Annotated in this window: 52 protein-coding genes and 1 other annotated feature (2 of these 53 cut by a window edge); of the genes, 6 read left to right on the top strand and 46 right to left on the bottom strand. The window is 34.2% G+C overall.

The window, feature by feature from the left end; translation table 11 throughout:
• The 4 genes from tuf to rpsL all read right to left on the bottom strand — a co-directional run.
• A protein-coding gene (gene tuf, locus F7O84_RS17875; RefSeq protein ID WP_151148402.1) for an elongation factor Tu crosses the window boundary here: on the bottom strand, positions 1 to 1,097 show its 5' portion. 97 nt of this gene lie to the left of the window's left edge; only the first 1,097 of its 1,194 coding nucleotides appear in the window; its start codon is at positions 1,095 to 1,097; the stop codon falls past the left edge of the window.
• A gap of 163 nt (positions 1,098 to 1,260) precedes the next feature.
• Positions 1,261 to 3,378, bottom strand: coding sequence for an elongation factor G (gene fusA / locus F7O84_RS17870; RefSeq protein WP_151148400.1), 2,118 nt, complete (start codon positions 3,376 to 3,378; stop codon positions 1,261 to 1,263).
• A 206-nt stretch (positions 3,379 to 3,584) separates the two neighbouring features.
• Entirely contained in the window at positions 3,585 to 4,055 is a 471-nt protein-coding gene (gene rpsG, locus F7O84_RS17865) for a 30S ribosomal protein S7 (RefSeq protein ID WP_192451822.1), read from the bottom strand.
• 178 nt (positions 4,056 to 4,233) lie between these two features.
• A complete protein-coding gene (rpsL, locus tag F7O84_RS17860; protein ID WP_151148396.1) occupies positions 4,234 to 4,653 on the bottom strand; it encodes a 30S ribosomal protein S12 in 420 nt (139 codons plus the stop codon).
• Between the two features lie 223 nt (positions 4,654 to 4,876).
• On the opposite strand from rpsL, the gene F7O84_RS17855 reads away from it, so the two are divergent.
• On the top strand, positions 4,877 to 6,061 hold the full coding sequence (locus F7O84_RS17855; RefSeq protein ID WP_151148394.1) for a glycosyltransferase family protein: 1,185 nt from the start codon (positions 4,877 to 4,879) through the stop codon (positions 6,059 to 6,061).
• A gap of 31 nt (positions 6,062 to 6,092) precedes the next feature.
• Here F7O84_RS17855 and F7O84_RS17850 read toward each other — a convergent pair whose 3' ends face one another.
• The 12 genes from F7O84_RS17850 to F7O84_RS17795 all read right to left on the bottom strand — a co-directional run bounded on the left by F7O84_RS17850 (position 6,093) and on the right by F7O84_RS17795 (position 25,350).
• Positions 6,093 to 7,121, bottom strand: coding sequence for a sugar kinase (locus tag F7O84_RS17850; RefSeq protein WP_151148392.1), 1,029 nt, complete (start codon positions 7,119 to 7,121; stop codon positions 6,093 to 6,095).
• A gap of 333 nt (positions 7,122 to 7,454) precedes the next feature.
• Positions 7,455 to 9,143 (bottom strand): peptide ABC transporter substrate-binding protein, encoded by a 1,689-nt coding sequence (locus F7O84_RS17845; RefSeq protein ID WP_151148390.1) that lies wholly within the window; start codon positions 9,141 to 9,143, stop codon positions 7,455 to 7,457.
• A gap of 154 nt (positions 9,144 to 9,297) precedes the next feature.
• Positions 9,298 to 10,287 carry an ABC transporter ATP-binding protein gene (locus tag F7O84_RS17840; RefSeq protein WP_151148388.1) on the bottom strand — a complete coding sequence of 330 codons (990 nt, stop codon included), beginning with the start codon at positions 10,285 to 10,287 and terminating at the stop codon, positions 9,298 to 9,300.
• Entirely contained in the window at positions 10,284 to 11,282 is a 999-nt protein-coding gene (locus tag F7O84_RS17835; protein ID WP_151148386.1) for an ABC transporter ATP-binding protein, read from the bottom strand. Before F7O84_RS17835 ends, F7O84_RS17840 begins: the two co-directional genes overlap by 4 nt.
• Before the next feature lie 14 nt (positions 11,283 to 11,296).
• Positions 11,297 to 12,343, bottom strand: coding sequence for an ABC transporter permease (locus tag F7O84_RS17830; protein WP_151148384.1), 1,047 nt, complete (start codon positions 12,341 to 12,343; stop codon positions 11,297 to 11,299).
• 21 nt (positions 12,344 to 12,364) lie between these two features.
• Positions 12,365 to 13,282 carry an ABC transporter permease gene (locus F7O84_RS17825; RefSeq protein WP_151148382.1) on the bottom strand — a complete coding sequence of 306 codons (918 nt, stop codon included), beginning with the start codon at positions 13,280 to 13,282 and terminating at the stop codon, positions 12,365 to 12,367.
• Positions 13,283 to 13,701: 419 nt separating this feature from the next.
• Positions 13,702 to 17,397, bottom strand: a complete 3,696-nt coding sequence (gene rpoC, locus F7O84_RS17820; RefSeq protein WP_151148380.1) for a DNA-directed RNA polymerase subunit beta' — start codon at positions 17,395 to 17,397, stop codon at positions 13,702 to 13,704.
• Positions 17,398 to 17,413: 16 nt separating this feature from the next.
• Positions 17,414 to 21,274, bottom strand: a complete 3,861-nt coding sequence (rpoB, locus tag F7O84_RS17815) for a DNA-directed RNA polymerase subunit beta (RefSeq protein ID WP_151148377.1) — start codon at positions 21,272 to 21,274, stop codon at positions 17,414 to 17,416.
• A 489-nt stretch (positions 21,275 to 21,763) separates the two neighbouring features.
• On the bottom strand, positions 21,764 to 22,135 hold the full coding sequence (rplL, locus tag F7O84_RS17810; protein ID WP_151148375.1) for a 50S ribosomal protein L7/L12: 372 nt from the start codon (positions 22,133 to 22,135) through the stop codon (positions 21,764 to 21,766).
• Positions 22,136 to 22,178: 43 nt separating this feature from the next.
• A complete protein-coding gene (rplJ, locus tag F7O84_RS17805; protein ID WP_151148373.1) occupies positions 22,179 to 22,667 on the bottom strand; it encodes a 50S ribosomal protein L10 in 489 nt (162 codons plus the stop codon).
• Positions 22,668 to 22,800: 133 nt separating this feature from the next.
• Positions 22,801 to 22,939: a sequence feature (ribosomal protein L10 leader region), on the bottom strand.
• A gap of 24 nt (positions 22,940 to 22,963) precedes the next feature.
• Positions 22,964 to 24,157 carry a hypothetical protein gene (locus F7O84_RS17800; RefSeq protein ID WP_151148371.1) on the bottom strand — a complete coding sequence of 398 codons (1,194 nt, stop codon included), beginning with the start codon at positions 24,155 to 24,157 and terminating at the stop codon, positions 22,964 to 22,966.
• A gap of 2 nt (positions 24,158 to 24,159) precedes the next feature.
• Entirely contained in the window at positions 24,160 to 25,350 is a 1,191-nt protein-coding gene (locus F7O84_RS17795) for a hypothetical protein (protein ID WP_151148369.1), read from the bottom strand.
• Between the two features lie 159 nt (positions 25,351 to 25,509).
• Between F7O84_RS17795 and F7O84_RS17790 the strand changes: the two genes are divergently transcribed.
• The gene (locus F7O84_RS17790) at positions 25,510 to 27,096 is read left to right on the top strand and encodes an ArnT family glycosyltransferase (RefSeq protein ID WP_151148367.1); all 1,587 of its coding nucleotides are present in this window, start codon (positions 25,510 to 25,512) and stop codon (positions 27,094 to 27,096) included.
• Between the two features lie 304 nt (positions 27,097 to 27,400).
• Positions 27,401 to 29,167 carry a glycosyltransferase family 39 protein gene (locus F7O84_RS17785; RefSeq protein ID WP_192451821.1) on the top strand — a complete coding sequence of 589 codons (1,767 nt, stop codon included), beginning with the start codon at positions 27,401 to 27,403 and terminating at the stop codon, positions 29,165 to 29,167.
• An 85-nt stretch (positions 29,168 to 29,252) separates the two neighbouring features.
• On the opposite strand, the gene rplA is transcribed toward F7O84_RS17785, so the two are convergent.
• The 5 genes from rplA to rpmG form a co-directional block, all read right to left on the bottom strand.
• The gene (gene rplA / locus F7O84_RS17780; protein ID WP_151148363.1) at positions 29,253 to 29,945 is read right to left on the bottom strand and encodes a 50S ribosomal protein L1; all 693 of its coding nucleotides are present in this window, start codon (positions 29,943 to 29,945) and stop codon (positions 29,253 to 29,255) included.
• Between the two features lie 65 nt (positions 29,946 to 30,010).
• The gene (gene rplK / locus F7O84_RS17775) at positions 30,011 to 30,436 is read right to left on the bottom strand and encodes a 50S ribosomal protein L11 (protein WP_151148361.1); all 426 of its coding nucleotides are present in this window, start codon (positions 30,434 to 30,436) and stop codon (positions 30,011 to 30,013) included.
• 101 nt (positions 30,437 to 30,537) lie between these two features.
• Positions 30,538 to 31,053 carry a transcription termination/antitermination protein NusG gene (nusG, locus tag F7O84_RS17770; RefSeq protein ID WP_151148359.1) on the bottom strand — a complete coding sequence of 172 codons (516 nt, stop codon included), beginning with the start codon at positions 31,051 to 31,053 and terminating at the stop codon, positions 30,538 to 30,540.
• A 54-nt stretch (positions 31,054 to 31,107) separates the two neighbouring features.
• Positions 31,108 to 31,314: a preprotein translocase subunit SecE gene (secE, locus tag F7O84_RS17765; protein WP_151148357.1), complete on the bottom strand. Its 207-nt coding sequence runs from the start codon at positions 31,312 to 31,314 to the stop codon at positions 31,108 to 31,110.
• Positions 31,315 to 31,341: 27 nt separating this feature from the next.
• The gene (rpmG, locus tag F7O84_RS17760; RefSeq protein ID WP_094377599.1) at positions 31,342 to 31,491 is read right to left on the bottom strand and encodes a 50S ribosomal protein L33; all 150 of its coding nucleotides are present in this window, start codon (positions 31,489 to 31,491) and stop codon (positions 31,342 to 31,344) included.
• Between the two features lie 363 nt (positions 31,492 to 31,854).
• Here rpmG and fliD (F7O84_RS17755) point away from each other — a divergent pair, with 363 nt between their 5' ends.
• On the top strand, positions 31,855 to 33,141 hold the full coding sequence (gene fliD, locus F7O84_RS17755; protein ID WP_192451820.1) for a flagellar filament capping protein FliD: 1,287 nt from the start codon (positions 31,855 to 31,857) through the stop codon (positions 33,139 to 33,141).
• Between the two features lie 133 nt (positions 33,142 to 33,274).
• Here fliD (F7O84_RS17755) and F7O84_RS17750 read toward each other — a convergent pair whose 3' ends face one another.
• Entirely contained in the window at positions 33,275 to 33,637 is a 363-nt protein-coding gene (locus F7O84_RS17750) for a DUF8042 domain-containing protein (protein WP_151148354.1), read from the bottom strand.
• 160 nt (positions 33,638 to 33,797) lie between these two features.
• On the opposite strand from F7O84_RS17750, the gene F7O84_RS17745 reads away from it, so the two are divergent.
• Complete coding sequence (locus F7O84_RS17745; RefSeq protein WP_151148352.1) at positions 33,798 to 33,983, top strand: hypothetical protein; 186 nt, start codon at positions 33,798 to 33,800, stop codon at positions 33,981 to 33,983.
• Between the two features lie 18 nt (positions 33,984 to 34,001).
• Here F7O84_RS17745 and F7O84_RS17740 read toward each other — a convergent pair whose 3' ends face one another.
• The 23 genes from F7O84_RS17740 to F7O84_RS17630 all read right to left on the bottom strand — a co-directional run bounded on the left by F7O84_RS17740 (position 34,002) and on the right by F7O84_RS17630 (position 56,447).
• Positions 34,002 to 35,636 carry a CgeB family protein gene (locus F7O84_RS17740; RefSeq protein WP_151148350.1) on the bottom strand — a complete coding sequence of 545 codons (1,635 nt, stop codon included), beginning with the start codon at positions 35,634 to 35,636 and terminating at the stop codon, positions 34,002 to 34,004.
• 25 nt (positions 35,637 to 35,661) lie between these two features.
• A complete protein-coding gene (locus tag F7O84_RS17735; protein ID WP_151148348.1) occupies positions 35,662 to 37,530 on the bottom strand; it encodes a motility associated factor glycosyltransferase family protein in 1,869 nt (622 codons plus the stop codon).
• Complete coding sequence (locus F7O84_RS17730; protein ID WP_151148346.1) at positions 37,523 to 37,831, bottom strand: hypothetical protein; 309 nt, start codon at positions 37,829 to 37,831, stop codon at positions 37,523 to 37,525. Before F7O84_RS17730 ends, F7O84_RS17735 begins: the two co-directional genes overlap by 8 nt.
• 128 nt (positions 37,832 to 37,959) lie before the next feature.
• On the bottom strand, positions 37,960 to 38,769 hold the full coding sequence (locus F7O84_RS17725; RefSeq protein WP_151148344.1) for a flagellin N-terminal helical domain-containing protein: 810 nt from the start codon (positions 38,767 to 38,769) through the stop codon (positions 37,960 to 37,962).
• 196 nt (positions 38,770 to 38,965) lie between these two features.
• Positions 38,966 to 39,448, bottom strand: a complete 483-nt coding sequence (flgN, locus tag F7O84_RS17720) for a flagellar export chaperone FlgN (protein ID WP_151148342.1) — start codon at positions 39,446 to 39,448, stop codon at positions 38,966 to 38,968.
• A gap of 22 nt (positions 39,449 to 39,470) precedes the next feature.
• The gene (gene fliS, locus F7O84_RS17715; RefSeq protein WP_151148340.1) at positions 39,471 to 39,842 is read right to left on the bottom strand and encodes a flagellar export chaperone FliS; all 372 of its coding nucleotides are present in this window, start codon (positions 39,840 to 39,842) and stop codon (positions 39,471 to 39,473) included.
• A 12-nt stretch (positions 39,843 to 39,854) separates the two neighbouring features.
• Positions 39,855 to 41,399 carry a flagellar filament capping protein FliD gene (gene fliD / locus F7O84_RS17710; protein WP_151148338.1) on the bottom strand — a complete coding sequence of 515 codons (1,545 nt, stop codon included), beginning with the start codon at positions 41,397 to 41,399 and terminating at the stop codon, positions 39,855 to 39,857.
• Positions 41,400 to 41,411: 12 nt separating this feature from the next.
• On the bottom strand, positions 41,412 to 41,810 hold the full coding sequence (locus F7O84_RS17705; protein ID WP_151148337.1) for a flagellar protein FlaG: 399 nt from the start codon (positions 41,808 to 41,810) through the stop codon (positions 41,412 to 41,414).
• A 122-nt stretch (positions 41,811 to 41,932) separates the two neighbouring features.
• Positions 41,933 to 42,154 carry a carbon storage regulator CsrA gene (gene csrA, locus F7O84_RS17700; RefSeq protein WP_151148646.1) on the bottom strand — a complete coding sequence of 74 codons (222 nt, stop codon included), beginning with the start codon at positions 42,152 to 42,154 and terminating at the stop codon, positions 41,933 to 41,935.
• Position 42,155: 1 nt separating this feature from the next.
• Positions 42,156 to 42,620, bottom strand: a complete 465-nt coding sequence (fliW, locus tag F7O84_RS17695; RefSeq protein ID WP_151148335.1) for a flagellar assembly protein FliW — start codon at positions 42,618 to 42,620, stop codon at positions 42,156 to 42,158.
• Positions 42,621 to 42,671: 51 nt separating this feature from the next.
• Positions 42,672 to 44,414: a flagellin N-terminal helical domain-containing protein gene (locus F7O84_RS17690; RefSeq protein WP_151148333.1), complete on the bottom strand. Its 1,743-nt coding sequence runs from the start codon at positions 44,412 to 44,414 to the stop codon at positions 42,672 to 42,674.
• A 12-nt stretch (positions 44,415 to 44,426) separates the two neighbouring features.
• Entirely contained in the window at positions 44,427 to 46,472 is a 2,046-nt protein-coding gene (gene flgK, locus F7O84_RS17685) for a flagellar hook-associated protein FlgK (protein ID WP_151148331.1), read from the bottom strand.
• Positions 46,473 to 46,487: 15 nt separating this feature from the next.
• Positions 46,488 to 48,299, bottom strand: a complete 1,812-nt coding sequence (gene flgK / locus F7O84_RS17680; RefSeq protein WP_151148329.1) for a flagellar hook-associated protein FlgK — start codon at positions 48,297 to 48,299, stop codon at positions 46,488 to 46,490.
• 23 nt (positions 48,300 to 48,322) lie between these two features.
• Complete coding sequence (locus F7O84_RS17675; protein ID WP_243140943.1) at positions 48,323 to 48,838, bottom strand: flagellar protein FlgN; 516 nt, start codon at positions 48,836 to 48,838, stop codon at positions 48,323 to 48,325.
• Positions 48,839 to 48,893: 55 nt separating this feature from the next.
• Positions 48,894 to 49,172: a flagellar biosynthesis anti-sigma factor FlgM gene (locus F7O84_RS17670; RefSeq protein ID WP_151148328.1), complete on the bottom strand. Its 279-nt coding sequence runs from the start codon at positions 49,170 to 49,172 to the stop codon at positions 48,894 to 48,896.
• 242 nt (positions 49,173 to 49,414) lie between these two features.
• Positions 49,415 to 49,747, bottom strand: a complete 333-nt coding sequence (locus tag F7O84_RS17665) for a nucleotide pyrophosphohydrolase (protein WP_151148326.1) — start codon at positions 49,745 to 49,747, stop codon at positions 49,415 to 49,417.
• A gap of 1 nt (position 49,748) precedes the next feature.
• Positions 49,749 to 51,335, bottom strand: a complete 1,587-nt coding sequence (locus F7O84_RS17660; protein ID WP_151148324.1) for a DUF2075 domain-containing protein — start codon at positions 51,333 to 51,335, stop codon at positions 49,749 to 49,751.
• A gap of 673 nt (positions 51,336 to 52,008) precedes the next feature.
• Positions 52,009 to 53,259, bottom strand: a complete 1,251-nt coding sequence (locus F7O84_RS17655) for a tyrosine-type recombinase/integrase (protein WP_151148322.1) — start codon at positions 53,257 to 53,259, stop codon at positions 52,009 to 52,011.
• Between the two features lie 98 nt (positions 53,260 to 53,357).
• Positions 53,358 to 53,555, bottom strand: coding sequence for an excisionase (locus tag F7O84_RS17650; RefSeq protein WP_151148320.1), 198 nt, complete (start codon positions 53,553 to 53,555; stop codon positions 53,358 to 53,360).
• Positions 53,556 to 53,581: 26 nt separating this feature from the next.
• Positions 53,582 to 54,673, bottom strand: coding sequence for a hypothetical protein (locus tag F7O84_RS17645; RefSeq protein ID WP_151148319.1), 1,092 nt, complete (start codon positions 54,671 to 54,673; stop codon positions 53,582 to 53,584).
• 175 nt (positions 54,674 to 54,848) lie between these two features.
• Complete coding sequence (locus F7O84_RS17640) at positions 54,849 to 55,553, bottom strand: P-loop NTPase family protein (RefSeq protein WP_151148317.1); 705 nt, start codon at positions 55,551 to 55,553, stop codon at positions 54,849 to 54,851.
• Positions 55,531 to 56,112 (bottom strand): hypothetical protein, encoded by a 582-nt coding sequence (locus tag F7O84_RS17635; RefSeq protein ID WP_151148315.1) that lies wholly within the window; start codon positions 56,110 to 56,112, stop codon positions 55,531 to 55,533. Before F7O84_RS17635 ends, F7O84_RS17640 begins: the two co-directional genes overlap by 23 nt.
• A 68-nt stretch (positions 56,113 to 56,180) precedes the next feature.
• The gene (locus tag F7O84_RS17630) at positions 56,181 to 56,447 is read right to left on the bottom strand and encodes a hypothetical protein (RefSeq protein ID WP_151148313.1); all 267 of its coding nucleotides are present in this window, start codon (positions 56,445 to 56,447) and stop codon (positions 56,181 to 56,183) included.
• A gap of 206 nt (positions 56,448 to 56,653) precedes the next feature.
• On the opposite strand from F7O84_RS17630, the gene F7O84_RS17625 reads away from it, so the two are divergent.
• Positions 56,654 to 57,244, top strand: a complete 591-nt coding sequence (locus F7O84_RS17625; RefSeq protein ID WP_151148311.1) for a hypothetical protein — start codon at positions 56,654 to 56,656, stop codon at positions 57,242 to 57,244.
• Positions 57,245 to 57,343: 99 nt separating this feature from the next.
• Here F7O84_RS17625 and F7O84_RS17620 read toward each other — a convergent pair whose 3' ends face one another.
• Positions 57,344 to 57,671 carry the 3' portion of an AIPR family protein gene (locus tag F7O84_RS17620; RefSeq protein WP_151148309.1) on the bottom strand. Its footprint extends 1,442 nt past the window's final position, so the window shows 328 of its 1,770 coding nt (coding positions 1,443-1,770); the start codon falls outside the window, past its right edge; it ends in the stop codon at positions 57,344 to 57,346.

Below are 57,671 nucleotides of genomic sequence, written 5' to 3'. Positions count from 1 at the left end.
AGTTCAATTGTCATTTCTACGTTATCACCAGGCATACACATTTCTACACCTTCTGGTAAGTTACAGATACCAGTTACGTCAGTTGTTCTGAAGTAGAACTGAGGTCTGTAGTTGTTGAAGAAAGGAGTATGACGTCCACCTTCATCTTTTGTTAAAACGTAAACCTGAGCTGTAAATTTTGTATGGCATGTGATTGAACCTGGTTTCGCAAGAACCTGTCCTCTTTCGATTTCATCTCTTTGAACACCACGAAGTAATGCACCAATGTTATCACCAGCTTGAGCTTCATCAAGAAGTTTTCTAAACATTTCGATACCAGTTACAACTACTTTACGAGTTTCTTCTTTGATACCAACGATTTCAACTTCTTCTGATACATGAAGGATACCGCTTTCTACTCTACCAGTAGCAACAGTTCCACGTCCTGTGATTGAGAAGATATCTTCGATTGGCATTAAGAATGCTTTATCAGTTGCTCTCTGTGGATCTGGAATCCATGAATCAACTGCTGCCATTAATTCCATAACTTTATCGCCCCACTCTGAATTTGGATCTTCAAGAGCTTTAAGAGCTGATCCTTGGATAACTGGAGTGTCATCGCCTGGGAATTCATACTCGCTTAATAGATCTCTGATTTCCATTTCTACTAATTCAAGTAATTCAGCATCGTCAACCATATCACATTTGTTCATGAATACTACGATGTAAGGAACACCAACCTGTCTTGAAAGAAGGATATGTTCTTTAGTCTGAGCCATAACACCATCAGTAGCTGCAACAACAAGGATAGCACCATCCATCTGAGCAGCACCAGTGATCATGTTCTTAACGTAGTCAGCATGTCCTGGACAATCAACGTGTGCATAATGTCTGTTTTCTGTTGAATATTCAACGTGAGAAGTAGAAATTGTAATACCTCTTTCTCTTTCTTCTGGAGCTTTATCGATATTAGCAAAATCAACTGCTGCGTTTCCTGAAACTCTTTCTGATAAAGTTTTTGTGATAGCTGCTGTTAAAGTTGTCTTACCATGGTCAACGTGACCAATTGTTCCGATGTTACAATGTACTTTACTTCTCTCGAATTTAGATTTAGCCATTTTTAAAATGTCCTCCTTATAAATATACGTGCCCTTTGGGCATTATTATTTAGTTTAATCTATCTACCAATAGGCTATCTTAAATTATATTTCAAATTTAAGATATTTTCAAGCCTATTTTTCTATTTTAATACAGATATTTCAATATATTACAAATCTAGAATTATTTAGCACGACTTGCAATAATCTTTTCTTGTACTGATTTTGGAACCTGCTCATATTTATCAAAGAACATTGAGTAGTTTCCACGTCCTTGAGTCTTAGAACGTAAGTCTGTTGAGTAACCAAACATTTCTGACAATGGAACGAAAGCTTTAACCATCTTTCCACCACCAATGTCTTCCATACCTTCAATACGACCACGGCGTGAGTTAATGTCACCAATAACATCACCCATGTACTCTTCTGGCATAGTTACTTCAACTCTCATGATTGGCTCAAGAAGTACTGCTCCACCCTTGTTCATTGCATCTTTAAATGCTAAAGAACCAGCGATATGGAATGCCATTTCACTTGAATCGACTTCATGGTATGAACCATCATAAACAGTAGCTTTAATACCAAGCACTGGGAATCCAGCCAAGATACCTGCTTTAGAAGCTTCTTCGATACCCTCTCCAACTGCTGGGATATATTCCTTAGGAATAGCACCACCAACAACTGCTGATTCGAACTTAAATACTTCTTCTGCGTTTGCATCCATAGGCTCAAAACGAACCTTACAATGTCCGTATTGTCCACGTCCACCTGACTGTTTTGCATACTTACTATCAACTTCAACTGTCTTAGTAAAGGTTTCTTTGTATGCAACCTGAGGTGCACCTACGTTAGCTTCTACCTTGAATTCACGAAGAAGTCTATCTACGATAATTTCAAGATGAAGTTCACCCATACCAGCGATGATTGTTTGACCAGTTTCAGGATTTGTTTTTGCACGGAAAGTAGGATCTTCTTCAGCAAGTTTTGTTAAGGCCTCGCCCATCTTTCCTTGACCAGCTTTTGTCTTAGGCTCAATTGCCAATTCGATAACTGGCTCTGGGAATTCCATAGACTCTAATATTACTGGATGTTGTTCATCACAAATCGTATCACCAGTTGTTGTAAATTTAAAACCTACAGCCGCTGCGATATCTCCTGAGTATACTTTATCTAATTCTTCTCTTTTGTTTGCGTGCATCTGTAAGATACGTCCTACACGCTCTTTCTTTCCTTTTGTAGCATTTAATACATAAGAACCTGAGTTCAATGTACCAGAATAAACTCTAAAGAATGCAAGCTTACCAACAAATGGATCAGCCATAATCTTAAATGCTAATGCTGAGAAAGGTTCTTCATCTGAAGAATGTCTAACAACTTCATTTCCATCTGCATCCACACCGTCAATAGCAGGGATATCAGTAGGAGCTGGCATAAACATAAGAACTGCATCAAGAAGCTTTTGGATACCTTTATTTTTGTAAGCAGAACCACAGCAAACTGGAATTGCTCTACATTCACAAGTACCTTTTCTTAACGCTCCTTTTAATTCCTCTTCAGAAGGTTCTTCTCCTTCTAAATACATCATCATTAAATCGTCATCTAATTCACAGATTTTTTCAATTAATTCTGCTCTATATAACTCAGCGTCATCTTGCATATCTTCAGGTATTGCAGTTACATCAATGTCATCGCCTTTGTCATCATTGTAGATGTAAGCCTTCATTTCAAACAAATCAATGATTCCTTTGAATTCATCTTCTTTACCGATAGGAATTTGAATTACAATTGCATTCTTACCTAATCTGTTTTTAATTTGTTCAACAACATTATAAAAATTTGCACCTAAAATGTCCATTTTATTAACAAATGCCATTCTTGGAACATTATAAGTGTCAGCCTGACGCCATACATTCTCTGATTGAGGTTCTACTCCACCTTTTGCACAGAAAACACCTACTGCACCGTCAAGTACACGAAGTGATCTCTCAACCTCAACTGTAAAGTCAACGTGTCCCGGTGTATCAATAATATTAATACGATGCTCTAAAGCTCCTGGCATAGCCTTTGCTTCTTTTTGCATAGTCCAGTGACATGTTGTAGCGGCTGAAGTAATAGTAATACCTCTTTCTTGTTCCTGCTCCATCCAGTCCATGGTTGCAGTACCTTCATGCGTATCACCAATCTTATAATTAACACCGGTATAGTAAAGTATACGCTCTGTTGTTGTAGTCTTTCCTGCATCAATATGAGCCATAATACCGATATTTCTGGTTCTGTCTAACGGATATTCTCTTCCAGCCAACGGATTTTCCTCCTTATTTTGTGAATAAATAGTAAACATGTAAAATTATTTCAAAATTTTACGTTTATGCAACAAACCGTCAAGCAATTGAATAAAATTCAATTTACTTGACGAATTTTGCATTTATAATAATATGCATCCTTATGCAAGGAATCAACTCTAAAATATTTAACAATTGAAACAGCAAGCTATTTCCTTTGTAATAATTAGAATCTGTAATGTGCAAAAGCCTTGTTTGCTTCTGCCATCTTGTGCATATCTTCTTTTTTCTTAACTGCTGATCCAGTATTGTTTGCAGCATCTAAGATTTCATTTGCTAATCTTTCTTCCTGTGTCTTCTCACCTCTGTTACGTGAGTAAGTGGTTAGCCAACGAAGTGCTAAAGCCTGTCTTCTCTCAGCTCTAACTTCGATAGGAACCTGATAAGTTGCTCCACCAATACGTCTTGCCTTTACTTCAAGTACAGGCATGATGTTATTCATAGCTTCTTCAAATACATCAAGAGCTGGTCTTTCTGTCTTTGCAGCAACTTTTTCAAAAGCTCCATATACAATCTTTTGAGCAACACCTCTCTTACCATCTAACATGATGTTATTGATAAGCTTAGTAACTACTTTATTATTGTATAATGGATCTGCTAATACGTCTCTTTTTTGAGTATGTCCTTTACGTGGCACGGTACTTCCCTCCTTAATTCTTGCTTGTTATTCAACAAGGTTTTTAATTAAATCATCGGTACTCACATGTGTCGTTCTACTGTGTTCGTGCTCGGTACTTCTATATTTAATCCTGCAACCTACAGGGCAATGTTAGAACGCCGGCACTTAATAGTTCTGTTTGTGATATACAATAATTCTATTTAGCGTCTTTTGGTCTCTTAGCTCCATATTTAGAACGAGCCTGTCTTCTGTTAGCAACACCTGCTGTATCAAGTGTACCTCTAACGATATGATATCTTGTACCTGGTAAGTCTTTTACTCTACCACCTCTGATAAGTACAACGCTATGCTCCTGAAGGTTATGTCCTTCACCTGGAATATAACTTGTTACCTCGATACCATTTGACAAACGAACTCTGGCAATTTTTCTAAGAGCTGAGTTAGGCTTTTTAGGAGTTGCTGTCTTAACAGCAGTACAAACACCTCTTTTTTGTGGAGCAGAAATATCAGTAGACTTCTTTCTCAAGGAGTTGTATCCTTTTTGAAGAGCTGGTGCTGTTGATTTCTTTTCTGATGTTTGTCTTCCTTTTCTAACTAACTGATTAAATGTTGGCATTCTTTTCACCTCCTGTGATTTTGCATCTGCGGTTGCTGTTTTATTTCAGCTAAAATTGCACGCATAATAAAAGCATTCTTTTTGCATGCTAATTTAGTATAAAGTTTTCTTTTCACTCTGTCAAGTCATTTATTGAAAAATATAAGTAAATTACTTTTTATTTACACTTGTACTTTTATTCGATATAATGAATTTATTATTATAGAAAGATGTGATTTCATTTATGAAAATATTAATCTGTTCTCATGCCAATATTTTAGAGCCTGATATTGTGTATACGTTTCAAGAGATGGGTTTTGAAGTAGATAAATTCGTTGTTCCGATTAAAGACTACTTTTTTGACCGTAATTACTTAACTCTTTTATCAGAAAAACTGCTCTCCTCCAATTATACTTTTGTATTTTCAGTAAACTACATTCCAATTACATCTATGGTTTGTCAAATTCATAATACAAAATATATTTCCTGGATTGCAGATAGCCCTTGTCATGCGCTAAATTCAAAGACTATATCAAACAAAATCAATTATATTTTTATTTTTGACCAAGCTTTGTTTCACTATTATAAGAAACATGCTCCTGATTCCATTTATTATCTTCCTCTTGGAAGCAATGTTTCAAGACTTGATGCTATAAGTATTACACAAGAAGAATATTTACATTATGGTAGCGATGTATCATTTGTTGGTTCCTTATACGGTACTAGAACAAAGTTTTCATCCATTACTCTCTCTGATTTTTGGCATGGTTATTTTGATGGTTTGATTGAATCTCAACTTCACATTTACGGGTATGACTTATTTGACGCCGCCCTGACTGATGAAGCAATTGAAATATTTAACAAGGCTGCTAATTTGGATAAAAGTTATGATGACACCGCTAAGAACCTTTTTCAACTAGATCTTCGGGATGCTCTCATCAACTACTATTTAGGAAAAGAATGTTCACATAGAGAACGCATTCGAATCGTTCAAGAGTTATCCAAGCAGTTTGAATTCTCTTTATATACCAATGACGACACCGCTTCTTATCCACTCGTTCATAACAAAGGAATTGTAGAGCCGTTTGTCGAGGCATATAAAGTATATAAAACAAGCAAAGTTAATATTAATATAACAAGCAAGACAATCAAGACAGGGATTCCACTAAGAGTTTTTGATGTTCTTGGAGCTGGTGGATTCCTAATCACAAATTACCAGTCTGAGCTTCCATCATTATTTGAAATCAACAAAGATTTGGTTGTTTATGAAAGTATGAAAGACTTAGTAGATAAAGTAAAATATTACTTGTTACATGAAGAAGAACGAAATATCATAGCACAAAACGGATATCAAAAGGTGAAAACATTGTATCAAATATCAAACCAAATTTGTAAAATGTTTAAAGTGGTATTGGATGGTCCAAAATGACAATCCAATACCACTTATTATCTTTTGCGAGTTAACGATTCATCTCGCTTTGTTCCCCAATATTTTTATGACTTTCAATTATTTTATTCAATTCTTTTAAATCAGTTGAAGGAAGATCCCCTGCTATGGTATTTTTTACTGCACTTGATGCATTCCCATATTCAAGAGCTTTTTGGCAATCGTTATATTTTAGTAATCCATATAAAGCTCCTGCAACGTATGCATCTCCGCTTCCAATGCGATCTACCACTTCGATTTTTTCATATGGAGATTCCTCAAAGTATTTATCCTCTCTTGCATCGTATATGGTAGAAGAAAAAGTATGCTTTTTAGGACTGATTACCTTACGTTCTGTCGATGCGACAACATTTATGTTGTAATCATTTGTAAAGCTCTTCATCATTTCCTTTAATTCACCTGTTTTCTTAAAGGTTCTTCTAGCCGTTTCCTCTGAAACAAATAAAATATCAACATATGGTAACACTTCTTCAATGTATTCTTTTGCCTCTGCTTCTGTCCACAAATTTGCTCTAAAATTCACATCAAAAGATATGAGCGCACCAGCTTTTTTAAAACGCTTAATCATTTCTAAAGCAACATTTCTAGATTGCTCTGACAATGCCAATGTAATTCCACTTGTATGAAATAAACGAGTGCTTGTATATGCACTATCTGGTATTTCATCTAACTGAATTGTATTAATAGACGTATGCTTTCTATCATATACAACCGATGCTTTTCTTGGATATGCTCCATTCTCATAATAATATACGCCCAGGCGAGCTTCTTTGCTCTCATCATAAATCAAGTAATCGTCGCTTACATCACAAAAACGAATTCTGTTCTTAGCATAAGTTCCAATATCAGTGGCAGGAATCTTGGATATGATACCGGTTCTAAGTCCTAATAATGATATTCCTGAAACAACGTTAAGCTCAGCTCCTCCAACACATTTTTGAAAGGAATCACCTCTTACAATCCTATCATTATCTGGTGCTGAAAGCCTTAATAAAATCTCTCCCAATGCCAATGCATCAAATTCTTTTTCTCTTGAGTTCATAAAAATCTCTCCTTTTCCTTGAGGCATAACTATGATTCTATTCAATAAAGTTATATTTACTTGTATCACAGAATCTTATTCTTTATTACTATAATATTACAAACTCGAAATCAATATATTTCATATTGTGGAACTAGTTTTATATTGTGATACTATAATAAAATTATAGGATGTTATTCATTATTTGTCAAGAATTAAAAAATTAACAATGTTTTCTTATAATCTTCTTTTAATAGGCGCGTTTGCAAAGCAAACACTCCCTATACACGCTTATAAAAAAAGACTAAGATTCAAATGGAATCTTAGTCTTTTTTATAAGCAATGTCTATTTAATTATTCTGTAATATCAGCATAATTGAAGTGCCAATATCCATAAGCTGAATGCCACATTCCTGTAATCTTTGGACTCTGTAACCAGAAGTCATTGTAGAATGCAATTGGAATACATCCAGCATCATTCATAATGGTATCTTCGGCTGTATGAAGCGCTGCTGATCTTTCAGCTGGATCTAAGGCTGTTCTTGCTTTATCCAACGCAGCATCAAATTCTGCACTTACATAGTTACCATCATTATTACCATTTGAACTATAGAATACATCTAACATATTAGAAGGATCGCTGTAATCTCCAACCCAACCATTACGAGCCGCTTCATAGTCACCATTACGACGTGTTGGTGTGAAACTTGACCATTCAAGAATGTTTACTTCAAGATTTACGCCAAGTTCTGCCCATGCTTGCTGTAAATACTCAGCCACAACTTTATGATATGCAGTATCATTCGTTGAATATGAGATTGTAGGGAGACCTTCACCATTTGGATATCCAGCATCAGCTAAAAGTTGTTTTGCTTGTTCCAAATCTGCTTCAAAATTTGTAGTATCAATGTATTCTTTTCCACCATTAGCATTTTCTTTAAAATCTCCACCTGCTGGATCACTCCAACCTGGTCCAAATAAATTACCAGCTGGTGTATATGTTCCTTGCATCAATGTACCAGCAACATATTCACGATCAATTGCAAGACTTAGAGCTTTTCTTACATTTGCATTGTCGAATGGTGCCTTTTCAATATTTAAACTTACATAATAAGTACCAATAATTGGCTCAACATGGAATTCTTCATTTCCTGCAAGGCTTGGAATTTCCTCTGTTGGAACATCCTTAATTAAAGAAACTTCGCCAGTTTGATAAGCACTGTAAGCTGCATTACTATCTTCCATTAAAACGAATTTTAAAGCATCTAACTTCACAGCATCTGCATTCCAATAATTAGGATTCTTGCTCATTTTAATATGAGATCCTGCTACCCATTCTGATACATAGAAAGGTCCATTAGAAACATATGTTTCAGGAGCTGTTGCCCATGCATCACCATTTGCTTCAATTGTAGCCTGTTGTACAGGGCTTAATGTTGCAAATGCTGCAAGACTATCAAAAAATGTACAAGGAGCAGAAAGCTCAACTACAAAAGTCTTATCATCTGGAGCTGATACAGCTAATGCATCTAGATTACCTCCAACCGCTTCTTCATAACCTTTTACCATACCTAATACAGTTTCTGCGTATGGAGCTGCAACAAGTGGATCACAAACACGTTTCCAACTATAAACAAAATCATTTGCTGTTAAGTCGCTACCATCTGACCATTTAAGTCCATCACGTAAATGGAATGTCCATGTAAGACCATCTTCTGATGTCTCCCATGTCTCTGCTTGTCCAGGTGCAATTTTCCCGTCCTGGTCAACAACCAATAAACATTCAAAAGAATGTAAAATCATATTACCACCATCTACTGCGCTGTTCAAAGCAGGATCAATTGTCTCTGGATTTGGACCAATTTGAACTGCTAATTCCTTACCACCTGTTGTAGTAGAATCGGCTGGTTTCTCTGTGCCTGTTGTTGAATCTGTACTTGTCGTTCCTTCTTCTTTTGTTGTGGTATTATTAGAAGAACCACAAGCTGCTAATCCGGCTACCATAGAAACAGCCATCATAACTGCAAGAAATCTTTTTTTCATAATTACGCCTCCTATTCTTTAATAAGTTACTTTATTGCATAACTACCACATAGATTATTTTTTCATTGCTCTATCTGATAGGAATTGCTGACATTATCATTTGCATTATATTAACATTTTTGTTGCAATCTATTTGTCGAAATTAGTATCCTTGCTAATTAATTTTATCTACATGATGACAGGCAACATAGTGTCCCTTCTTTACTTCCTGCCACTTTGGTGTAGAAGCTGCACATTCTTCTGTTGCATATGGACATCTTGTTCTAAAATGACATCCTGATGGCGGATTAAGCGGACTTGGTACATCTCCATTTAACATAATACGCTTGCTTTCTCTTGCCACTTTTGGATCTGCAATTGGAATCGCTGATATCAAGCTTTTTGTATATGGATGTAAGCTGTCTTTAATTAACTCATTGCTTTCCGCAAGTTCTACCATTTTACCAAGATACATAACACCGATACGATTTGATATATGCTTTACTACAGATAAATCATGTGCAATAAATAAATAAGTCAATCCAAATTCAGCTTGAAGATCCTCAAACATATTAATAACCTGTGCCTGTATGGATACATCCAAAGCGGAAATGGGTTCATCGCAAACAATAAACTGTGGATTCACCGCTAATGCTCTTGCGATACCTACACGTTGTCTTTGACCTCCTGAAAATTCATGTGGATAACGGTTGGCATGTTCTGAATTTAATCCAACTCGCCTAAGCATTTCAATAATTCTGTCATATCTATCCTTTTTAGATGCTGCCAGTCCATGAATATCAATTGCTTCTCCTACAATATCCCCAACTGTCATTCTAGGGTCTAAACTAGCATATGGATCTTGGAATACAATCTGCATTTTTTTTCTATATGGAAGCATATTAACTGCTATTTTTTCTTTGCTATCAAATATTACATCATTGTCAAATGTAATTTTACCGCCTGTAGGCTCATATAATCGAAGTAAAGATCTTCCTGTTGTTGTTTTTCCACAACCCGATTCTCCTACCAGACCTAATGTTTCTCCTTTTTCGATATAAAAGGATACATCATCTACAGCTTTTACATATTTTTTATTTTTACCAAATCCACCGATTGGAAAATATTGTTTGAGGTTTTCAACCTGAATTAATTTTTCACTCATTGCTGCATACCTCCTTCTAATTCTTTTTTCTGAACGAGCCAACATTGTGTGTAATGGTCTCCTTCAAAATTAGAAACTGGAGGCATTTCACGCAAGCATATCTTCATGCAACTTTTACATCTAGGTGCAAATGCGCATCCCTTTGGAGGATTTAACATATCAACAGGACTTCCTTCTATTGGTACCAATCGTTCATATTCGTCTACCTCTAAACGTGGAACACTCTTTAGCAAACCTTTTGTATATTCATGTTTTGGTTCGTAAAAAATTTGGTCTGTCGAACCATACTCTACAATTTTTCCTGCATACATAACTGCTATTTTTTCACATGTACTAGCAACAATACCCAAATCATGAGTTATCATAATGATAGCCATTCCAAGTTTGTCCTTTAATTCCATCATTAGTTCAAGTATCTGTGCCTGTATGGTCACATCAAGTGCCGTTGTAGGTTCATCCGCGATTAATAACTTCGGCTCACATGCAAGTGCAATTGCAATCATTACACGTTGACGCATCCCCCCTGACAGTTCATGAGGATATTGTTTTAGTCTACGTTCTGGTTCATTAATACCAACCAACTCCAAAAGCTCTCTGGCTCTTTCGTGTGCTTGTTTTTTATCTTTATCCGTATGCAAACGAATTGCTTCTTCTATTTGATTTCCAATTGTGTAAACTGGATTTAAACTCGTCATTGGATCTTGAAAAATAATAGAAACTTCGTTTCCACGTATTTTTCTCATTTCTTTCTCAGTCATATCATTGATATGATGACCATTAAAATCCAATGAACCACCTACTAATTTACCAGGATGAGCCGTTAGTCCCATCAGAGAATAAGCTGTAACTGATTTTCCAGATCCACTTTCACCAACAATACCAAGTACCTCTCCCTCCTTTAATTGAATGGAAACCCCATTCAATGCTTTTACTTCACCTGCTTGTGTAAAGAAGGAAAGACGCTCATCTTTTATATCAACAAGATAATTTGCCATAATTATCATCCTTTCTAATTTTTCAACTTAGGATCAAATGCATCTCTTAGTCCATCACCTAATAAGTTAAAACTTAAAATAATTAAACTGATTAGTAAAGCAGGTATAAACAAAAGATACGGATAAGTATTTAGTCCATTAATTGCTTCACTTGCCAAACTTCCCAGTGATGGCATTGGAACTGCTACCCCAAGTCCTAAAAAGCTTAAGAAACTTTCTGTAAATATAGAGGATGGTATTTGTAGAGTGGTTGTAACAATCAAAGTTCCAATACAATTAGTTAATAAATGCTTTTTAATGATTCGTCCGTTTTTTGCACCCAGTGCCTTAGCAGCTGTTACATAATCACTTTCTTTTAGCATAAGAATCTGACTACGAACCATACGAGCCATACCAACCCAATATAGCAAAGCAAATACGATAAAAATACTAATAAGATTAGTTCCTAATACATTAATCCAACCAAAGCCTGGAACCTTTGTTAATGTTTCAAGTGGGGCTTTTAAGGCAAATGACAATAATACAATTAACAATACATCAGGAATCGTATATATAACATCAACAATACGCATCATAATTAAGTCGACCCAACCCCCAAAGAACGCGGCTACCGCTCCATATACAGCTCCAATTACTAAGATAATCGCAGTGGCAACAATTCCGACAATTAATGAAATTCTACTACCCATCATAACACGAATCGCATAATCACGCCCCATTTTATCGGTTCCAAAAATATGTGGAAATACCTTTTCACCTGCAGCAATTGCTTCTTGCTCTGCCTTTGAATACTGCATTGGTGCTAGGTTATTGGCTCCTTTTATTTGAGTCTTATATGAATAAGGATAAAAGCTAGGTACAATAAAAGCAAAAAACATAACAAATACAATAACTACAATACTTGCCATTGCAACTTTATTTCTGCGTAATCTTCGAAAACCATCTCTCCAAAAGCTTACACTTTCTCGCATGACAACTAAACTTTCTTTTTCTGCATCGGTAGCTGGAAGAAAGTCATCTGGATTTAATTTACTTTGAAAACTAATTGAATTCTCTTTCATAACTGATTTTTCTTCCTTTCCTTAGTTTAGTTTTATTCTTGGGTCAACTAACTTATAAATAATATCAACAATTACATTCATGATTACCATAATTGTAGCAAGGAAAATAGTCGTTCCCATAATAAGTGTATAATCACGACTTGTAATTGAACCAATGAATTCACTTCCAAGTCCAGGAATTGTAAATATTTTTTCAACAATAAAACTACCAACTAGTGTATAGGCCGTCATTGGTCCTACATAGGTAATAACAGGTAAAATCGCATTACGAAGTGCATGTTTGAAAACGCTCTTAAACTGATTCACACCTTTTGCTCTAGCTGTACGCATATAGTCTTGTCCCAAAACATCTAACATCGCAGAACGCATCAAACGCATAATGTATGCCATTGGATAAAGCGATAACGAAATCACTGGCATAACATAGTGCTTCCAAGAACTTAGACCAAATGTTGGAAAGACTTTTAATCGTACACCAAAAAAATACATCAACAATGTACATATTACAAAACTTGGTATTGCAATGCCACCGGTTGCAATAACACTAATCAAATTATCCAAAACTTTTCCACGGTTCAAAGCTGCAATACAACCAAGTGGAATTCCAATACACAAAGATACTAAAATTGCAACGCCACCAACTCTTGCTGATACAGGAAATTTCGTCAAAATAATTCCCATTACAGAACGTCCACGTTGCTTCAAACTATCACCAAAATCTCCATGTGAAGCATCCTTTAAATATGTAACATATTGTTCATATAATGGTTTATCTAGACCATATTTTGCTTCCAGAGCTGCCTGCGCTTGTGGGCTGATTGCCTTTTCTGACAAAAAAGGTCCTCCTGGTACCATATTCATTAGGAAAAATGTAATTGTAGCTACTGCCCAAATCGTAACTAACGCCATAAAAATTCGTTTTATAACATATTTTGTCATCTTATCGACTCCTTATATTTATAGTCTCAAAAAAAACAACGATGTCTCCTACATATTTTAACATCATTGTTACCTACCACAGATTTAGATAATATCAGTTTTATTCAATTTTGTCAAATTTAATTACTAGGAGATTAAAGGGAAAAGCGTCATTTTTTTTCATAAAAATGAGACGTTTTTTATATTTATGCGACATATTTTTTGATAATATATTCACAATTTTTACATATGCTATCATCCTTGTTCTTTCCGCTTTTTTTATTCCTACTACTCAAATTTAATTATTCATTAAAAAAGTATAAAAATACATTAAAAATTATTTCTATAAAAATGTAATTTATTCTTAATCCTTATGTCATATTGAACAAAAAAGACCTTTGCTAACTATAAGCAAAGATCTTTTTTATATGTTATCTCTACTATTCCTCTTCTGAAATAGCTAATAAAGCTTCATCAAATTCTTCTGCTATATCAATATCTTCTGAAATAGATATTTCATCTGCTTCATTCACATCCGTATCAAGTTTTACAGAACGATAACGTTTCATACCTGTTCCCGCTGGAATCAGTTTACCTATGATAACATTTTCTTTTAAACCAATCAATGGATCAATCTTTCCTTTAATTGCGGCTTCTGTAAGAACTTTCGTTGTTTCCTGGAAGGATGCAGCTGATAAGAAAGAATTTGTTGCAAGTGATGCCTTCGTAATACCAAGCATAACTTGTTTTCCTTCTGCAAGCTCTTTTCCTTCTGCCGCTAAAGCTTCATTGATATCATCAAAATCCAGAGTATCAACTAATGTTCCTGGTAATAATTCAGAATCACCATTATTTTCAATTCGAATCTTTTTCAGCATCTGACGAACAATTACTTCTATATGCTTATCATTGATCTCAACACCTTGTAAGCGATATACACGTTGAACTTCTTGAATCATGTAATCTTGTACTGCACGAACTCCTTTAATTTTAAGGATATCATGTGGATTTACACTACCTTCTGTTAATTCATCACCTGCTTCTAGAACCTGACCATCTTGAATCTTAATTCTAGAACCATAAGGGATTAAATATGCTTTTGATTCGCCTGTTTCATTATTCGTAATGATGACTTCGCGTTTTTTCTTTGTATCTTGAATCACAGCAGTACCGCCAAATTCAGCGATGATTGCCAGACCCTTTGGTTTTCTCGCTTCAAAAAGCTCTTCGACACGAGGAAGACCTTGTGTAATATCATCACCGGCAACACCACCCGTATGGAATGTACGCATGGTAAGCTGTGTTCCTGGTTCACCGATTGACTGAGCAGCGATAATACCTACTGATTCACCAACCTGTACTGGCTCACCTGTTGCCATGTTTGCACCGTAACATTTTGCACAGATACCAATATGAGAACGACAAGATAATACAGTTCTAATTTTAATTTTCTCAAGTGGATTTCCTTTACGATCCACACCTTTTGTCATAACAAGTGCGGCACGCTTTGGAGTAACCATATGATTTGCTTTCACTAAAATATTACCTTGTTCATCATAAATATTCTCAGCAAGATATCTTCCAGTGATTCTTTCTTGTAAACTTTCAATCTCTTCTTTTCCATCAGTAAAAGCAGTTACTACCATACCTGGAATTTCTTTTCCTTCGCAACAATCAGTCTCACGCACAATTAAGTCCTGTGAAACGTCAACAAGACGTCTGGTTAGGTAACCAGAATCGGCTGTACGAAGAGCGGTATCAGAAAGACCTTTACGAGCTCCATGCGCTGACATAAAGTATTCCAATACGTCAAGTCCTTCACGGAAGTTTGATTTGATAGGCAACTCAATCGTTCGACCAGTTGTATCCGCCATCAAACCACGCATACCAGCTAACTGTTTAATCTGCTTGTCAGAACCACGGGCTCCTGAATCAGCCATCATAAAGATATTGTTATATTTATCAAGTCCAGACAATAGCTTTTCTGTTAGAATATCATCTGTTGCCTTCCAAGTTTCTACAACTTCTTTATATCTTTCTTCTTCAGTAATAAGTCCACGTTTGTAGTTTCTCGTAATTTTATCAACTGTATTTTGCGCTTCTTTAATCAATTCAGGTTTTTCTGGTGGTACTGTCATATCAGAAATGGATACCGTCATGGCCGCTCTGGTCGAGAACTTATATCCCATTGATTTGATATCATCAAGCACTTCTGCCGTCTTTGTTGCACCGTGGGTATTAATTACTTTTTCAAGGATTTGTTTTAATCCTTTTTTACCTACATGGAAATCGATTTCAAGCTTCATTTCATTGCCAGGAATCGAACGGTCTACAAAACCTAAGTCCTGTGAAATGATTTCATTAAAAATAAAACGTCCTAATGTAGATTCTACATTTCCTGTTTTAGTAGTTCCATCTGCAAACTTTTTAACCATTCTTACTTTAATTCTGGTATGCAACGTAATTGCTCCATTCTCATAAGCAAGAATTGCTTCGTTTACATTCTTAAAGAACTTACCTTCTCCAAGTGCACCTGGTCTTTCCTGTGTTAAATAATAGATACCAAGCACCATATCCTGTGAAGGAACGGCAACTGGTCCACCATCAGATGGTTTTAACAGGTTATTCGGTGACAACAGTAAGAAACGGCATTCTGCTTGCGCTTCAACTGAAAGTGGTAAATGCACAGCCATCTGGTCACCATCAAAATCGGCGTTAAATGCAGTACAAACAAGTGGATGGAGTTTAATTGCCTTACCTTCAACCAAAATAGGTTCAAATGCCTGAATACCTAGTCTATGAAGAGTAGGTGCACGGTTTAACATAACTGGATGTTCTTTGATTACATCTTCTAATACGTCCCATACTTCTGTCTGTAATCTCTCCACCATTTTTTTCGCATTTTTTATATTATGTGAGGTACCATTTGCTACAAGCTCTTTCATAACAAACGGTTTGAATAATTCAATTGCCATTTCTTTTGGAAGACCACACTGATAAATCTTAAGCTCTGGTCCTACAACGATAACGGAACGCCCTGAATAGTCAACACGCTTACCAAGTAAGTTTTGACGGAAACGTCCGGATTTACCTTTTAACATATCGGATAAAGACTTAAGTGCTCTGTTACCAGGTCCTGTAACTGGACGACCACGTCTTCCGTTATCAATTAAGGCATCTACCGCTTCTTGAAGCATTCTTTTTTCATTTCTTACAATAATATCAGGAGCTCCTAATTCAAGAAGTCTCTTTAAACGATTATTTCTATTTATGATTCTTCTATATAAATCATTTAAGTCAGATGTAGCAAAGCGTCCACCATCAAGCTGAACCATTGGACGTAAATCTGGTGGAATCACAGGAACAACAGACATAATCATCCACTCTGGTTTGTTACCAGATTCTCTAAACGCTTCTACTACTTCAAGTCTTTTGATAATTCTTGCACGTTTTTGTCCCGTTGCATCTTTAAGACCGCGCTTTAAATCAACGGACTCTTTTTCCAAATCAATCGCCTGTAAAAGTTCTTGAATTGCCTCAGCCCCCATACCAACTCTTACACGATTGCCATATTTTTCTCTAACATCTTGGTATTCTTTTTCTGTCAATACTTGCTTATACTGTAATTCGGTCTCTCCCTTATCCAGTACAATGTAAGATGCAAAGTATAAAACTTTTTCCAATATTCTTGGAGATAAATCAAGGATTAGACCCATTCGACTAGGAATACCCTTAAAATACCAAATATGAGAAACGGGTGCAGCAAGCTCAATGCGGCCCATACGTTCTCTACGAACGTTGGCCTTTGTTACTTCAACTCCACATCTATCACAAATGACACCTTTATATCTGATCTTTTTATATTTACCGCAATGACATTCCCAGTCTTTACTAGGTCCAAAGATTTTTTCACAAAACAGTCCATCTTTTTCAGGCTTTAATGTTCTGTAATTGATGGTTTCTGGCTTTTTCACAACGCCTTCTTCAAACCATCTTCTCCATGCCTCACTATTCTTATCAGCAGGTTCTGCTGTTCTATGAGACCATGAACGAATTTTCTCTGGTGATGCCAAGCCAATTTTGATTGCATCAAAAGTCATTGGCTGATAAACTTCATTATTCGTTATTTCTGGCATTATATGGCACTCCTCTCTACATATCGTCATCAAGAACTTCTTCAAACGCTAAAAGATCATCTTCCATATCTTCTTCATCTTCATTTTCTTCTTCAACATCGACAAATTCGTTATTTTCAGAATCAAATTCTTGTCTGGTGAATCCCATGTCTCCAAGTGATTCAGACTCTGGATCAAATCCTTTATCGTCTTGCATAATCAAATGTAAGTCCGTATCGACATAATCCGTAGTTTCCATAATTTCCACTTCTGTTTGATCTTCTTTTAAGACTCTTACATCAAGTCCTAAGGATTGAAGTTCTTTTAGAAGTACTTTAAAGGATTCTGGAATTCCTGGTTCAGGAATATTCTCTCCTTTGATAATTGCTTCATAGGTTTTAACACGACCAACTACGTCATCTGATTTTACTGTTAAGATTTCCTGTAAAGTATAAGATGCACCATAAGCTTCTAGTGCCCAAACTTCCATTTCTCCAAATCTTTGTCCACCAAATTGCGCTTTACCACCTAAAGGCTGTTGCGTAACTAAGGAATAAGGACCTGTAGAACGTGCATGAATCTTATCGTCAACCAAATGATGCAGCTTCAGATAATGCATGTGTCCGATCGTAACAGCACTGTCAAAATATTCTCCTGTTCTACCATCACGTAAACGAACCTTTCCATCTCTTGTAAGTGGTACACCCTTCCACAATTTTCTGTGTTCTTTATTTTTATCTAAATATTCTAAAACTTCTGGCAATAACGCTTCACCATGTTTTTCAACAAACGCTTCCCATTCAAGGTTAACATAATCATTGGCCAAATCAAGTGTATCCATGATATCATTTTCTCTTGCACCGTCAAATACAGGAGTTGCAATATTAAAGCCCAATGCTTTGGCAGCTAAACTTAAATGGATTTCAAGTACCTGTCCGATGTTCATACGAGAAGGCACACCAAGTGGATTTAACACAATATCCAGCGGACGACCATTTGGTAAGAACGGCATATCTTCTACTGGTAATACACGTGAAACAACACCCTTATTACCATGACGACCAGCCATCTTATCTCCAACGGATATCTTTCTCTTTTGAGCAATATAAATACGAACTGCTTGATTGACACCAGGAGACAATTCATCTCCATTTTCTCTTGTAAATACTTTGGCGTCCACAACAATACCATATTCACCATGTGGAACCTTCAAGGAAGTATCACGTACTTCTCTTGCTTTTTCACCAAAAATTGCACGAAGAAGTCTTTCTTCTGCAGTAAGTTCGGTTTCACCCTTTGGAGTTACCTTTCCTACCAAGATGTCACCTGCGCGTACCTCAGCGCCAATGCGAATAATTCCTCTTTCATCAAGATCTTTTAGTGCATCATCACCAACACCTGGAACGTCTCTCGTAATTTCTTCTGGTCCAAGCTTGGTATCTCTAGCTTCCGCTTCATATTCTTCTATATGAACTGATGTGTATACATCTTCTTGAACAAGTCGTTCACTTAATAATACAGCATCTTCGTAGTTATAACCTTCCCATGTCATAAAGCCGATCAATGGGTTCTTACCTAATGCAATTTCACCGTTAGCCGTAGATGGACCATCTGCAATTACCTGGCCTTTTTCTACATGCTCACCCTTAAATACAATTGGTTTTTGGTTATAACAGTTACTTTGATTACTTCTTGAGAATTTAGTCAAACGATATACATCTCTTGTTCCATCATCATTTTTCATTGTAATTTCTTTTGATGTAGAACGTTCAATGGTACCTGATTTTTTAGCTACTACACACACTCCAGAGTCAACGGCAGCTTTTACTTCCATACCCGTACCAACTACAGGAGCTTCCGTTGTTAATAGTGGAACCGCCTGACGTTGCATGTTTGATCCCATAAGAGCACGATTCGCATCATCATTTTCAAGGAATGGAATCAATGCTGTAGCAACGGAAAATACCATCTTAGGAGATACATCCATGTATTCAAATAAATGTTTTTCATATTCTTGTGTCTCATCTCTATAACGACCTGATACACTGTTATTAATGAAATGTCCTTCTGCATCCAAAGGTTCATTCGCCTGTGCAACATGAATGTCATCTTCTTCATCTGCAGTCATATATACTACTTCATCGGTTACGATAGGATTTTTAATATCGGTACGATCGATTTTTCGATATGGAGCTTCAATAAATCCATACTCGTTTATTCTAGCATAGGTTGCCAACGAGTTAATCAGACCAATGTTAGGACCTTCCGGTGTCTCAATCGGACACATTCTTCCATAATGAGAATAGTGAACATCTCGAACCTCGAACCCAGCTCGATCTCTTGACAAACCACCTGGACCAAGTGCTGACAAACGTCTCTTATGTGTAAGTTCACCAAGAGGGTTATTCTGATCCATAAACTGTGACAACTGAGAAGAACCAAAAAATTCTTTTACAGCTGCCGTAACTGGCTTAATATTAATTAAGGATTGTGGTGAAATTCCTTCTAAATCCTGAGTTGTCATTCGTTCCCTAACGACACGTTCCAGTCTTGATAAACCAATACGGTATTGATTTTGTAACAGTTCACCAACTGCACGAATACGTCTATTTCCAAGGTGATCAATATCATCATCCTTACCAATTCCGTATTCTAAATGGATGTTATAGTTAATAGAAGCTAAAATATCTTCTTTTGTTATATGCTTAGGTATTAATTCAGGAATACTCTTAACAATCGCTTCCTCAATATCTTTTATATCGTCATTTTCTTCCAGTATTTTTTTCAATACAGGATAGTATACTAACTCTGTAACACCTAACTCTTTCGCATTGACATCAACAAAATTTGTAATGTCAACCATCATATTAGAAAGAACCTTTACATTTCTTTCTTCTGTTTGTACAATAACATAAGGAACTGCTGCATTTTGAATTGCATCTGCTAATTCTGCGGTTACAACCGTTCCTGCCTCAGCTAAGATTTCACCCGTGGTAACATCTACCACGTCTTCTGCTAATGCATGATGTTTGATTCGATTTTTAAAGGCAAGCTTTTTATTAAATTTATATCTACCAACTTTTGCAAGGTCATATCTTCTTGGATCAAAAAACATACTTGTAATTAAACTTTCTGCACTATCAACAGATAGCGGCTCACCTGGACGAATCTTTTTATATAACTCTAAAAGACCTTCCTGGTAACTTTCTGATGTATCCTTCGTGATACTCGCCATAATCTTAGGTTCTTCGCCAAACAGATCAATTATTTCGGCATTTGTACCAAGACCTAACGCTCTGATTAATACGGTAATCGGAACTTTTCTAGTTCTGTCTACACGTACATAAAATACATCATTTGAGTCTGTCTCATATTCAAGCCAAGCACCTCTGTTTGGAATAACAGTTGATGAATATAATCTCTTACCAATTTTGTCGTGTGCGATTGCATAATAGATTCCAGGTGAACGTACTAACTGACTTACAATAACACGCTCAGCACCATTAATAACAAATGTTCCTGTAGCAGTCATTAAAGGTAAGTCACCCATAAATATCTCATGTTCGTTAATTTCATCTTTTTCCTTGTTGTAAAGACGAACACGAACTTTAAGGGGTGCTGCATATGTTGCATCCCTATCTTTGCATTCCTCTATCGAATATTTCACATCGTCTTCACACAAAACAAAATCCACGAATTCAAGACTTAAATGTCCACTGTAATCCGCAATCGGAGATATGTCCGCAAAAACTTCCTTTAAGCCCTCGTCAAGAAACCATTGATAGGAATCTTTTTGAACCTCAATTAAATTAGGCATTTCTAATACCTCTTTTTGTCTTGAGTAACTCATACGGACGCTTTTGCCACTTGTAACTGGACGTATTCTATTTTTCTCCATTTGACGTTTCACCCCTTGTTTTTTGATAAGTTGTTTTATTTCGTTCTTATGGTTTATAATTCAATTTTAACCACATTTGCATTACTATTCGCCATATAGGCATATGACACCACAATAGTGCATTTTCCATAGTATCATATAACAAAATCTATGTCAATACCTATTTTTTCGTTTGTCAATACTTATTTTAAAAATTTTATATTTTTTTTAGTTTCAACCATACATGGTAAAACGCAAGAAGACCACATTCGATTCTATTTGAAAGGATAAGCGTAGTCCCTTCAATAACATTTTTTCCCTATTTATAGTATCTACCTAGATTCTTTGTACTAAACATATTATCTAAAACATTTCCATATTTTCTAGAAAATACCTCTTGTATTCTTTGGCACTTTCCCATAAGCTCAAAAAACTCCCGATAAACGGGAGTCTTTTATTAACTCATAACAAGCGTAGTAGGATTGAATCTCTGCTTGTCTTAAAACATAATTATTTAAGAGTAACTTTAGCACCTTCAGCTTCAAGTTTTGCTTTAATATCATCAGCTTCTGCTTTTGAAGCAGCTTCTTTAAGAACCTTAGGAGCTCCATCAACTAATTCTTTCGCTTCTTTTAAGCCTAAGCCAGTAGCTTCACGAACTACTTTGATAACTTTAACTTTGTTTGGTCCAACTTCTGTTAATTCTACATCGAATTCAGTCTTTTCTTCTGCTGCTTCTGCTGGGCCTGCTGCTGCTACTACAACACCTGCTGCTGCAGATACACCAAATTCTTCTTCACACGCTTTTACTAATTCGTTTAATTCTAATACTGTTAACTCTTTAATTGCATCAATAATTTCTGCTGTTGATAATTTTGCCATTTTATTTACCTCCGATTAATTTTCTTTTTATTTTTATCCGTTATTATGCTTCTTTTGCTTCTGCGATTTGATTAATAACACGAGCAAAGTTTGTGATAGGTGACTGAATACTTCCAAGTAATTTTGAAAGAAGTTCTTCTCTTGAAGGGATAGTTGCCACTTTACTCATTCCTGCTGCATCATAGTAATTATCTTCTACAATACCTGCTACGATTTCCAATGCTGGAGCTTCTTTTTGGAACTTAGCAATAATTCTTGCTGGAGCAGTCGCATCTGTAGTTGAAATAGCAATTGCATTTGGTCCTTCTAAATGCTTGTCTAAAACTTCACATGATGTTCCTTTAAAAGCTAATCTCATCATTGTATTTTTACAAACTTTGTAAGTAACACCTGCTTCTCTTAACTGTTTACGAAGTTTTGTATCCTGTTCAACAGTGATTCCGCGATAGTTAACCAATACAACTGTCTGTGCATCTTTAATACTTTCTGAAATTTCTGCTACGACTGGTTTTTTTTGTTCAATCTTTGCCATTAACCTTGCACCTCCTTATAGTATTAGAGCATTTATGATAGAGTTATATCTATTGCACACAGTAGCTCTATTTGTGTGCTGGTGCATCGCTGCTAAAGTACGTACTATTTCTTAAAAACATTCAATCAAGGTTTTTAAGAATAAAAAATCTCTTTGTCCGAAAACAAAGAGATTATATAATAAGTCACTTAAATTATATAAGCATCCTCGGTAGGCATTCTCAATTTACGCCTTACGGCACCTACTGTCTTCGGCAGTCAATTGCTTTTATATAATATCAACTTATTCCTTGTTTGTCAAGAAAATTTTTCTTCTTTTGAATGGTTGGAAACATAGCGGTATATCTGCATTCCAATATCATATATCAAAAACAAGCTCGCAAAACTATATATAATTACCGGCACATTTACATAAGCTGACAAAATAATCGAATAAGCACTAAAAGAAATTAATATTTGCAGCAAAGGAATGTAAAACTTCTTTATATATATAAATCCAAAGATAACCGTTAATATATCTATTACATAAGCGTAGCGTTCATGCATAAAAGGAAGAAAACACATTGAAATCAATCCAAATAGCATAAATATTTTTATAACAAATACTTTTGAAACCTCAACTTTAGTTCTTGCAATATAATACATGCATATCATCATAAATCCCAATGTAAGCCAAATCGCAGTTGTAGGATAAACATTTATAAAGTCTGTAGTTCCAATAATCTGGTATATATTGGGATACCCCAGGCTAAGCTGAGGGGATTCTGCGGCTTGTCTTGCATAAATCAAAAGTAGGTCTTTTAAAGGTCTGCCTGCAAACCATGCTGGTAATATTCCAATGAAATACATAAGAGGCATAAATAAAAAGTGTTTTAAATCTATTTTCTTTAATGCCCAAAGTATTATTAGCGCAGGAAAAACAAAAAGCGACTGTAATTTTAATGCAAATGCTATACCATAGAAAAACATTCCTTTTGCCGGTTTGTCATTCATAAGATTATAAATCGCACAAAGAATTGCTGTTGTATATATCACATCACATTGTGCCCACAATGCACTATTATTTGCCACCGTAGGTAGTAACATCATAATACTATATATACCGATTGCTTTCGTGCGGTTCTTCGTAATATCATATATAATAATACCACTTATTACCGACATGATAATATCAAATATAACAGAAACCATTTTTATACTATATAATAAGTTCATCGGTAAATAGCTCAACAAAAGTATAAGAGCGATATAAGGCGGTGTATAATCGTAAAAATCACCTGATAGTCCTTTGAACCCGCCCATTTCTCTCATCTTTTCAACCCATGGTTTCCAGCTTGCAAAGTAGTCCCATGTTTCATTATCTCTTAAGCAATACCTCATCATCAAAGTTGTAAAGGTGATACCGATAACGAAAAGGATATGTAAGAAAGTAAGCTTCATTTTACCAATTTTATATTCCTTATGAAGTAAATTAATCAAATAATTATCCATGCCTATACCTCCTTGTTACCTAAGCTGTTCTTATGTATGTATTTGAAGATATACACACCAAAATCCAAAATTAAAAAAAGTAATGCAAATGAATACAACCAAAACGGCACTACTCTACGATCTGCCAAACATGACTGATAGGCTCCGTAAGATACTATTACATGAATAATTGGTATATAAAGTTTTTTTGTATTAACAAGTCCTACTATGATTGCTAAAATACCTGCAACGTACCCATATCTTTCATGCATATACGGTAAGAAATATACGGTTACCATAGCAATATACAAAAAAACATCTATCATGTGCGTTTTATTCACTTCATATATTTTATAAGAGAGGTAAAACATAATACACATTAAAATTCCAAGCGTAAACCAAATCGCTGCAGGACCATAATAATCGTAGTATGGTTCAATCCCAATCAGTTCATATAAGCCTGGCCAATTCATTTCCAGATAGGTTTGTTCTTTTGCCTGTCCCATATAAATACCAATCGTGTCTGCAAGACTTTTTCCCGCAAAAATTGCTGGAAGAAGGCTAATAAAATATATACCAGGTATCCATAAAAATTGAACTAATTTCAACTTTCGCTTTGACCATAATATGATATATGCTGGCAAAAGAAAAATAGCTTGCATCTTAAATCCTACTGCTATTCCTAGAAAAACCATAGCTAAAGTAGGCCTTTCCTTTAACAAAAGATAAATGGATAGTAATAGAAATGCTCCATATATCGCATCACATTGTCCCCACATCGATCCATTTGCTACGATAGTAGGCAATATCCATAACGCTGCATAAGTAAATGAGGTACGAAGCTTATTTTTTGTCACATCCAATACAATTAGGCTTGCCACTAATGAAATAATTAAATCAAATATGCATGATACCACTTTGATTCCCGTCAACGGATTTATATTTGACTTTGCGATAAAATAAAGAATTACCATGTATGGTGGATTATAATTATAGAAATCGCCACTAAGAGCTCCAAAACCATTTGCTTTAAATTCATTGATCCAAGGCTCTAAAAAAAATGTAAAATCACCAGAAACAAATGATTTTAAACTTAATCGCATCATCAAACCACTTATTCCTATGCCTATCAAGAAAATAACATCCAACACAGTAAATTCTACATTATCAAACCTTAGTTTCTTATAAATTATTTTTCTCAAATACTGATCCATTATAACCTCCATATATCTAATACTCAAAAACAATTCTTTTATTATACAACAAAAATAATTATTTTTATATAAAATTTTTCTAAATTTTTACATATATTTCCATTTTTCTTTTATTTATGATATTATGATACCGTATTTTATTTTTGAGGAGAGTTATTTATGGACAATAAAAAATCAATCGTTAGCAAATACAGAAAGCTAATTTCTGACAAGTATTATCTTATTCTAATTTTAATTTTTACTCTTGGATTCTTTGTACGTTTCTATCAATTAGACATTCTTCCACTTGGATTGAATCAAGATGAAGCTTATTCTGGATATGAAGCTTTTTCACTTTTAAACTATGGTGTAGATTCACACGGGTATTCAAATCCTGTTTACTTTGTTTCGTGGGGAAGCGGGATGAATGTTTTGTATAGTTACCTTACCATTCCTTTTATATTTTTGGCAGGAAACAAATTAACACCATTTGTAATTCGCCTACCCCAAGCTTTTTTTGCATGCCTGTCCCTTATTGCGTTTTATTATTTATTAAAACATATTTATGTAGATAGGAAACTGACTTTACTTGGACTATTTATATTTGCTATCACACCTTGGCATATTATGCTTGCACATTGGGGATTGGAATCAAATATTGCTCCTGCTTTTCTTCTTTTTGGTTTACTATTTTTTATAAAGGCATTCGATAATTCCAAATTTTATATTTTATCCTTTCTTTTTTATGGACTCTCGTTGTATGCTTACGCACCCTTGTGGTTTGCCTTACCTGTTATTCTATTTTTTAATCTTGTATACTGTATATATTGCAAGAAATTTAAATGGGATAAATTTTTTACATTGGCAGTTATTGTTTTATTTGTATTAGCCTTACCCCTTATGTTATTTTTGCTAATCAATAATGGTATTATTGGTGAGTTAAAAACCAATATAATTTCTATTCCAAAGTTATTAGAGTATCGAGGGGGAGAGGTATCAATTCACAACGTAAAAACTAGTATCTATCATTTATATACTTTGTTTATAAAACAAAATGATGATCTTATATGGAATGCAACTAAAGAATTTGGACTCTTTTATAAGTTTAGCAATCTATTTGTTGTGGTTGGTTTTTGTTCTATAGCTGGTCTATCATTTAATAGTATCAAGAATAAAAAATACCATCCTTTCACACTCGTTTTAACAAATATTTTTGTCGGCTTAATTTGGGGACTTTTTATAAGTTCTGTGAATATTAATAAGATAAACCTAATTCACATTCCCTTAATACTATGTTGGGTTCAGGGTATTATTACTACATCCAAACTATTTAAAAAACCTATTTATTCCTATATCATATTTGTTTATTTGGTAAGCTTTGTTGCTTTTTCGTCTTTTTATTTTAATATATATCATCTATCCATACAAAAACCTTTTCAATACGGAGTAATGGAATCTGTACAGGCAGCAATATCCAAAACGGATTCAACCATATGCGTAAATAAAGATATATATTATTCCAATGTACTCTTTGCATCAAAGCTTCCTGTTACGAATTATTTAGCATCTGTATCTTATGATCCAAATTTGCCAAACGATTACACCCCTCTATCGTTTGATAGATTTACATTTGGTTATGACATAGACAATCTGAATGAGAAAAACATTTATATCATTAGTAATGATGAAATTAATATTTTTATGAATGAAGGCTATACAATAGAAACCTTCGGAAATTATTCTGTGGCATCTTTTGTAACTAACTAGGAGGTTTATCATGTTTTTTACTAGAATTAATCATTTACTTTATTGTCTATTCCTTGCCATGCTTTCTTTTTTTATAAGCTGTATCCTTTTAATGGCATTGAATCTCAATAATACGGAATTTTTTAGCACTTTTTTATTTGGCTATAAAGTTCCAGCCTTTATTATAATTTGTGCAAGCTTTATCTTTCTCCTATTAAACCTTATTTATAGATTGTTGTGCAGGTACGAGTTGAGCAAAAATATTTATTTACCTTATATTTTGCTATTAGCCATTTTTATATTTCAAGCAATTTTTATTTTAAAAATGAAAGTTTCGTTACGTTATGATACACTCAAGGTATTTGACCAAGCCATTGCCTTACTAAATGGACAATCCTTATCACCTGATTACTCTTTGGGGTATTTTGCTAAATATCCCAACAACATACCAATATGTATTACGACTGCTCTTATATTAAAACTTCCAAAGTTATTAGGTCTCCCTACTAATTTTTTTATGCTTTATGTACAACTTGTTAACGCGCTTATGATGTGTATATCCTATTATTTTTCTTATCGCTTGTTATGTCGAGTGAAGAATCCCAAAGTTGGAGTTATGTTCTTACTTCTTGTTTTGTTTCATCCTCTTACATACCTAATCGCGCCTTTTTATTATACACATACCATCTCTATGCCCTTTTCTAGTGGAGCAATTTATTTCTTTATTTGCTGCATTCAAGAAAAAGAAAGTGTTAAAAAAAGGCTGATATACTCTTTTTTGACAGGATTTATCATCATTATCGGTTTTAAAATAAGAGCCACTGTAATGATTGTTGCAATCGCAATGTTCATATATCTACTTTTAAATTTGAAAATGTTAACTCGCAAATCACTTGTCACTGTAATCGCCTTCATTTGCTCAGTCATTATAGGCTTTAGCAGCTACTCTATTATTGAAAAGCAATATGTACATTTTAATTATAAAGATACTGGTTATCCTATTACTCACTGGATTATGCTTGGATTGCAAGGTACGGGTGGATATAATGCTGCAGATGATAATTTTACAGAAAGTTTTACAACAAAGGATTTAAGAGTCAAAGCGACAGAAGCTGTGATTGTACAAAGAGTTAAAACGCTAAGAGTTCCAGGACTATTAAGACTTTGGAGAGACAAGCTAGAGATTACTTGGAGTGATAGTACGGATGATTTCATTGATAACTTAAGTATGACCCAAAATTATAGTTCCATTAATGATTATATTTCAGGAAGTAACAACGACATCTTAGTTAGCTTTTGTCATATTTATTATTTTGTTATTTTGGGATTTATGTTTATCAGCATTCTATATGCATTGTTTCAGCAACCCAAAAACCTTTTATTTCCTGTGATGCTTAACTTCTTAGGTGGAATTCTCTTCCATATCCTTTGGGAGGCCGGAGAAGTATATAGCATTTCATTTACCTGTTCCATGTTAATTCTTGCAGCTGATGGATTCCATATATGCTTCGATAAAATTAACACAATAAGAAAACAGAAGATTTATATTGCTTTCGGTGCAATTAGCACTTGTCTCACCCTATTTAGCCTGATTTACATAGGAAACAAGATGATTCATGTTCCTTATACACATTATAATTATGCCGCCAAGCAAGATTTAGCTGAGCCAGATAATCCCTTTCCATTGCTTAGCGATACACTTTGCCAAACCTTTACAACCAATCGTACTTTTAATACAATCGGCGTAAAAGTCAGAAATACCCTTGGAAATGAGAACTGTTCTTCTTATAAATTCAGACTATTAAATGACAATGATAAGATTTTATATGAAACCAGCATTTTAGGGCGTTTGGCATTTGATAAAGATTACTATCGAATTGAGGTAGGTACCATAATACCAAATAAAACAGAAGAATTTAAAATACAGATTATTCCAGACCTTGTAAGTGATGTTCACTGCCTTACGTTTCAATCCTACGAAACTGGTAATTATGATATATATCCAAACGGAGTTCTTTATAAAAATGATTCACCTACTCTAGGAGATTTGACTTTTATTGTTTTTCATAAAAACGAAAGTACTTTCTGGTAGTAATTCTAAAAAGGACATTGCAATTAACATTGCAATGTCCTTTTTTATGAGCCATAAACGTTCTGACTCTTTTGTTCTGTTCTATTTACACTAATTTAACAGTGTTAATTCTAACACCAGGTCCCATTGTAGAAGTAACAGTTACACTCTTTAAGTACTGTCCTTTTACGGTACTTGGCTTTGCTTTAATAATTGCATCAAGAAGCGCATGGAAGTTGTCCGCTAATTGTTCTTCTGTAAAAGAAGCTTTCCCGATTGGCACGTGGATAATATTAGTTTTATCTAATCTATACTCAACTTTACCAGCTTTGATGTCTTTCACTGCTTTTGTTACATCCATAGTAACAGTACCAGCTTTTGGGTTTGGCATTAAGCCTTTTGGTCCAAGTACACGACCCAAACGACCAACAACACCCATCATGTCTGGTGTAGCAACTACTACGTCAAAATCAAACCATCCTTCGTTTTGGATTTTAGGAATTAATTCTTCTCCTCCAACGAATTCTGCTCCAGCTGCTTGTGCTTCTGTAGCTTTATCACCTTTAGCGAATACTAAAACCTTAACCTCTTTACCAGTTCCGTGTGGTAATACTACCGCACCACGAATCTGCTGGTCTGCATGACGACCATCACAACCTGTTCTAATATGAGCTTCGACTGTTTCATCAAATTTAGCTCCAGCAGATTTTTTTACTAATGTAATAGCCTCTGCTGTGTCATAAAGATTTGTGCGGTCTACTAATTTAGCAGCCTCAACGTATCTTTTTCCTCTTTTCATTTAAATAACCTCCTAGTGGTATTATCGGGAGTTCACCCTCCCACGATATTGTTTACAATTGTTTACTATTCTTCTATAGTGATACCCATTGAACGTGCTGTACCAGCAATCATGCTAATCGCTGATTCTAAAGTGGCAGCATTTAAATCTGGCATTTTAAGTTCAGCAATTTTTTGGATTTCTGCTTTAGAAATTTTAGCAACTTTTGTCTTATTAGGAACGCCTGATCCTGACTTAAGTCCACAAGCTTTCTTTAATAAAACTGCTGCTGGAGGAGTTTTAGTAATAAAGCTAAAACTTCTGTCTGCATATACAGTGATTACAACAGGAATAATTAAATCTCCCTGATCAGCTGTTCTAGCATTAAACTCTTTTGTAAACTGAACAATATTTACACCATGTTGACCCAAAGCAGGTCCAACTGGTGGAGCTGGTGTAGCCTTACCAGCAGGAATTTGTAATTTAATATAACCTGATACTTTTTTTGCCATAATGGCACCTCCTAAAATCTTTTCAATTTTGCTTGTTAAACTTGTTTAACATCGCAACTCTGAAAGTGTTGTGGTATTTGCGGGGGATTCCCTCCCACGTGTTACATTTTCTTTACTTCTGTGAAACTTATTTCTACTGGTGTTTCACGACCAAATAAATCAACATTGATTATAACAATCTGCTTATGAGGATTCATAGCCTGAATAACGCCAACTGTATCCTTCCACACACCTCCAGTAACAACAATGCTGTCACCTTCTACAAAGTCTACAACCAAGTCTTCAGATTTGATTCCCAATGGTCTCATTTCAGCTTCAGTAAGAGGCACAGGCTTAGAACCTGGACCTACGAATCCTGTAACACCTCTGGTATTACGAACAACATACCAAGTGTCATCATTCATCACCATATTGATTAGTACATACCCTGGAAACAGCTTCTTTTGAACGTTCTTTTTCGCACCGTTCTTAAGCTCAACTACATCTTGCATCGGAACTCGAACTTCGAGTATCTGATCTTCCAAATGTCTGTTTTCAATTGTTTTTTCAATGTTGGCTTTTACTTTGTTTTCATAACCTGAATAGGTATGCACAACATACCAATTTGCTTCTGACATAAAATCACCTTTGCCTTAATAAGATTATTTTCCTTTTCTATTGGCAAACCAATATTATTTTACCAGGAAATCAACACCGTATTTGATTATTGTATCAAGTACTGAAATAATCAAACCTAAAATAATTGATATAGCTACCACAGCCGTTGTCTGTTTTGCAAGTGATTTTTGCTCTGGCCAAATAATCTTGTGGAATTCCATCTTAAGACCTTTATACCAGCTCTTTTTTGGAGCTTTTTCTGCATTTGCATTTTCTCCCATATCATTCACTCCTTTAGCTAAACAAAATTATTTTGTTTCTTTGTGTAATGTGTGTGATTTACAGAACTTACAGTATTTTTTCGTTTCCATTCTGTCAGGATGAGCTTTCTTATCCTTTGTCATGTTGTAATTACGTTGTTTACATTCTGTACATGCCAATGTTATCTTTACGCGCACAACTTCCACCTCCGCTTGTTAAAATTTCACTGCTAATTGTAAGCACTGATTTTTAGGCATAAAAAAAAGACCTACTTCCATCGCTAGTCTAATATATCATAATATAACCATATCGTCAACTGTTTTTTCCTATATAGTCTTAGTATTTTATCATGCTATGTTTTATTTTTCAAGGTTTTTTTTAAATATCATCAACTAATCTTCCTGTATCTTAATCTTTTACTAATTTATATCTAATTTATTACTTTTTACTTAATGACAAGTTCAATCAGGTATATTATAATTATCTTAACTAACATTATTTGGGATAAACTGATAGTTATAAGGGTATATACATCAGATAAGCGAAAGGAGGAATTATTTATGTTCGACTTAAACAAATCTAACTCTAGTTCAATGAGTAGATATGATATCCATAAAAAAAGCGAGTTAAAGAATTTGTATCACGCAATCATTAAATTAAATAGAGAATCACCGTTGTATTTAATTGATGTAAATGAAGATGTTCAAAGTGAAATTATCAACATCAAAGAACATGCCCATATTTTAAAAAATATGATACTTGCGATTTCAGAACACGAAGATCAAAGTTCATTTAAAATGTTTAACGACAAACTTTTAGCGTCAGATAATGAGGAAATTGTTACAGCCAATTATATAGGTAACGTAGACGATCTGATTCACGCGCCTTCTTTTCAAATAGAAGTGGAGCAACTTGCTAGCAACCAAATTAATAAAGGTTATTATATGCATAAAGAAAGTAAAAGTCTTTCTCCTGGCACACACTCGTTTCAAATAAATATATTCGGAACCAACTATGAGTTCGAATTTGTAGTAAGTGAGACAGAGAAAAACAAGGATGTTCTTAAAAAAATATCTAATTTAATTAATCGTTCGGATATTGGAATACGTTCACTTATTGAAACACATGAAAATAATGCTGAGCAACGGCTTTCTCTTATTTCAACTTCTACTGGTACCGCGAGTTTTAGTGACATCATCTTTAAGGTTATAGATTTTGGCCCTAGTAGTTCATCTGGTGTGGTAACAAGTTTTGGATTAAATCAAATCTATCAAAAGCCAACTGATTCTAAATTTTCAATCAATGGCATACCTAGAACTTCCTCATCAAATGTTTTTACTGTTAATAAAATTTATGAATTATGTCTTCATAAAACGACAGCCCCTGGGGAAAACGTTACAATATCCCTAAAAAATGATAATAGGTCTATCTACACCAAAATAAAAACATTTGTTGAAGCATATAATAATATAGTTCAACTTGCTAGCACACCATTATCGAAACATTTAAAAAGTTCAAAACTTATAGCTGACTTAGGTAGTATTGCTTTATGTTACAAAAACGAACTGGATTCAATGGGCCTTATTGTTCAGCAAGATGCTTCCATAGAAATCGACGAAAATCTTTTATTAACTAGCATAGATCTTGAGGAGAAAAAAGAAGGTACCTATATATCATTAAGAAGTTTTAGAAATCCTCTTAACAAAAAAATAGATCATATCTTAATAAATCCAGTAGAATATGTTGCTAAAGCAATTGTAACTTATCCCGATACAAGTCACAGATATGATGCTAATATTTATGCCTGTTCGCTTTATAGCGGACTTATGTTTAACCGTTATTGTTAATGTTTTTTACAGTAAAGCAGCATCCGAGTAAATTCGAACGCTGCTTTGTTAATTTCTATAAATATTTATTTTAATCCTACTGCTTTTAAGACTCTTTCTGCATGCAATTTCTTTTCCTTTTATTAGCTATACTTTAGTCAACTTTAATCACATCTACTGATAGCAGGTTGCAAAAAGGTAGTATTCCTTCCTTAAGGCAATGTGAAATCTTAGCACTATCTTTTTCCTTTACCGCACTGTTAAGAGTAGCAATGATGCGATTCATCTCATCTTTATCAATCATAATATCATTTTTCTCCAACAGACTTTTCGTACCATTTACTACCTGAATTACCCAATTTACGCCTTTTAAAATATAATCCAAATAACTAAAAGTATCTTCTTTTTGCTCTCCATCAAGTTCTAAAATTACTTCCTTTATTGCAGGTACAAGTTTTTCATTATACTCTATCACCGCTTTTAAAGCTTCTATTTGTTCATTTTTTACATTATCCATTGTTCTAATGGCTAGATTAACCTAGCCCCTCCTCTCAACTTTTGGTTATACGACTCTTTTGTATTGAAATCAAACGATTTCCTTAATTTATTGCAACCCTGATAAACTATATGTTATAATAATTCTGACACATTAACTATAAAAATAAAGAGGTGATTAAATGTTAAAAATCTACATCTGTGCCCAATGTGGTACAATTAGAATTGTATCAAATAATCATAACAGCTATTGTGTATTGTGTAACACTTCTATGAAACTAACATCAATCAGTTACGAAGATTATATTCGTCTTGATTTGGAACAACGCGATGCTTTTATCAAAAACTATCTAGATAAAAGACCTTAGTATCATCCTATTTCAAGGTCATTCATTATATATGATTAACATTAACTGGCTTTGACCAGCCGTAATTTTTTCCAGTTTACATGTTCCAATACTATTAAATATCTCTTCATACTCTTGTTGATATTCTGCTATTATTAGCCCTGAAAATTGTTTTAATAATTGAATCAATTGAATGCTATCACTTACGGTAAAATACTTTAAAATATCAATAACTGCTACCACATCATAGAAATTAGAAGGAATTTTATCTATTTTGTATGTATTGCGATAAACAGTCTCTTCCTCGTTTTTTGCTTGATAGACTAGTTCAATTCCATCTACAATGAGTTTTGATTGTATTTTTTGATAATTTAACTTGTCAGATGCATTTATTCTCTCCAAAAACAACCCAATGTCCAAAACACTTTCAGCATTAATTTGTTCAAGAAAATACATAAGTGCATGCTTTTTTTCTATGCTACTTATATTTTCTAAACCATAACATACCTTTTTATCTTGCCATACGATTTCTATTATTTTTTCTAATCTTTTTTCGTAGGTATAAAGTGATTTTACTTTATTGTAACCATTTCTCGCTATTTGGATTCTTTCTTCTTCATTTCTCAAATAATATGCAATTTTAGATAACAAATCCTCTTCATTTTCATAGATAACCAAATCAACATCTGGTGTAAAATACTCCAATAATTCACTTTGATAATTCGTAATACAAAATCCACCATTTCCCAAAATATCGAATACCCTTAAAGGAATGCCTGACTCTATCGTCTTAATCGTCATATTTATATTAATTTTACTGCATTTAAATATCTTTGGCATAATAATTCTAGATTCAGCTGCCCCTTTGTTGTTGATATATGGAAAAGCACTCGTATTACTTAGTGTGTATAAATCAAAATTATAATTTTTCGCAAGTTTTTTTACATATCGGTGACGCTCTACTTCAGCGCACTTCTTACCAAGAAATTCTGTCAACATCATTTCTTTCTTCGTAATCTGATAATCTGCATTTGCACTATTCCAACCAATGCTATTACAGAACTCTTCAACCAGTTCATCTCCCACCACTTCATCTAGGAGATTATATCCATAAATATATGATTGCGCCTCTATCACAGCATCTAAATAACCTTTTAGATAGTCTGGCAGCTTTATCTTATCGTAGCTATGCTTATCTTCATACAACGAGCCTACAAAGGAAACATCAGTTGTAAATAACTCTTTATCTTCTTGTGTGACCGCAATGGAATCCCAGAATCTCACATTCGCGCCTAAAGGCATATAATATATTTGTTCTGATTTTTCTTTGTATCGGCTATATAAATTCCGATCAAATATAAAAATATAATTGCACGAATTTGTTACCGTATCTGAATTTAATTGATACCACGGACTATCTACTATCCATGAAATGTATTTCACATGATATAGGTTACATAATCTCGAAATAACAGGAATGAAGTTAATAGAAAAAACGCAATCGTAACTATGTTTCAATAGAAAATCATTTGACATACGTTTCAAATATTCTACGTCATAATCCATGGATTTAATCTTATCTTTTAAAACATCAACCTCATGTCCCATTGCTTTCAGACTCAATTCTAAGTCAGGTTCACAAATATTTCCCCATGAACAGACTAATATCCTCATCTTGCTGTTCCTTTCTTTTAGAATACTACTCAAATGATTTGCTTGCTAAAACTGCCCTCTCTACTTCTTCTAGAACCCCTTCTTTTAGCTCTTTTTCCAGTGCTTCTAAAATTAGCTTTCCTCGGTTTGTCATTTGCAACGCATCTTCCATTTCATCTTCTAGAGATACTCCCAAGTTATTTAGCACTGTATATTCTAATCTTTCTAATTTATGCTGTATATGAAAATAAACTATATTACTTTCAATTTCCTGTGTTACCTCACCAATCTCTTTGGTTATTTTCATCATTTCAGAATTATTATTAGGTTCATTTTGAAGAATCGTCATTAGCCTTTCGTATAAACTTTTTCCCCGTTTTGTATCTTGATACAATTGGTTGTATTGCTCCATAATTTTATCCAAGAACAAGTCAAACTGCTCTTGTTCTAATTCACCTAGACACTCTGGAAGTTTATTCAAATAATTCCTCATATCAAATTCAATTCTACATTTATCTTCTATCGTATCTGACAATGTCCTAATAATGCTACCACGAATCTTTGCTCCACCTTCTGTTGCATCTATTACTTCCATCTCTGGGTACTCTTTAATTTGTTTCTCAAACCATTCTTTGTATATCAATAAATCTCTTGATGTTTTGACCTTTCCTCCGTGAATGTCCTCTACAATAATACTTTTGTTCTCATCTAACGTGTCAGCGCACCCTTCTACTTTCGCTTTTTCATAATATCTTGAGTTATCTGTAAAAGCCAAATCTTGTCCTACCAAAATGATTGTTTTAAATCCCATCATCATCGCAATTGTGTATGCAAAAGTTGCAACTGATGCTCCATGATTACTAGCTTGATAGCTTACTCCCATTTCATTCAAAAAAAGATTGCCAAAACCAAATGCATTATTTATAAATATTTTTTTTCCTGTATGTTTATCAAGAACTTCCCATCTTGATGATTCTGTACAGATTAATGGTATTGACCTCAATTCTTCATTCTCAAAACGCTGTAGAGACTTAATTGCATCGAGTGTGACAAAAACATCAGGAACAATCCCTTCCAAAAGCATACCGTTTAAAGCCGAATCTGTCGCGATTAAAAAGGCATTACCACGTACTTTTTTTAACTCTTTTATATTATTTTTTAGCGATGGACCTGCGGAAACAATAATGACTGGTAAATCAACAGGTATCTCAACACCTACTTTACATATTAATTGATCGATTACTGATACATGTTTTAAAAATTTCATGTTCATTAATATATTTTTAAAGTACCGTTCACTTAATCTTAGTTTGGTGTTGCTGTTTACTTCCACATGTTTTATGACAGTCTGTAATCTCTCAATGTAAGTTTTCGCCTCATTCGGAAAACATGTCCAATAGTTAGGATGTCCAAGAAATTTACAAACTGATAAGTTCTCATATGTAACCAAGGCTTCAACAATTGATTCTAAAAATACGTCATTGATATCTTTAACCAAGATAAATACTCGTTTTCCCAGCAAAGACAAATCAATCCTAGTCATCATCTTCATAAATATATCTATACTTGGTTCATAGATTATAACTATTACACCAGAAGGTGTTCTTTGTAACAATTCTTCTAGTATCATTCCATTCCCCAAACCAAACATGGTAATGGTTGCAATGGATTCTATTTTACCAAGATTATTTATCCATTGTTCTACAACTCTTTTTGGTTCATATCGGCTATTAAAATACCACTCATAATCATTCTTTGTATATTTAATAATCTCCGATCCATCCGCTGCATTTTCAATCTCTGCCATTGAATGGTGCATGGTTTCACTATCATATGCTTTAACAGCTTCGTATAGAAATTCATCATATGCTTTTATTACTTGTAGATTCTGGTGAAATAAATTATTATTATCCATTGTAACCACCTATACCTTCAAAAATTTGCACCAGAATTGGTTGCAGTTCATATTTAGATATATCTAATATATTTACGCAATCTCCAGCATTTAAAGCTACATACATAGCTTCCATCAACCGAATAATAAAAATCACAATTTCTTTATTATCTTGTAACAATAATGTACAAAATGAATTAATATTACTTGCTAGGGTTTGATAATGTACTCTTATCTTCTCGCAATCTTCTTTTAATGCTAATTCATATATTTCATCTAATAAGTCTATACTTTCTTGTAACAATTCATTGAGATTATCCATGTAGAGTACATCCTCCATCACCTATTCTATAACAAATCATCTGTTTTGCTGACATTTTTCCACTATACAAATTATATAAAATAAATAAAGCTGACTTTAAAGTCAGCTTTATTTGCTTCAAACTAAATTTACTGAAGAAGTGATAAAACTCCTTGAGTCTGTGAGTTAGCCTGCGCCAACATAGACTGACCAGCTTGCATAAGAATGTTATTCTTGCTGTATTTAACCATTTCAGAAGCCATATCAACGTCTCTGATTCTTGATTCAGCAGCCTGAGTATTTTCAGATGAAGAATCTAAGTTAGAGATTGTATACTCTAATCTGTTTTGAACTGCACCAAGTTTAGAACGTGATGTAGAAATCTTGTTAATAGCAGTTTGGATAGCTGAAAGTGCTGAATTTGCTTTTCCGTATGAAGATACAACTAAGCTACCAACTCCAAGTTTATCAGCAGTAATTTCAGAAAGAACGATTCCGATACTCTGGTTCTTGTTAGCTCCAACCTGTAATGATAAAGTCTGATCAGCATTGAATAAGTCTTTCTTATTGAACTGAGTTGTATTAGCAATTCTTGTAATTTCAGAAGCTAATGCATCAACTTCATCTTGAATAGCGTTTCTATCAATTGTCTGGTTTGTATCATTAGCAGCTTTGATTGATAATTCGCTCATTCTTTGTAACATTGAATGAATTTCATTTAATGCACCTTCTGCTGTCTGAATTAAAGAAATACCATCTTCTGCGTTGTCAGATGCTTGATCAAGACCTCTGATCTGATTTCTCATTTTTTCTGAGATTGAAAGACCAGCTGCATCATCAGCTGCACGGTTAATTTTGTAACCTGATGATAACTTCTCTGTTGATTTTGCTAGAGCTCCTGTTGTGATTCCTAACTGTCTGTTAGTATTGGCTGCAGCCATATTGTGTTGTACTACCATAATTAAATTCCTCCTTGAATTTGTTGCAACTTCCATGTTGCATATTTTATTATGTAAATTACCAATCACTAATTTGATTAGCTATGATAATCATACACCGTAACCCATTATTTCGTCAAGAACTTTACTTTTTTTTAATAATTCTTAACTACTTGTAATATATATCGACATAATTTTTTAAAACTTTATAGCTAAATTACTTTTTTTGATCTAAAAATTGTGGAGAAATGTAATTTGTTTTTTGCATCGTATCATAATACTGTCCAGCTGCTCTCTTGTTTTGTTTAAACTTTTTCACTTCCTGTTTAAATAAGGAGAACTGTTGCGATATGATTTGTCTGTTCTTTTCTTCAACCTCTTGAATCTCCACACTTTTATCTGTAATAAGGGCAATGCACTTTTGCATTTCTTTGATTTCTTCTGCATGTTCATTTTTATGGACAGAAATCTCTTGTTCAACACGCGAATACAGAGCTTGAAATCCATCATCTAGAAGATTTAACTCGTCAATCAACACTTGTTTTTCGTCTAATGTTTTTTCATAATCTGCCATGTTCGTCTTGATATCTTTAATAATTTCTGCTTGTTTTCTATTAACATCCATTATTTTATCTAATACGATTATCTTTTTTTGCAAACTGTCCTTCATAATATTAATGTAATTCGTACCCTGCTCCATTCGACACCTCCATACATGATTTTTATCGAGCTACTTTCATTACCTCTTTCCATGTATCCTTCATTGTTCTTAGGTGTCCTAAAACTTCTTCTAGAATTTCTTTATTCTTTTGTATGTTAGCCTCTGATAATCGTTGTGAAATATATACATAAACATTCTCAAAATCTTGCGCCACTGGATAGTCAAAATTAAGTGTCGCTCTAAGTTCTGTAATGATTGCACGACATTTTTTTATGTTGTTGTTTGCCTTTTCTATATTATTTTGCTCTATTCCAAGAATTGCAATGTTGCAAAACTTAATTGCACCTTCATAAAGCATAAGAGTCAACTCACCTGGGGTCGCTGATTTGATTTGATTGTTTTTATATGTTGCATAAGCATTTGGTAACGCCATTTACTTTTCCTCCTAAGAACTACTTCCTAACAAGCCTGCAAGAGCTGAACTATTTTTTTGCAATTTCGCTAGCGCTGTTTCCATTGCTGAGAATTGAGAATAATAACGATCCTCCATTGCAGTAAACTTTTTCTCCAACTTTTTAATCTCATCTTCATAGTCATCAATCTGACTATCCATTAATTTATCATCATAAACTTTGTCAGAACTTCTAATTCCATCAATAAACTTATATCTTGTACCAAGTTTGGTATACATCTCTTTTGCAAGCGAAGTAAAAAAACTCACTACCGTTTCAGGATCTGATGTAATCGCACTCATTAATTTATTTGATTTTGACGATGTTTTACTGTCTTCGGAATTTCCATCTATATGATACACTCCTTTTTCATCTGCATCGGTACTAAAGTATGAAGCAGTATCAATACCAAAGCTTGAAAGGCTATATTTTTGTCCATTTATGGTGAAAACAGATTGCATCGTTGATTTCATCATGGTGGTTATACTACTTAACGTATCATCTCTTCTTAAAATCGAATCTTTGATTTTGGCTTCCCATTTTTTAATTTGATCCTCAGTCATCGCTTCTTTTTCTTCATCTGTAAGTGGTTCATACCCTTTTGCACTATCCGCATTATACGCGCCATCCATCGCCTTAATGATTTCATTATATTGCGTAATAAAGTTCTTTATTGTATCATACATCCCTTGATAGTCGCGCTCTGTCGAAATTGTAACTGTTTTATCCACTGTTTTACCATCTGCACCAGTAGTCGTCCCAGTTTCTTGCCTTGCAAGGATATTAAGACCATTGATACTAAATGAATTAGAAGAGGAGGTAAATTCAGCCCCATTTAATACAATCTTAGCATCTTGACCTTCGATCTTTACAGCACCATTATCTACATCCAATCCTAATGCACCAAGTACATTTTTACCATCTGCGTCGGTAGAAGTAATCGTAAAATTCGCTTCCGCTCCACTGGCCTTTGAATTAACAAATATACGTTGGTTGGTTGCATCAAAGCTAGCACCAACACCTGCCGCCTTTAATTTAGTTAATACTTCACTAATCTTTGTATCGCCACTCACCTCGATATTGGTAGTTGTCCCAGAACCAGTTGTTACCTGAATTGTTCCAGTTCCACTTGCTGTATAACCAGTTAATTGACTTAACGTAGAACTCTCGGTTAATTTTGTATTATCTAAGCTTGAAATTTTTGCACCTGTCAAATACCCTGATTTAGCTAATTGTTTCACCGCAAGCTCTTGTGTTCCTGTAATCGCAGAACTGCTTGCCGTGATGGTAGCTACACTAGAGTCTGAAATCGTAGTTGCTTTATTCGCATAAGCTGTTGTGAATCTTAAGTTGTCTATTGTCCCTGTATACAAAGAATATAGCTTAGAGTTTAACGAATTCCAAGCCTCTACTTTCCATTCAAGTTTTGTTTTTTTCTTCTCAACGGCTTCTACCTTGGTTCTTTGAGCCTTCATTAATTGTGATATTATGGAATCGGTATCCAAGCCCGAATACATTCCCGTCAATCTTAGCGCCATACATCTTCCCTCCTATAACTTTTCATCTACAAGTAACCCAGCAGCCTCCCAAACTTTAGTAATCATTTCAAGTGTTTTCTCAGGAGGAATTTCCTTTAGAACTTCCTTTGAATCTTTGTCAATAATTTTAATTGTTACCCGATTCGTTTCATCATGAATCCCAAAGATTGCTTCTGTGTTTTTATTTAACTTACTATTAATTTCACTGATTGATTTTTTTATTTCACTATTTGTAATATCATTTGCATGATTTACTACTGACTTCTCATGATTTAATCCATCCAAAGCATCCGTTGTGATACCTTCCACCCTATCGCCAGCTCTCCCACTTATAACCTGCTGCACTGGTTTTACATTAACTTTTGTACTACTTCCCTGGTACGCATTCTTGTTAACTAAGTCAAGTTCCATCAAATCACCTCCGTGTGACTTTTGAAGGTAGATTGCCTCTACCTATTTATGAAGATTACTTATTTGTTATTATATCGACATTTTTCATATAAACTTAATAGGAACATTATAACAATATTCCATTACTTTTTAAATAGTTTATTTAATTCTTCAAGTCCTGCTACTTCAACTGCTTTGCTATTTTCCTCTTGAATTTGAAGATATAATTCTTTGCGATATATCGATACATCCTTTGGTGCACTGATACCAAGCTTTACTTGATCACCTTTTATCTCTAGCACTGTTATTTCTATATTATTGTTAATTACAATTGCTTCATTTCTTTTTCTAGAAAGGGCCAGCATTTTATTCACCCGCCTTTTCTTGCTTACTTTTAAACACCTCATATACTGGATGTTTTACGAGATATTCCTCATTCTCTACTACTATTTGACATGCTTTACGCGTTATGGCATTAATAATGATAGGAGCTTTTAGATTTACACTCATTTCTTCAATCTTAGCTGGTATTGTTAGTGTCACCAGCACTAGCATTTCGTCTGAGTCTAATTCTCCTAATGGCTTAAGTAATTCGTCATTGACAGTGGGATTATATTTCCCATCTGCAAGCAACGGATTAATAACTGGTATCGCAAACCCTGGTTCTTCCACGGATTGCAACCAAGAGATTCTAGCATTATCTTTTTTTTCCTCATCAAATATAATCAAAAAGTTTTTTAAATCTGGAAAACCAATAATACCATTTTCAAAATATATCCTCTTATCTTCATCAACTAAGATATTTCCAAATAATTTTGTTTGTATCGTCATCTTCTTCTCCTTTTTATCAAATAAAGTGTCTGCCTTGCAGACACTTATTTTTTATAGAAAATCTAATAATGAATTTGAAATTATCTTGCTTGTTGCCGTAAGTGCAGCATTATAAGCAAGGCTAGCTGCTTCCTGATTAATAATGGCATCTGATAATTCTATTCCAATATTTTCTTCTGATAGCGTTTTTAAATTTGTCTGTTGCTTTAAAGCTCTCTCCTCAACCAAGGAAAGACGACTTAACTTACTACCTACCTCAGTTTTCGCTCTCGTTATAGCCCCCACATATCCATTAAAGTTAGTAATACTTTGTTCTGCCAAACTCTGCAATTTGTTTTTGGAATAAGTCTGTTCCTTTTCAACTGCATCTAGCATGGATTGAATGTACTCTTTTTTATTGCTATACTGTGAATCCTTTAACATAGCTTCTAATTGTTCTTTCTTGGTATCCGCAGCAATAGCCGCTTCAAGTGCAGCAATCATGTCATCTACATCTCTGCCAATTGAATGATCAAATACATCCTTTGCTTCTGTATTTACTGTAATTGTCTGATTAAAATTAACCGTATAATTGATACTTTGAGCCACATCCTGATTGGTATATTCTGCTCCCGTCACTAAATTCGTACAATCAAAATAATGTTCTGGCTTTAGCTCACCTTCTCCAAAACCAGTCTTTTCGTAGGTAAAGCTAATTGCATCATCTCCACAATTTTGTAAAGACTGATATACTCCAGCACCTAAAATCAGTTCTCCAGTCTCCTTAATAAAAGTAATCCCTTCTGCAGAAGTATTTAAATAAGCTGCATCATTGCCACCAGCATCACTTAATGAAACCGCATTTACCGTAACAGTTTTAGATGCAGTTACTTTATTTCCATCTAATTCATAGTTAAAATTACCAACAACCGTTCCGCTGGAATCGCTAATGGTTACAATTCCAGTAACCGAATCTACAGCTGCACTGTAACTGCCGCCGATTGAATCTGTTCCATCGATTGTAGCACTTACAGTCCCAGTGGCCGCATCAAGTTTTACATTTGCTTTTACATAACCAGTCGTTGAACCTGATATGGCAACTGTAAGATCTGTACTTAACTTGCCAGATGATGAATAGGTCAAACCTGTTGCTGTCGGATCTGAGTTTTCTGATAAATCTCCATAGGACAAACGCATACGATACAACGTATTGTTTTTTACTGTGTTTTGATCGTATTCGGTATCAGTAGATGCTAAAATATCATTTGAATTCACATTAACCGCACCTGATACATAATTAATACTCTCTACGTCCGTACCTGAAAAACGTTCTGTTATGCGATAACTCGCAGAAGTATCTTCTTTCTTAAATGCCAAATCCATATTGGTTTTATGGCCTGTTAACAAACTTCTGCCCGAAAGATCAGCATTCCCTTCTGAATAAATTTGTTCACGAAGAGACTGATACTCAGCTAACAAGTCTTTCTTTTCAGATAACGAATATTGACCTGAGGATAACTTTGTCGCAAGTCCTCTTATCGCGGATGCACAAGTCTCCATATTAGCAAGTGCAGTTTGTGTATTTTGAAGCCAAGTCTTAGCATCTGGTATATTTTTCTCATAATATTGATTTAATGTACCTAAACTACTTTTTAAACGTAAAGCACGAATTGCCACTACAGGGTCTTCCGATGCTCTTGTAATTTTTTGTTGCGTTGCAACTTGTGTTGAAGCTCTATCATGTAATATTTTATTTACATTTAAATTGTTCAGAGAATTGTTTGTCATCATTTTATTCGTAATTCGAATTCCCATATACTACACCTCCTATACTCCCGTTTCATTTATTAATTTATCATACATTTGTTGCATGACAGTAACTAGTTTACATGACAAATCGTATGCATTCTTAAATTTCATTAAATTAACTGCTTCCTCATCACCATCTACACCAGAAACTGATAGTCTTTGATTTGTTATTGTTTTTAAAAGAGTATCATATTTTCCTGAGAAAGTAGTGGATTTTTGAGCATCTACTGCTGTATCCGAAACAAGACAAATCAAGAAACGTGATGCGTCACCGCCTCGAAATGATAATATACTCGTATTGTTTTGCGCCTCATAAAGCTTGTACAAAACATTTCCAGAAGACGGTTCGTCGTTCAGCTTTGTAGTTGTTCCAAGTAACAAAGGATTCTTTAGCATTGCACTTGACACTTTTAAATTTGCCGCGGTTAAATAATAATAACTATCTTCTCTATTATCTTGGACTAATGTGTAGTTATCAGCATTTTTCCCCACCAAAGATGAACTTACACTACCCTTTATCTGATAGGTGTACATTTTGGTTGCAGGATCATAGGAGTAGCTATCATAATCGTATTTCACACCATTTATATAAATACTTCCTGTTGCTTGAGGTGTAGCAGTCTCTCCATTATCCGCAACAACTGACACTGAGGATATACCTCCTGCCTGTGTGATGGATGCAACGGCTCCAGATAAAGCGAAATCATATTCAGCTCCTGTAACCGAAGTCCCTGTATAAAGAATTCCACCAACATCTCCGGCTACATTAAAACCTGTTATTAATATGTTGTTAACTGTCTTTGCAAAATTTCTAGCAAATTCATTTATTTGAGACATATAATATGGAATGCCACAAAAATCCACACTTCTGCCAACCTCAGCCGTTTTCCCCACCATAGAAGGAGTTAATGTTGTATTATTACTTGTAATATTAAAGGTATATTCATATTCACCAGTAGCAGAATTGTAAGTAGCCGCAAACGAATCGTAACTATATTCTTTGGTTCCTAGTTTAATCGTGCCTGAGCCATTTAAATTTAATTGTTCTAGGTTACTATAGGTTAAACTCGTAATTGTAACTTTCGTATTGTTTGCATCCACAGGTGTTATTGATTGAATCTTTCCCGAGAAATTATTTGCATTGTTACCATCTCTTAGATCAATAAGCGCCTTAAGTTTTCCACTGGCTCCTGAAGCAAGCACATTGAATTGATTTCCGCTTGTCCATTTTACATCATAAAGACCTTCTACATCGGATTGATTCACTTTATCTGTTCGGGCAACGCATTCTAACTCGTTATAACTATCATTATCTACTAATTTTTGACCTAATATACTAACCGCAAAATTTGTTGCCCCACTCTTCATTCCCTGACTATTCAAAATTTCTGTTTCATTTACTTCCACTGGTACAATTTCAGACAACTCATCTATCAGTAAAGCTCTTTGGTCACGCAACGCACTCGCATTTCCTCCAGCTAACTCAGACACATTTATTTGTTGATTTAAGCTATAGATTTGCTGTGCAATACCATTAATCTTATCAACATAAGTTTTTACTTCTTCATTCAAATCTTCCTGTATTTTTTCAAGATTTGTGGATAAGTCATTAAAGTACTCGGCAAATGTTTGTGCATCATTTACAAACTGCGTTAATGTAGACACCTCTAACGGAGTTTTAGCAGCTTCTTGCATTGAATTAAAAAAAGTATTTAATGCACTCACATAACCCGATGTCTTTTTTGACTCATGAAAAAGATATTGCAACTGCTCCATATAGTAATTCTTTGTACTATATTCTCCATATCCTGTATTGGTAGACCAATATTTAGAATCATAATAACTATTTCTGATTTGTTCAATTCCTGTAACCTGGACACCCATACCAATTTGACCATAAGTTGCGTAGGCTCTTAAAGCCTCTGTGGGAGTCTGTTTGGCAGATTGTCTTGTATAACCATCAGTTTCGACATTTGCAACGTTATTACCAGTAACACTAATTTGTGTTTGATATGTATATAACCCCGATGTAGCGATGGTTAAACCTAAAAATGTAGATGGCATATTTTTTCCCTCCTATCAACCGTTTCCTAACGAAGTAACAATATGTTCAAGCATTTCACTAACCACATTAATGTACCTGGAACATGCATTATAGGCATTTTGATATTTAATCATATTGGTTAGTTCTTCATCCGACGAAACTCCCATAACCATTTGTCTGTTATCATCAAGTCCCGAAACGGTCGCCGCCTGCGAATCAGCAAAACTTTTATAAATATATCCCAGATTACCAACATCTGTAACCAACTTAGAGTAATAATCCTGAAAGTTTGATTTTGCTGTTGCATTTGGATTAAGAGCTAAAATCTTCTGGCTAAATACAGCATATAGTGCTTCTCCCAATGGCAGATTCACTGAGCCATTTGCTTTATAAAACGGAAGTTTTCCTACATCCGTCAATACTGCTGGATTCACTGATAGATTTTCAACAGAATACAACGTATTACTCTTTAATTCATCTTCTTCATTATAAACATAGCAAACTTGTTCTTCTCCACTTGCATCTGTATATGTGTATTTGGTATAACGTTGCATTCCTGTCCTTGAAAAAAGTTCCGTACCAACTGTTCCATCTAATGATTGCCCACAGTTTTTTAAATCAAGTACCCTATACGTTCCTCCAACGGTTAATGTATTTCCATTGGCATCTGTCCAAGCTTGTCCAGGTTCCACTGTCATTGAAATATCAGGGCACATTATATCATTAATAGCGGTCACTACCCCATGAATTAATTGGTCAAACTGCGCAAGCGTACTCATCATACCTGACATACCTGTATAATTATTATAGTAATCTTTGGCAGCTGCATACGCCTTATCTCCATCTGTATAGGTATCTCCATCAATTGTCCAGCTTCCTGTTAGCCAATTACCTGATTCATCCTGATACTTTTCTTTCACTGGCACATCTAAATAATTTGTTGTCTCGCTTCCTCTATGAAGCATTAATGCCTTTAGCTTTCCAACATCCGTATCCATTGAAGTAGATATAATAGCACCCATATTAAATACATTCATATCTTTATAGTCTGGCCATGTTGGCGTTACAAAACCAGTAACTTTATCAGTGGAATAACCCATCTCATAAACAAAACTTTCTCCTACCAATGGAACACTTTCTGCCTTTACAATCACTACACCGTTTGGCTCTTCTACATAACTAATATTAATTAATCCTGAAAGTTCATCTAATGCTGAATTTCTAGCATCTCGAAGATCATTGGCATTCTCTACTCCACCCGCTTCTATAAATGCAATTTTTTCATTTAATTTGTAGATTTTATTAGCCAGCTCATTAATACGGTCTACGGTATCTACAATTTGGTCGTTCAAATTATACTGATATTCCTTTAATAGGGAATAAACATTTTGTGCATCTTCAATGAATTCAACTGCTCTTTGTTTCAAAAGAGTCTGATAAGATGTATCGGAAGGGTCTTTTGCTATCTCATTAAATGCTTCACTTAACCCTTTAAGAGAATTACTAAACTCACTTCCTCCTAGCGTTCCTAGTATGGATTCTATCTCATAATATGTTGTATAACCAACATCATAAAAATTAGACCGACCCGATTCTAATCGATATGCCTGATCTAAAAAAATATCTCTTACCTGTCTTACTTGTGCGATTGTTGAACCAATACCAACCTGTTGAGAGCTTACTGCTCCATGTTTAATTGTATTATATAAAATATCTGATTGTACAACCTGTTGCCTAACATAACCGTCAGTACCAATATTGGCCAAGTTATGTGCAGTTGTATTTAATGCGTTCTGACTTGTTTGTAAGCCAGAAACTCCAATGTATAGGCTGCCCATTCCACCCATGTTTGTCACCTCGTTATACTTTCTTATTGCTTGGCATCAAAGCCACTCGTATTAATAAGTACGTCTCCTTTGTTATAGGCATCCTTGCCATAGTTTGCTGTCTCCGGCGCTTTTCTCATGCTGTGATAAAGATTAATCTCAAATCCAACCATCTCAAGTGAATGTTCAAGCAGCATTCGATTGTTCTCATTTAACGCTGCCATCGTTCTAAGTGTTGCACTTAATTTATCATGTGTCTCAGCTAATTTATTCTGTTCACTTGGCTGGTTTTCTAGCATTTGAATTACATTTTTTATATTTAAAGACTCCACATCCTTGTTTAACACAATTGCAATATCATTGACTGTCTCTTTTCTTTTTTGTTCCAAATTATTGATAACTTCTATAATTGGCTGTTCCTTATCAATGATTTCTTGTAGTTTTTCGATGTTTCCTTCGACAATGACTGGTGTTTTTTCTTTTGATAACTCAATCAACTTTTCATATTCCGTATTTTCATTGTCTAATACATCAATTAGTGTTTCCATTAAACTTGACACTTGATTTCCTCTTTTCTGCTTCTCAAATTATCGATGTATCTTACTGTTTAAATTGCTAGAACATTAATTTGTTATAACTATCAATTACTTTGCTTGCAAATTCATCTGCAGTCACATTGTAATTTTTTGAATCAATTTTGTTCTTAACTTTGCTTACTAATTCTTCACGTACATCTTCTATTTCTGATACTGCTTTCTTTGCTATCTGATAATCAAGAGCAGTCTGGGAAATTTCTAATTTATCATTTTTACTTGAAACTGTATTTTGCTTCACTCCACTTGTTTTATCGGAAGTATATAATTTATTTATTTTATGATAGGATTCTATTCTCATGTTAACACTCCTTTCTACTCTTCAACTAATTCTTAACTTATTTATCGGCTTTTCAAGCTAATACTTTAGTACTTTTTAAAAATCGATTGGAGCATTTTCTCAAATAAGATTTTGAAAACTTTAAAATTGGCAGGTATAAAGGCGTATGAAATGATTGTATCTCATACGCCTTAATGATCTTATTATTATTTTGTTTTCTAGATTACCGTTTGATAATTAAACTCCCACTTCAGGTATTCTTCCTAAAGCTTGTTGTATTTATCACTTTTTCCTTTTGCTTTTTCTACTGGATACTTCCCATTATTCTCTCTAATTTTCTCTTGAACAATTACGTCCAAGTCAAGCCCACATGCATCTGCCATAAGAACACAGTAGTTCACAACATCTGCTAGCTCCTCTTTGATTCTTTCCTGCTTTCCTTCGTTAGAAACGTCTTCTCCACTCCACTGGAATACCTCAAGAAGTTCTGAGGCTTCAAGAGAAATAGATATTGCCAAATCCTTTGGATTGTGAAATTGCTTCCAATCCCTATCATCTCTGAATTTTAAAATTTGCTTTATCGTCTCTTCTGTCATTTTACTTCTCCATTTCAATGTACTGACTTAAGTATTCTCTCAAATCAACATCACATACATACAGATATGTTCCTCTTATTCCTCGCGTCATCAAAACGTAATATACGTTTGTAATATACTCCAGTAACTCCTTATAAGTCGCTGTACGTTTCCCGTTTTTATCAAAGTAGCATTCTGGACGCACAAAAATCTGGCTAGTCTCCTTATCATACCCGATATCATTTCCAAGGATTACAAAGGCATAATTAAGATCATATCCCTGAATAGAATGAATACATCCAACTTCATCAAGTGCCTCTGGCGTATGAACCCAACCTTCGGTACAGTGGTTCCACATTCTCTTTATGCCTTGAATCTCAATGTCTTTCTTTGTCTGATCTTTTTTACTAATCCATTCCCATGCATAACCAGCAAGCATTCGAGACAAACCATATCCTGACTCTTTTTTATACATATCCTTCTCAAATTTCGAGAAATCAGAATACAACTTTAAATCGTATTTATCAGACTTATATTTATTAGTGCAAGATCCAGCAAGCATATCTTTTACAAAATCTATGTAATCATTTCCACCTCGCACACGCATCTGTGTACGCAGCGTAAAATACGCTATCATTCGATTCCTAAACGCATCTTCCATCTTTTTATCAAAGCGCTCATAATCTATTCCTGATGGTCCAACAACCTGCATACTATCATAGAATAAAACTGTACAATTCGACTGTTTAAGTACCCAATCGAGTTCATCCGCCTCTGTTGTAAGTCCAAGCTGTTCACATTTCTTTTTAAAAATCCCCATATAAGATATATTCTTGTATTGATGAAGCCTATGTGCCTCATCTACAAGTAAAATATCGTATTTCTTCTTTGTAACATCCGCAGGTGAAAGCACTTGCGTTGGAGACAATCCATATATGCTCTTAAAAATGTGCTTCATAGTCTTTCTAAGCGATGTCTGCGGTACTACAAAACCAATTTGTTTTTCTGTGAATTCTTCGCAATCTGCCAAATACTTCATCAAATAGACTGCTACAACCGTCTTACCACTACCAGGCATACCATTAACTACTACACGATTGACAGAACCGTCTTTTATCTTGATAAGAATATCCTCAACCGCTTTTCTTTGTCCATCATTCAACTCTTTGTATGGAGAGTATTTGAATAGATCAGAATTCTCTATTTCCTCAAGGGAACGTTTTACTAACTTCTCCCTCTGCAATTTTCTCCATAGTGCTTCAAATTTCTCATCGTACTCTTTTTTCTGATAATACTGTTTATCCGCGATACCAGCATTTTTATTAGTAACTTCAAACAAATCATCTGCCACAATATACTGAATCAACTTAGATTCATAGTCAAAAGTTACCGACTGGTTGAACATCTTGGAGTAGATGAAATGAACCTTATCAAAGATTCTTTTTTCTTCATTTGTAGCATGCTGTACCATTCTGGTTTTCACATGATTCGACTCACCAATATATGCTTTTTTTCCATTCTCAAGAATGTACAGCATCGGCCAGTTGTCCAAATATTCTTCATTACTATATTCACTTTTTTTAAAATCGCCCTTAATGATTTTAAACATAATTTAGTCTCTTTTCTTTGTTTTCTCTATTTTAAATCGCTACTCAACACTGAGTAAATTTCATTTTTTTTGTTTCTACAGCTAATACTGTAAAGTTCATATAATCATCCATATAAAAAGCAATACACTAATAATATTATATTCCCTAATAAGAATAGTTTCAACGAGTATTTATTCAGTAGTTTTAGAAATAGTAAATCCACCTCATTCATATCAACCTTTTCCATTATTTAGCCTACTTCAACATATCTCTTTACTCACAAACTTTATCTAACTCCAGTATGATTACTTCTCCCTATGGCATTTCTATTTGCTTCTGTGGATTGAAAAAAGACATCCGAACTAGTATTTCTACTAGACACGAATGTCTTAACGGTCTCGTCTTAAGTTGCTCCTTGATTCAAGATATAACTCATCTTCATTCATATTCTAAATTGCTAAAGCTTTTACACATCATGTAATTTCTGACATAAATATGACTACGTTTTTTTGTAAACAAATGCACATTTACTCTTTTACAGATTTCATCGTTGGGAAATCATACCGATTAATTTATATGTCTCTGTAACTCTTCGCATCCCTATTTTAGGATATTCTTTATTTGCCATTATTTTATAAATCTTCACAACTATTTATAAGTAGTCGTATATCTGTCGTAAGATGGTCGTAAGCTTTATTCTGTACCAATTTGAGCTTTCTTTTGCGTGTTGAAATATGCTTCAAAGTTAATTAATTCTGCTTTCTTTAAGTCCTTTGTTGCCTCTGCATATATGTCCATGGTCGTTTCTGCATCTGCATGACCTAAAATATCCTGCATAGCCTTAATATTAACCCCCGCTTCACACATTCTGGTCGTAAACGTATGTCTAAGTGAATGATTGCTAAATCTAGGAAGTGTTATTGCCTCTTTTTCACCTTTATCAAGCACCTCATAATTACAATCACGAATAATTCTTCTGAGTGCCTTATTAAGTGTTCCTTGATGCTGAACACCACCAAAACGATTGATAAAGATAAAATCTGTATATCCATCAACTACTGCATTACAATCTAGTCCACATTCTTTCTGGTATTCCTTTTCCATCAAAAACGCTTCTTTTACTTTTGGTAATATAGGAATTGATCTTTCTCCTGCTTTTGTCTTTGGTGTATTGATTGAAAAACCGCATCTTTCTTCTCCACCCTTATCATAATAAACAAGAGTATGATTAACGCTAATTGTTTCATCTTCCAAGTCTATATCACACCAACGTAAGCCAGTAATTTCTCCCACACGCATACCCGTCCACAAAAGAACTGTAAATATCGGATACCATCTATGATACTGTCCTTGATCACTTAGAAAATTTTCAAATAAATCCTGCTCTGGAACTGTTAAAGCTCTTCTTTTGTCTGAATCATTATTATGTGCTTTTTTCAATTCCTTTAGTGCATTATCTGATGGATTGTAACGAAGGTAATCATCTTCAACGCCTAACTCTAATACTTGATGAAGAACTGTATGTATGTTGTCTATAGTTGCTGTCTTCAAATGCTGTGAATCTGAAAGATGATTATAAAAAGCCCTAACATCTGACCTCTTTAAATCTGCAACTTTCATTTCTCCAAAATCCAGTTCAACAAATTGAGTATACATATATTTGTAATTCTGAAAAGTGTTATGTTTCAAGCCCCTTTTCAACTGCATCCAACGATAATATAAGTCATTGATTGTAATATCGTTCTTGTCTGCCCTAATACCGTCTAAAACATCCCTTAATACATCAATTTGCATTTCTCGTAATTCATCAAGTGTCTTAGCATAAACAGAATGTCGTTTTCCTTTTTTATCTCTCCACTTGTATTCAAAGCTTCCGTTTGCTCTCTGGTATTCTCCTTCCTTCAAAACTCTATTTTTATTATCTTTTCGTCTCTCTACTGCCATGATAATTCCCCTTTCATAACGATAAAGAGAACACGCTTAAGCACATTATAACTCAAGCGTGTTCTCATTGTCCACATCAACATAACATCACTAAGTAATTATATTGAGTACGTCTTTTCTAAATATTCATCAAACATCTTACGTTTTATCAATCTCTTGCTACCACACCAGATCACGAAACGACAATTTTTATCGTTAGTCAATTCTCTTAATTTGTTAATACCTATACCAAAATATGCGGATGCTTCTTCTAACGTAAGGTTTGATTTTTCCCATATAGGAACTTCTTTTGCCATAAAGACACTCCTTCACTAACGTGATACTAATCATTAAAAGAAATACCATCCAAATTATCAACTTCTACAAATCCATCTATATTTTCTAACGCTCGTTGCTTCAAATTATTATAATCTATATATTCACTTGCAGGTATTGAAAAAGATTTATATTCTCCATCTTTTTTATAATGATATACAATTACATCTAATCTTCTTAAAAGCTGATCTATTTTATCCCGATCTCTTTTCTCATTTTCAACCATAGAAGAATATACCTCATCTGGTGGAAATATTGATGTAATAATGCAAGTTGTCCACAAATTATATGTATTAGTATATCTACAATGTGTTTGTGTCCTGCTGTACTTGTCCAGAATAGTTAATAACTGTCCATACCTCATATTGCCTTTAAATTCATCGAGAAATATAATTGGTGGTGCACCTTGCTCAATATAGAAATCAAAACCACCGTTTTCAAAATCTGTAGTCATATAAACTTTTTCTGGTGAATACTTCTCACATAATTGATAATAATAATATGTCTTTCCACTGCCCGAATTTCCAACATGCCATTCATTATTTACTTCTTTTATTAAAGGAGTTTCCTTTATACGTCTACCAATATATGCGGATTTTATCATTTTCTCATATTTTCGATACCGAAATGAAGTATCAAAAATATCTTCTGGCGTCAATCCATCATTTAATAATTCCTCAATTTCATCAAGATCATTTCTTTTCCCTTGATTATCTTGTATTACATCTATCCCCTTTACACATAATACTTGTTCTCCCTTTTCCTCATATTTACCTTCTTTTAGCAGATATGATTTCAAAGAATCTTTCCCCCCCAATTGCGGTTCTATATGAGTCTTAAATAAAACATCTGACACTTTTTTCAATGTCGTTGTATTACCATAGCAAGCTATATGGGCATGATAGCAACCATCCAAAGAAACACATACCACAACACCTGCTTTTCTTCCTTTTCCACTAGTTTCCCATAATTCTATAAATTTATCTGCAAGATATTCTGGATTCTCATACTCCTCTTTTTTTAGTCCTGCATTTTCCATATTTGTAACATGAATAGTTCCAAACCAACATCGCCCTCTTGTATTCAGGGAAAATGCCATTTTAATCACACCCCTTTCTACAGTTACAAATCCAATGTGACTTTATATTCCAGTATTTTCACCAATTACTGAACCAAATTACAATCACATAAGTGAGTGGGTAATACTAGCCACTCACTTATGTCAAAGAGCAGGCTTATGGCTTCGCCACCGCCCACCCTTTGACAAAACACTATCAATATATCAATCCCTTTGCAATCAACAATTGTTTTAATTTTTCTGGTTCATTCAAAAATGGAATTTGAATAATATCCATTTCTTTCTCGGGCATAGAAATATAACCACAACATTTTGGAAGATGAATACTTTTATCGATCTCGCAGTTAGGAAATAACATAGTTGCACTTTCTGTTGAAATAGTTGAACCCATGTACATCTTTATCCCAAATTGTTCTCGAATTGCGGTATCTAAAACTTTACTATTAAACTGTTGTGATATAAAAAACAATTTATAACCAAAACTTCTTCCCATAAATGAAATGTGACTTATTTTTGCCATCAATTCCTTAAATTCTTTATTGTCTTTACTTAATGCGTAGCTACTAAATTCATCAAAAATAAGATACTGTTCTGATTTAGTTCTTTGCTCTATCGTTTCTAAAAAAGAATTATAAAAAGTTTCTAACAATTCATCACAATCCTTGTATTCCGCATAGTTGGAAATAATACTATCCCAATCTCCACCTGCTTTAAAATCACAAATACTGATAGACTTATGTTCAGACAAAAGTTGATTTACGATCATTTGTGCAAGTACAGTTTTCCCACCACCAGTAATACCAGATAATAGTATATGTGGCACTTTATTGGTGTCCCAGAAAAATGGTGTTTTAACACCATTTTTCCAAGATTCCATGCTATATCCCAGTTTTATTAACATGTTTTAACTCTGCTTCTAATTCTTCATCACGCAAAATCCCACCAGACTTATCAATTTTATGCCGTACTGTTTGACGATACACATTTGCAAACGGATGCAAGTCACATTCCCATTCTGCATAGTATATGTACACATTCGCATAATCACTTCCCACTGAATATGTTGCAAACACTCTCCAATTAAGACCATAGTATCCAATATACTCCTTAAATTTAATTAGCAACAATCTAATAAGTTCCTGCAATTCTGCTTCTTCTAAAACATGATCTGGCACAAAACGAATTCCTACAGCAGGTACATTTCTGAATAAATTGTTTCCCAATTGTATTTCAAAGCCTGCCTTAGCATAAGGTTTTGTTACCATTTTTATATCATTAGCTAACGTAATATCGAATGTATGTCTTATCTGTGGTTCTCTAAAAACCGCACTGACAAACTTCTTAACATCTTGCTTTAACGCTAAAGTAACACCTTCCACATCATAATCCATATGTATTATCTTCTCAATTGCCAAACCCAATCCAATCATACAGATTAAGACTAAAATTATTTCTATCATTGTATATTCCTCATTTCTTTTCAGGCGCCTACAAACATATTAATATGTTTGCAGGCTATGTTTATTAGCTACTTCAATATGTCAATTCTTTTAATTGGTTGAAACGTTCCTTTTGCTGTCGTAATAGCTTTGTCATAAAGAATATCTAATTCCATACCAATTTTTAATTCTGAACAATCAATGTCGCCAATATATATCGAATCAACTTTAACACCAATGCATCCTCTTCCTGTCTCTTTGTTAGTATAATATGCATTGTACTCCTCTGTGACTTGTAATGTAGTATTTCTACCACCATTAGCATTTGTAGTATAATTGAGTCCAACTAATTTCATAACAATACTTTCCTTCCTTTGGTGGCGTCCCACCTTACTCGCTTGCTGTACTTATATTTAATCATATTTTTCATCAATCGTAGAGCATTATTGTTTTTAATGCATGTCAGGTTCTTTTTTTTAGATGCTAATATAACTTTTTTATACGTCCTTTACTTTTTAGTCTGTTACTTGTATAATCAAACTAAAACGTAAAGGAGTTTTTTATGTATAAATTAAATTTTAAGATCTCATTAAACACATCTACCAATCTCAATCGTTACGCATCATCTTTAAATCTTCCTATTCAAACAATAATCCGGTTTTTATTAACTGAACAATTACATTCATTTGAATTTGATAAACCACGCTTCAAAGACAATTACGAAAATTGCAAATTTAAAGACACATTTGGCACTTCCGATTATTATGGTAAAGTAAAAAAACCAAAACAATATTCTATGAAAGTTTCTGAATACATATATAACGGTGTCTGTGACATTAAAAAAATTTATGAAACAAAAACCAATATTGTTGTAAACAACCTTATCCATATTGGCATAGCTGAAAAGCTGGCTTCATTTGATATAGAATATGCTACACAATATAATGATATATTACCTAACACGAAACAATATGCCATACCACTTTCTGAACAATTCACAAACTGTTTACAATCTATTTCAAATTTAACTGGCATCAAAACGAATCAACTTATATCATTAATTATTGGTAACTACCTAATTGAACATTTTTCAGAATACGATGATAATATCTATGTAAGTAGCACCGGAAAAATAACTACTGGTATTTGGTAAAAAAAAAGGGCTGTCGCTTTAATCTATCTAAGCGACTCCCTTTAATTTTTATTTAATCATAAAATCCTTTTTGGTGTTTTCAACACCTAAACTATATTGCTATCTTTTTAAGAAATCATAGCTATTTTTTATTTCCTTACCCATTGCCATACTCATATACATCATAAAGTTTGGCAAGATGGTTTCATAGTACTTCGAATCTGTTTTGAAGTAATTGCTCACACTTGTAGTCAATCCATTTTTATAAGCAGCCGTATACCCATCTGAAATAATCAAAAGAGCACCTTTTATGACATTTTCAATCTTTTCATTAAGATCGTCTTTCTTATAATTGGAGATAAACCCACCATAAGTAAATCCAACATTTTTTACAACTTGTGGCTCTTTTTTTATTTCTTGCTCTGTTATATCTCCATTCTCAATTCTG

The sequence above is a fragment of the Candidatus Galacturonatibacter soehngenii genome, assembly GCF_008830185.1.
GTDB lineage: Bacteria > Bacillota > Clostridia > Lachnospirales > Lachnospiraceae > Lachnotalea > Lachnotalea soehngenii.
This window is presented reverse-complemented; position numbering and strand designations above follow the sequence as displayed.

Coding starts and splice junctions, on each gene's coding strand:
- rpsL (WP_151148396.1), bottom strand. CDS start 4,653: ATGCCAACATTTAATCAGTTAGTTAGAAAAGGAAGACAAACATCAGAA.
- F7O84_RS17855 (WP_151148394.1), top strand. CDS start 4,877: ATGAAAATATTAATCTGTTCTCATGCCAATATTTTAGAGCCTGATATT.
- F7O84_RS17850 (WP_151148392.1), bottom strand. CDS start 7,121: ATGAACTCAAGAGAAAAAGAATTTGATGCATTGGCATTGGGAGAGATT.
- F7O84_RS17845 (WP_151148390.1), bottom strand. CDS start 9,143: ATGAAAAAAAGATTTCTTGCAGTTATGATGGCTGTTTCTATGGTAGCC.
- F7O84_RS17840 (WP_151148388.1), bottom strand. CDS start 10,287: ATGAGTGAAAAATTAATTCAGGTTGAAAACCTCAAACAATATTTTCCA.
- F7O84_RS17835 (WP_151148386.1), bottom strand. CDS start 11,282: ATGGCAAATTATCTTGTTGATATAAAAGATGAGCGTCTTTCCTTCTTT.
- F7O84_RS17830 (WP_151148384.1), bottom strand. CDS start 12,343: ATGAAAGAGAATTCAATTAGTTTTCAAAGTAAATTAAATCCAGATGAC.
- F7O84_RS17825 (WP_151148382.1), bottom strand. CDS start 13,282: ATGACAAAATATGTTATAAAACGAATTTTTATGGCGTTAGTTACGATT.
- rpoC (WP_151148380.1), bottom strand. CDS start 17,397: ATGCCAGAAATAACGAATAATGAAGTTTATCAGCCAATGACTTTTGAT.
- rpoB (WP_151148377.1), bottom strand. CDS start 21,274: ATGGAGAAAAATAGAATACGTCCAGTTACAAGTGGCAAAAGCGTCCGT.
- rplL (WP_151148375.1), bottom strand. CDS start 22,135: ATGGCAAAATTATCAACAGCAGAAATTATTGATGCAATTAAAGAGTTA.
- rplJ (WP_151148373.1), bottom strand. CDS start 22,667: ATGGCAAAGATTGAACAAAAAAAACCAGTCGTAGCAGAAATTTCAGAA.
- F7O84_RS17800 (WP_151148371.1), bottom strand. CDS start 24,157: ATGGATAATTATTTGATTAATTTACTTCATAAGGAATATAAAATTGGT.
- F7O84_RS17795 (WP_151148369.1), bottom strand. CDS start 25,350: ATGGATCAGTATTTGAGAAAAATAATTTATAAGAAACTAAGGTTTGAT.
- F7O84_RS17790 (WP_151148367.1), top strand. CDS start 25,510: ATGGACAATAAAAAATCAATCGTTAGCAAATACAGAAAGCTAATTTCT.
- F7O84_RS17785 (WP_192451821.1), top strand. CDS start 27,401: ATGAAAGTTTCGTTACGTTATGATACACTCAAGGTATTTGACCAAGCC.
- rplA (WP_151148363.1), bottom strand. CDS start 29,945: ATGAAAAGAGGAAAAAGATACGTTGAGGCTGCTAAATTAGTAGACCGC.
- rplK (WP_151148361.1), bottom strand. CDS start 30,436: ATGGCAAAAAAAGTATCAGGTTATATTAAATTACAAATTCCTGCTGGT.
- nusG (WP_151148359.1), bottom strand. CDS start 31,053: ATGTCAGAAGCAAATTGGTATGTTGTGCATACCTATTCAGGTTATGAA.
- secE (WP_151148357.1), bottom strand. CDS start 31,314: ATGGGAGAAAATGCAAATGCAGAAAAAGCTCCAAAAAAGAGCTGGTAT.
- fliD (WP_192451820.1), top strand. CDS start 31,855: ATGTTCGACTTAAACAAATCTAACTCTAGTTCAATGAGTAGATATGAT.
- F7O84_RS17750 (WP_151148354.1), bottom strand. CDS start 33,637: ATGGATAATGTAAAAAATGAACAAATAGAAGCTTTAAAAGCGGTGATA.
- F7O84_RS17745 (WP_151148352.1), top strand. CDS start 33,798: ATGTTAAAAATCTACATCTGTGCCCAATGTGGTACAATTAGAATTGTA.
- F7O84_RS17740 (WP_151148350.1), bottom strand. CDS start 35,636: ATGAGGATATTAGTCTGTTCATGGGGAAATATTTGTGAACCTGACTTA.
- F7O84_RS17735 (WP_151148348.1), bottom strand. CDS start 37,530: ATGGATAATAATAATTTATTTCACCAGAATCTACAAGTAATAAAAGCA.
- F7O84_RS17730 (WP_151148346.1), bottom strand. CDS start 37,831: ATGGATAATCTCAATGAATTGTTACAAGAAAGTATAGACTTATTAGAT.
- F7O84_RS17725 (WP_151148344.1), bottom strand. CDS start 38,769: ATGGTAGTACAACACAATATGGCTGCAGCCAATACTAACAGACAGTTA.
- flgN (WP_151148342.1), bottom strand. CDS start 39,448: ATGGAGCAGGGTACGAATTACATTAATATTATGAAGGACAGTTTGCAA.
- fliS (WP_151148340.1), bottom strand. CDS start 39,842: ATGGCGTTACCAAATGCTTATGCAACATATAAAAACAATCAAATCAAA.
- fliD (WP_151148338.1), bottom strand. CDS start 41,399: ATGGCGCTAAGATTGACGGGAATGTATTCGGGCTTGGATACCGATTCC.
- F7O84_RS17705 (WP_151148337.1), bottom strand. CDS start 41,810: ATGGAACTTGACTTAGTTAACAAGAATGCGTACCAGGGAAGTAGTACA.
- csrA (WP_151148646.1), bottom strand. CDS start 42,154: ATGCTGGCCCTTTCTAGAAAAAGAAATGAAGCAATTGTAATTAACAAT.
- fliW (WP_151148335.1), bottom strand. CDS start 42,620: ATGACGATACAAACAAAATTATTTGGAAATATCTTAGTTGATGAAGAT.
- F7O84_RS17690 (WP_151148333.1), bottom strand. CDS start 44,414: ATGGGAATTCGAATTACGAATAAAATGATGACAAACAATTCTCTGAAC.
- flgK (WP_151148331.1), bottom strand. CDS start 46,472: ATGCCATCTACATTTTTAGGTTTAACCATCGCTACATCGGGGTTATAT.
- flgK (WP_151148329.1), bottom strand. CDS start 48,299: ATGGGTGGAATGGGCAGCCTATACATTGGAGTTTCTGGCTTACAAACA.
- F7O84_RS17670 (WP_151148328.1), bottom strand. CDS start 49,172: ATGAGAATAGAATCCTATCATAAAATAAATAAATTATATACTTCCGAT.
- F7O84_RS17665 (WP_151148326.1), bottom strand. CDS start 49,747: ATGACAGAAGAGACGATAAAGCAAATTTTAAAATTCAGAGATGATAGG.
- F7O84_RS17660 (WP_151148324.1), bottom strand. CDS start 51,335: ATGTTTAAAATCATTAAGGGCGATTTTAAAAAAAGTGAATATAGTAAT.
- F7O84_RS17655 (WP_151148322.1), bottom strand. CDS start 53,259: ATGGCAGTAGAGAGACGAAAAGATAATAAAAATAGAGTTTTGAAGGAA.
- F7O84_RS17650 (WP_151148320.1), bottom strand. CDS start 53,555: ATGGCAAAAGAAGTTCCTATATGGGAAAAATCAAACCTTACGTTAGAA.
- F7O84_RS17645 (WP_151148319.1), bottom strand. CDS start 54,673: ATGGCATTTTCCCTGAATACAAGAGGGCGATGTTGGTTTGGAACTATT.
- F7O84_RS17640 (WP_151148317.1), bottom strand. CDS start 55,553: ATGTTAATAAAACTGGGATATAGCATGGAATCTTGGAAAAATGGTGTT.
- F7O84_RS17635 (WP_151148315.1), bottom strand. CDS start 56,112: ATGATAGAAATAATTTTAGTCTTAATCTGTATGATTGGATTGGGTTTG.
- F7O84_RS17630 (WP_151148313.1), bottom strand. CDS start 56,447: ATGAAATTAGTTGGACTCAATTATACTACAAATGCTAATGGTGGTAGA.
- F7O84_RS17625 (WP_151148311.1), top strand. CDS start 56,654: ATGTATAAATTAAATTTTAAGATCTCATTAAACACATCTACCAATCTC.